We start from the raw sequence: 56,844 nt of genomic DNA, 5'->3' as shown, positions 1-56,844 counted from the left end.
GAAGCCGCCTTCAAGATGAGATACCTCATTGCATAAGCAAGTAAGGCGTCCTGTAGACGACAGGGTACATAGGCCGGAGGTGGAAGCACGGCAACGTGTGGAGCTGACCGGTACTAATACGCCGAGGCCTTAACCTCTTTTGGTTTCTCTAGTTCCTATGTCTTGGTGTTTATATTTTGAGAGGGTCCTTGGTGACCTTTGCGGAGGGGGTACACCCGGTTCCATGCCGAACCCGGCAGTTAAGCCCTCCAGCGCCGATGGTACTGCGATTTGCTTCGTGGGAGAGTAGGTCGTTGCCAAGGATCTTTTCTCTACAGTTTTTTGTGGGCCGGTAGCTCAGGTGGCTAGAGCACTCGGCTGATAACCGAGAGGTCAGTGGTTCGAGTCCACTTCGGCCCACCAATAAGATATTTAGGCTCTGCCTCGAAGAGGTGGGGCCTGTTTTGTATCCTGAGTATGTTTTTTCTATCTTTCTGGGAAAGAGGTCTTGCACAGGATGAAACCCTATGCTTTTACCGTTACGATGCTGTTCTGTAGCAACGTCTTTATGACTTTCGCCTGGTATGGACACTTAAAGAATTTATCCAGTAAAACCTGGATCTTTGCCGCCATTATCAGCTGGGGGATAGCCCTTTTTGAGTATCTTCTTCAAGTTCCTGCCAACCGAACAGGTCACACGGTAATGTCTGTTGGCCAGCTTAAGATGCTACAGGAAATCATAGCCCTTACGGTTTTTGTGCCTTTTTCTGTCCTGTACATGAAAGAAAAGCTCTCCTGGAACTACGCATGGGCAGGGATGTGTCTTTGTGGAGCTGTGTTCTTTGTGTTCCGAGGGAGGTGAATCCTTTCTCCTTAAAGGAGGCCTTGTCTGCTACCCTTGGGGATTTCAGAAAGGAGACCTGTTTTTTGGGCGCTCTATAGGTTCTTTGGACGATATACCTCAAGCTCGATCTAATCTGACATCTATTAACTGTGATGATGTGATTGTGTCTCCAGGATTTGTCGATATTCACGTTCACGGCTCAGATGGTGGTGATGTTATGGATGGCTCACTTGAATCCCTTGAGACTATGGCTCGTTCGATGATCCCTACAGGGGTAACCTCTTTTATCGGGGCTACTATGTCCTATCCTTTATCCTCCCTTGAGGAGGTTCTGTCGGTTGCCGCTAAATACAGGAGAGAACAGCTCCCTTACAACGGTAAAGCCGTATTACTTGGCGTACATCTAGAGGGTCCTTTTCTTTCTCCTTTCAAAGCTGGTGCCCATATCCCCGGTTATTTGATAGACCCTGATCCAGATTTCGTGATCTCTCATCGCGATATTGTAAAAATAGTGACCTTGGCCCCGGAACGTGATGGAGCGCTGAGTTTTATCGCCCTTTTGAAATCCGTAGGAATTAATATCTCTATTGGACACACCGTATGCGACTACGATAAAGCTATGTCGGCTATAGCTCTTGGGGCTAGCGGTTTTACCCATCTTTACAACGCTATGTCCCCTATGGGCCATCGAAATCCAGGGGCTGTCGGCGCTGCCTTCGATTCCCGTTGTTGGTGCGAACTTATATTCGACGGAGTTCACGTCCATCCGGCTGCAATTAGAACAGCCTGTAAGGCTATCGCCCCCGATAGAGTCATCCTGATAACCGACAGCATAAGGGCGAGAGGCTTAGGCGACGGTAGCTTTGATCTTGGAGGGCTTACCGTTAAAGTTACCGACGATAGAGCGGAGCTTCCAGATGGAACGTTGGCTGGAAGCGTTTTGACCATGATAAAAGGAATCAAAAACGCCGTCGAGTGGGGGGCACTCAGCCTTCATCAGGCCCTTAACGGAGCCTCTTTGAATCCCGCCAAATATATAGGCGACGATACCATTGGCCGGCTGGAAAGGGGTTGTAAAGGTGACGTGGTGCTCATCGATAGGGATACCCTGTCCATACAGGGAGTTTTTGTTGGGGGAGAACTTTCTTTTTGCTCGGAGTGGCTAAAGTCCAGGTTTTAGCCTGGAGGTTTACCTAGGGGGGGGATTTTTATCAAAGGCATAGGGGTATCTTCCGGAATCGCCATAGGAAGGGTTTTTGTTGACTGGAAAGAGCACGTCGAGATAGAAAAGGATTACGTAGACGACGTGGAGATGGAGCTCGATAGGCTTAACGCAGCGGTAGAGGTAGCGGGACAGGAGATCCAGGACCTCTATAAGGATGTAGCGTCCAGGCTTGGAAGAGATGAAGTGGAGATGTTCGCCTGTCACGGAATGATGATCGCAGATCCTGAGTTTATCGGCCAGATAAAGGGAAGGATTATAACCGAAAGCGTAAACGCTGAATGGGCTGTCAGATCGGTGGCGGATAAATTTATTCAGGTGTTTGAGGATATGGACGACGATTACCTGAAGTCCAAAGCCGACGACGTTAAAGATGTCTCCGCCAGAATCTGTAAGCTTTTACTTCACATAGAAGGCGGCGATATGACCGCCCTTCAGGAAAAATCGATCGTCGTTGCCAGGAATTTTACCGCCTCAGAGGTAGTTCAAATAGACAGGGATAGGGTTCTCGGGGTCGTATCTCAGGAGGGGACCATGGCCTCCCATGCGGTCATCATGGCGAGAAACTGGGGAGTCCCTGCGGTTATAGACGTCCCGAACGTGCTGGATGTAGTCGAGACCGGCGATATGATGATAGTAGATGGCTCGGAGGGAGTGATAATACTCAACCCCGACGAGGAGACATTGGAAACATATAGAAAAAAACAGGTATGTTTCTCTGATTTCGACAAAAAACTATCTGCTATGAAAATGAAGCAAACCCTATCCATGGACGGTATCCCCTTCAAGCTCTACGCTAACAGCGACAACGTCAGAGATGTTCACCTGGCCCTGGAGAAAGGCGTCAGCGGTATAGGGCTTTTCAGAACGGAGAGGCTCTACATGGATAGGGATAGGCTTCCTACGGAGAGCGAACAGTTAGGGGTATATAAAAAAGCGGTCCTGGACGCCGGTGGCAAGACTGTTGTCTTTAGAACTTTGGATATCGGGTGCGATAAAGTTCCAGGATATCTGAACGTTCCAGATGAGGACAATCCAGCTCTCGGCTACAGGGCTATAAGGTTTTCCCTCTCCAGGGCCGATATTTTCCGAATTCAGATCAGAGCACTCCTGAGGGCAAGCGCCTTCGGAAAGGTGAAGATAATGTTCCCTATGGTCTCCGGCGTAGAGGAGCTTAGATTGGCTAAAGGCTTGGTCGAAGACGTTAAAGGGGATTTGAAAAAAGAGGGTGTCCCTTTTAATCCTGATCTTGAGATAGGGGTTATGATAGAGGTACCCTCCGCAGCGGTCATATCGGACCTTATAGCTAGAGAGGTCGATTTCATGAGCATAGGAACCAACGACCTCATACAATATACCTTAGCGGTCGACAGAATGAACAGAAACCTTTCTCATCTTTTCAGCCCTTTTCACCCTGGGGTTCTTCGTTTGGTCAAAACCGTAATAGATAACGGGAAAAAAGAGGGGGTCAAGGTTAGCCTCTGTGGCGAGATGGCGGGAGATCCGCTGTTGATACCTGTTTTAGTTGGAATGGGACTTGAGAGGTTCAGTATGAACGTAGAGTCTATTCTCCGGTCAAGGTGGATCATCTCTCAGATAGACAGGACGGAGATGAGGTCGGTGGTGGAGCAAATCCTCTCCCTTTCGTCGGTATCGGAGATTCGGAGGTTCTGTGAGGACCGATTCGATCGATTTAAGCAGTGTGTCCCGGAGCTATAAAGAAAGCTACCTAGCGATGTTCGCTAGGTAGCTTTCTTTATAGGTAAAAATTGGATTATATTAAAGCGTATCTAGTTATCTTTTGGTTTGGGTGGAACATAGACCGGTTGTTCTGGCTTTGCTTTTGGCTCTGTCGACGATGGCGCAGGAGGAACGTAGGCCGGTTCATTTGCGGGAAGGGCTACGGCTTCTTGGTTCCCGTCGGGGATCCTTATCATGGGTATTCCCGGCCCCTCAGGCTCTCCTGTCAGGTCCGCTACCGGGGGTATAGGTACTACAGGATTAGTGTCTGGGATCTGAGATGACGGAGACACCACTACCTTTCTGGCCCCTAAGGGAGAGAAACTTTCGTTTACCTGAGGCCTAGGTGGTGCAGCTACAGGAGGAGCAGCCTGAGCCGGAGGATCGACTGGAGCCGGTCTGGCTATAACTCTGTCGTTGAATATTCCTGTTCCGGGATCGATAACCGGAAGTCCTTTGCGGAATGGTTCACCTGCCGGATCCATAAGGGGGATAGCCTCTCCTATGGCACGGTTTTGTAGAACCCTCGAGAGAGGAGGATATTCAGGGTCTACCTCAAGGGTCTGAGTAAATGCTTTTTGTGCTTTACTGAGCATACCCATACCCTGGTAGCCTTTTGCCAGCCAGTACCATCCATCAGCGGAGCTAGGACGGTTTTTTACGTAGGCCTCTAGATATTCAACTCCCCTACGGTACATACCGTTCTCTATTAGCTGCTGTCCCGCCCTCCAGGCCTGCCTGATCAGGAGATCGTTTTCCGCCTGAGTGGTGTTGGACCACGACGGCGACGCTGATATAACAAATAGAAATATGCAAGTTGCAAGAGTTTTTTTCATATTAAATTCCTCCTCGTATTACCTTCGCTTCGATGGATAAAGAGGCATTATCACAAGATCCCTGAGTTTTATCGGGTTTTCTTGAGATTCTCTCACTACCTCCACTACTGCCTCGTGATTTTGGACCGATATAACCTTGACTAATCCTCCACGATCGGGAAGAACGACCACAGGCCTCTCTGGGTCCACCGTATCGTATCGGTCGCTCCTTAATATCGATAGAAGGTCTCCCACTTTTACGCCTTCTACCCTCCCCAAGCTGACTATGTATCTTCTGCGATTCGGAGGAGAGGAACTTAAACTGTCCTTCGTAGGTGATATGATGCGTCCCACCATATGATAGCCGGTGATTCCGTCGAAAAGAGCATCCCTGCTCTTCGCCAGTGCTTTTTTGAAGGCGTTCCAGTAAGGAGTTCCCCTAAAAGAGCTCCATAAAGGCTTGCTCATAGGCTGATCGTCGTCTTTGGGGTCAGGGAAAAGCTGGACAAAGTCCAGTTTGTCGGCGAGATAGAATATGCGATCATCTCCGGGGGAGAAGGTAAACCGCCTATCCTCTCCCGCTAGGGAAGTGGCGTAGAGCATTTCCCTCCCCTCTCCCTCGAAAACCTCCATCCTTATCGCCACGTAGCCCATCCGGTCGGTTCCAAGGTGTTTTCTGTCGGTCATCTTGAGTTTGTATACATGAAGCCTGACCCCAATGTCCGCTGTAACGCTCCCCCCTCTTAGCCAGACCTCTCCTTCCATCGGAGAGAGGACGGTTATTCTAGCGTAGGGATATTCCCTTAAAAGGGTCACGAACTCTTCGATAACTTTTTGTGGGAAAACGTCTACTGGGTAGTACTTGCTTTCCCATACCTGGATATCCGTTTCGTTGACTATCGGTAGAAGGGCTATGTGTAGACCTGGCTCTGTGAGGACATTGGCCTTCGCGGCTGAGGCTAGGCATAAAACTAACAAGGTTACCTTGATAAAATATTTTGTCATAAAATCGCTCCTATTCTGTTTGGGACTGCCTCTCCCACTTTATCTTATCGGCAGTTTAAGCTCTTCGTTGAGAGTAGAGAAGAAAGTATCCAGATCGTAGTTCATGAGTAAAGTTTTCGGGCCCACTATGCTCGAGGTAAAGGGGATATTTCCTTTGTTCACTATTATCACCGTTCCATGACACATTGAGGGGAGGTAGGAGGCCGGTGCAACGGTGAGAGACGATCCTAACACTAAAAAGAGATCGGATTTTTTAGCCATATCCATACACTCTCTCAGATGCCTTACTTCCTCGCCGAAGAAGACTATATCCGGCTTGATAAGACCTCTACAGGAACAGTAAGGGGTTTGATTAGAAAAGGCCATCTTTTTTGATGTTTTATAGTCGTACTCTCTTCCGCAGTGGAGACATCGGCTTGTCCATATACTACCGTGAATCTCGTATACAGCCCTTGATCCCGCTTTTTGGTGGAGGGCATCTATGTTTTGTGTCACTATTCCAAAAAGCAGAGACTCTCTCTCCATAGCAGCTAGAAAACGATGTGTGTAGGTAGGCGTTGCCCGATCCACGACGGACAGAAAACGCCTATAAAAATCGTAGAAGACTGCGGGGTTTTCTACGAAAGACTCTAGCTCAAAAATACTCTCCATTGTTGGACCGTTTTTTCCAGAGTAAAGCCCCTCAGGCCCTCGAAAGTCCGGTATCCCGGAGGCGGTGGACATACCTGCTCCGCTTAGGACCACCGTCGATCGGGCTTTTCCCATTAGTTTTGAGCAAAGCTGAACATCTTGTTTAATAGACATTGATATGCATCTCCTTGATAGTTTAATGCAACCGGTTACGCATAATGGTACAATCTTCAACGACAAAAACTCGGAGGTGTTGGATATGGCAAAATTGGTCTACGGTATCGACGATAAGCCTCGATTCCCCATTATGGTTCTAGCTGGAGCTCAGCATGTGCTGACCTTGTTTGGAGCTACTACTTTGGTTCCTTTGATCTTTGGGCCTGCTATGAATATGTCCCCTGCTCAGATCGGTTTCTTCATCAGCTGTGTGTACCTTTCCATGGGACTGGCTACCTTGCTTCAGACCAGCTCTTTTGGATCCGGTCTCCCTATCGTCCAAGGATCAAGCCTTAGTTTTATACCTCCTATAATGACCATAATAGGCGTCTACGGTGCCCAGGGGTCCGATGTCTGCCTTCAATACATAGGAGGCTCCCTCATCCTTGGAGGGGTCCTCATGGGGATTCTAGGATATGCGGGGCTAGTCGGTAAAATTAAGCGTTTCATAACCCCTGTTACAGTTGGTCCTACCATAATGGCAATAGGTTTTTCCCTAGCTCCGGTGGCTGTAGGGATGAACGCCGCTAACTATTGGCCTGTCTCTCTGGCGGTAGTAGGACTTATCTTTTTCTTCAGCCTTGGAACGAACAAGAGATACGTAAACATATTCTCCATTCTTTCCAGTGTAGTTATAGTATATCTCATATGCCTTGCCTTGAGTCTCTCCGGGGTCTTTGAACCGACCCATCCTGCTTACGTGAATTTATCCTCTATCTCCGAGGCTAAATGGTTTCAGTTTACCGGTCTGGCTCCATGGGGTGCTCCTAAGTTCAGCATGATCGCTTTTGGCGCTATTTTGGCGGGGTTTTTCGCCGTCTTTATCGAGAGCATAGGGGATTACTACAACGTCAGTAACGCCTGTGGACTGGATGATCCTGACGAGAAAACCATAAACAGAGGCATCGGTGCGGAAGGTATAGGATGTGCCTTAGGAGGTATCTTCGGAGGAGTCGCCTGTACCTCCTATACCGAGAACATAGGCCTTATAGGCCTTACCGGCGTGGCATCCAGGTGGGTCGTCAGGACAGGGGCTGTGCTTCTCATCCTGATGAGCTTTATAGGCAAGCTAGGGGCCCTCGTGGCGACTATGCCTAGTCCGATAATAGGGGGATGCTATATAGCTCTTTTCGGCATAATAGGTGCCCTCGGTATCCAGGCTCTCACAAGAGCGGATATGGGATCCCAGAGGAACGTTATGATAGTGGGATTTTCCTTCCTTATGGCGCTGGGACTTCCTGGATGGGTAGAGGGACAGCAGGATATGTTTTTCTCCTACGGAATAGCAGGCCAGGTGATATGGGCTATAGGAAAGACCGCTATGGCGGTCGCAGGCATCTCCGCAGGTATCCTGGATAACGTGATTCCCGGTACCGACGAGGAAAGAGGAATAACCAGGAGGAATTCCTGATAATTTGCCCTTTCCCTATTGACGAGCTATGCCGTCGGTGTTATCCTATTCCCAGATGATAACTAGGAAATAAGCTCTCTGTACAGGAGAGAATATCGAATGGGGGTATTTTTATGGCATTGAGGGATAAAATGGAAAAAGCTATTAACGATCAGATAAACGCCGAGCTCTTTTCCTCCTATCTATACAAGTCTATGGCTAGCTGGTTTGAGTCCCAGGATTTACCGGGGATGGCTAACTGGATGAACATCCAGGCAAAAGAGGAAATGGATCACGCTATGAAGTTCTACGACTACGTGATAGAGCGAGGTGGCAGGGTGATCTTCCAGGCTATAGAGGCCCCTCAGTCGAACTGGGAATCCCCGCTGGACGCCTTTAAGGCGGCCTATGACCACGAAGTGTACATATCCCGACGTATCGACGATCTTATGGATATGGCTCTGGAGGAGAAGGATCACGCCACCAGGATCATGCTCAACTGGTTTGTCGAGGAGCAGGTAGAGGAAGAGGACAACGCATCCACCAACGTGGCAAAGGTCGAGATGCTTAAGGACTCTAAAAGGGGAATGTATATGCTGGACAAGGAGTTTGCCTCCAGGGTTTACAATCCTCCTGTGGCCGAATAGATTTTCGGATAAAACGCAAAAGGTGGGCACCTCCGGTGTCCGCCTTTTGCGTTTTATCCATAAAGTGATATATTGGGAAACATCATATATACCCCTATAAGGAGGTCCTTTTTATGTCAGAGATAGATCCCCGTGCGCTGTTTAACCTATCTTACGGAGTCTATATAGTCAGTAGCGTCTGTGAAGGACGATACAACGGTCAGATAGCGAACTCCGCCATGCAGGTATCCGCCGATCCAGCGACGATCGCTGTGTCGATCCACAGGGATAATCTGACAGGAGAGTATATCGAGAAAAGCGGTGTTTTCTCCCTATCGGTCCTCGATAAATCGGTTCCTATGATATTCATAGGTCCCTTCGGTTTCAAATGTGGTCGAGCGGTGGATAAATTCTGTAACTGCAACTACGAGGTAGGTCCTACCGGTGCCCCTATGGTCTTGGACTATGCTGTTGCCGCTATGGACGCAAAGGTTAGCTCCGTAACGAACGTCCACACCCATAGGATATTCGTAGGAGAGCTTGTAAGTGCCAAGGTGGTAGGCGATGGTCTTCCTCTGACCTACGCGGAGTATCATTCGGTAAAGAAGGGCAAATCGCCGGCAAACGCTCCTACCCACGCTTTCAATCAAGTGTCTAAATAAAACAGATGAAAGACGCGAAGTCTCTGTCTCTGGCACTGGAAAGTATTTATTTATCCTTCAATAAAAAAAGCCTGATTTCCCCCGACCCCCTTCAATTTTTATTGGACTACCCCGATGTAGAGGATAGGGAGATAGTCGGGATGGTCGCATCCTCCCTGGCTTACGGAAGGGTGTCCCAGATACTTAAAAGCGTCTCCTCCGTTCTGGAGCCTATGGGGAACTCTCCCAGACGTTTTTTAGAAAAAGGTAATGTTAAGTTGTGGAGGGGGCTTTTCGAGGGGTTTAAGCACCGTTTTTCCGATCAGGTCGACCTGGTGGATCTATTGTCAGGGATGAAAGATGTTATTGAGCTTCACGGAAGCCTCGATCGTGCTATGGCCATAGCTTTATCGGGAGATAAAGGCACGATAAGAGGAGCCCAGGGCTTTGTGGAGATGATCCTAAAGGGGGGTAGTAGGGACAGGAACACCTTGCTTCCCCGGCCTGAGGGAGGAAGTGCCTGTAAAAGGTTGATGTTGTACTTTAGGTGGATGGTCCGTAAAGATCAGGTAGATCCTGGAGGATGGACCTGTCTCTCCCCTGAGGATCTTTTAATACCTCTCGATACCCATATGCACAGAATATCCTTGGCTTTTGGCTTTACCGGGAGAAAGAGCGGCGATATGAGGACTGTAGAGGAAATTACGGGCTTTTTCCGCACAGTAAGGCCCGACGATCCGATAAGGTACGATTTCGCCCTAACCAGGTTTGGCATTCATCCTGACATGAAGATAGAGGATTTAATTGAAATAAGCGACCGATAGAGAGGAGTGCTGTATCTGTATAACGATAAAACTTCGGTCAGGGACTGCACCTTTCTCGCCCTTGACATCGAAACGACAGGCCTGTCTCCTCGGTGGAACAGGATTCTGGAGATAGGAGCTTTAAAATTCAGATTAGGGGAGCCTTTGAGGGAATTTCAGGTTCTTGTGGACCCAGGTTGCCCTATCCCAGCGGAGGTTACGGCGATCCACGGTATAACCGACGACATGGTAAAAGGGGCCTCCTCTTTAGAGGAGGCCTTGTGTGCCTTCAACGAATTTTGGGGGGAAGAGCCTCTAGTTCTTCATAATCCCAGATTCGATCTGTCCTTTCTCGATGGACAGATGAGCTTAATCGAGGAGAGGTGGCTTGATACGCCGGTTTTCGATACCTGTTCGCTAGCAAAAAAGGTCTATCCCGGTATGAAAAGCTACAGTCTTGAATATCTTTCCCGCCAGTTTTCCATCTCTGGCTCCGGTCATCACAGGGCATTAGAGGATTGTCGATACTGCTCCGCCCTATTTGACCTGATACTTAAGGAGGTGGACTTTATGGGCTTTCTGGATATGTCCTGTCTCGTGGATCAGTATCGTTTCAGGCCCTGAAAGGATCTCCAGGTAGTCTAACGAAACTTATTTAACGTCTTGACGACTCTGGGAACCTCAAACGGCTTAACGATAAAATCCTGGGCTCCTGCCTCAATAGCCTTTATTACCATAGGCTTTTCACCTCTTGCGCTGACTATAACTATCTTTGCCTTGCCGTCAAAGGCGACTATCTTTTTGGTCGCCTCTATACCGTCCATCAGGGGCATGGTTATGTCCATGATAACCAAGTCAGGTTTCAGAGAACGGTAGGCCCTCAAGGCCTCTTCGCCGTTTTCTGCCTCTCCTGACACCACGAAGCCGTTGTCCTCGATGAGCTTTTTTAGCATAGCTCTTACGAAAGCGGCATCGTCCACGACTAAAACTTTTTTGAATACCGGTGGTTTTGTAGTCATTATATACGATCGATCCTCCTTTACGGCTGGAGAGTCTCGTTACATTACGAGCGGAAACGAGGTAGATTTTAGAAATGGATAAAAAAATAAACGTATGGGAAAAAAACAACATACTCAGACAATGCGCAATAGTCGTGTTGGTCGTAATTGCATGTGTCGCTGCCGTATTCGTTATCGACGTCCTCAACAATCCTGGAAGGAGCTGGAGCGAGTCTCTGGTGGTTAGGATGATCTTCGCTAGAAGGTCTCAGGATTAACCCTAACAGCCGCTAATTATACTTCCTTTTACGTCCTCTTTCCACGTCGACCTTGCTCAGGAGGATCAACCCTGCTATAAACGTCGAGGTTATGGCCAACACCGCCAGTCTGGGATTTCCGGTTATCTGGGTTATAATCCCGAATAACGCTGGCCCCGCTATGCCGGCGAATTTGCTGGACACGTCGTAGAAGCCGAAAAACTCTCCGCTTCTGTCTACCGGTAGCATAGATGCGTATATGCTCCTACTTATCGCCTGAGCACCGCCCTGCACCATTCCTACAGCTATCGCTAATATCCAGAAGTGGATCCTGGTTTCCATCCAAAAAGCCCCTACGGCGATAGCGACGTACCAGACGAGAGCCCCGTAGAGGGCTTTCTTGCTGCCGAAGATACCGGCAATCTTGCCAAACAGAAACGAGAAGGGTATCCCTACAAACTGGGTGACTAAAAGGGCGGAGACCAGGTTTTTCTGGTCTATTCCGACCTGAGCGCCGAAAATGGCTGCCATCCTTATCACCGTTCCTATGCCGTCGTTATACAGCCAGAAAGCGATGAGGAAGGTAAAGGCGTCTCTGTATTTTCGGATCTCCCTGAATGTTTTTTTTAGGGATTTAAAGACCTCCGTCGGGGTAGCTCTCGATACGATTCTCTCTGACGGAGGTTCCGGTACTGATATTAACACAGGTAAGGTGAAAAAGATCCACCATATACCGACGGATAAAAAGGAAAGTTGAACCCCTCTCTCCCCCGGTATGGCTATCATAGTAATTAGGTTTATAGCGAGCAGAGAGCCTCCCCCTAAGTATCCTAAAGCGTAACCTTTTGTCGATACGTTATCCAGTTTATCCGGCGGAGCTATGTGAGGTAGCAGAGAGTCGTAGCATATAGCGGATCCGGAAAATCCGACCGATCCTATAACCAAAAGTGTTATCGCTATCAGCCAATCTCCCTTCCCAACGGTAGCCATAGCCATGGCGGAGAAAGCCCCTAAAAGGGTAAAATAGGCGAGTAGCTTTTTTCTGATGCCTTTCATGTCAACTAGGGTTCCGAGAAAAGGTGCTATCAGGGCTCCTAGTAGAATACCTATGGAGGATCCATATCCCCAGAAGGCCGTGGCGTTTGACGGAGATATAGTGGAGGCCACAAAAGAGTGAAAGTAAACCGGGTATATTACCGCCATTATGGTGGTGGCAAAAGCAGAGTTACCTACGTCGTAAAGACACCAGGCGCTTATGGGATTTATCTTCATTTTATCGCTCCCTTTTATTTTTTTAATGCTTAAGTTGTAGTACGAGAAGGAGAGGGTTACCGTGGGAAAAGATCGTCCCGATTGGGATAGCTACTTTATAAAGATAGCACAGACGGTGGCGGAAAGGTCTACCTGTCTAAGAAGAAGATATGGAGCTGTAATAGTCAAAGATCACGTAATTATCAGCACAGGATATAACGGAGCCTGTAGAGGGGAACCTAACTGCATAGATTCGGGCGTATGTAGGAGAGAGGCCCTCGGTGTCCCTAAGGGGCAGAGATACGAGCTCTGCGTCGCCGTTCACGCGGAGCAGAACGCTATAATAAACGGTGACCCAGATAAAATGGCTGGAGGTATAATATATATCGCCGGTTTTAACGTCTCCGATGGTTCTCTCGCTGAGGGCGATCCCTGTATGCTTTGCAGGAGGATGATCAAAAACGCGAGAATAGAGACAGTCATATGCCTTAAAGCCGATGGTTCTATCTCCAATATGGTGGTCCGAGAGATGGCAGAGCCGTTGAATTAAACTATAACTGGAGGTCTTGTTGGATGTCTATATCAAGAGATGACGCATTGGTTCTGGTCAGAGAGCACAATAAAGAGGAAGGTCATATAAGGCACGCTCTGGCCGTAGAGGCCTGTATGAGGCATTTTGCCCTTAAATTCGATCAGGATCCTGATCTGTGGGGACTTGCTGGCTTAGTTCACGATTTGGACTGGGAAGAGGTATCCTCCTGTCCAGAGAATCACACAAAGGTCGCTGCCTCTATTCTGGAGGATAAAGGGTATCCTGATGAAGTTATAAGGGCTGTGAGGGCCCATGGATGGGGGATATGTTCGGACGTCGAACCGATTTCCCCTATGGAAAAGACCCTCTTTTCCGTCGATGAGCTTACCGGGCTCGTAATGACTACCGCACTGGTTCGCCCAAGCAAATCCCTGTCCGATCTTACGGTAAAGTCGGTGAAGAAGAAGTGGAACGACAAGAGGTTTGCCGCAGGGGTCGATAGACAGTTGATCGAAAAAGGCGCCGAGATGATGGGGATCGAGCTATCTGACCTGATTTCCGGGGTAATAGAGGCGATGAAGCCTGTCCAGAGAGAGTTGGGACTGGAGGAACTTCTATAAGATCGGACGTGAAGAGATGGAAAAAATAAAGGTGATACTTGCGGACGATCACCCTTTAACCAGGCAGGGATTGAAGGCCTATCTTCAGAGGGAGAGCGGAATTGAACTTATAGGAGAGGCCGCGGACGGCAAAGAGGCCTGGGATATTATAGAAAAATTGGTCCCTGATGTGGCCCTTTTGGATATAAGGATGCCCTGTGAGGACGGCATATCCCTTGCCAGAAAGATCAAAGAAACTGGGCTTCCGGTCCGGTCGGTTATGCTCACTTCCTACGACTCTCAGCAATATGTTCTCGCCTCGTTGAGGGCAGGTGCTAAAGGTTTTGTCCTTAAGACTACATCTCCTGAGGCTTTGGCCAAAGCGATCCAGACCGTGATGTCCGGTGGCCTCTACCTGGACAGCGAAGTAGCGTCGGCAGTAGGCCAGGATCCCCACCTTGAGGACCTCTCGCCTAGAGAGAGAGAGGTCCTTCTGTGCGCCGCTAAGGGGCTCTCCAGCAAAGAGGTCGCCTCTGAACTGTACATAAGCGAGAGAACCGTTCAGACCCATCTGGCGTCCATATACGACAAACTTGGAGCTCACAACAAGACTGAAGCCATGCTTCTCGCCCTAAAAACCGGCGTATTAACCTTGGAGGAGCTTATAGAATGAATTGGTTGAAGGCTCCTTTTAGGTGGAGCCTATCGAAGATATTCCTCCTTGCGGTGCTTCTCCCCGCTGTCGCGGTGGTTGTCACAGCAGGAATAGGAATCTATCATCACGACAGGGCCATGTCCAGGGTGATGTCCTCATACGTAGAAAACCTTGCGGAGAGTGTGGCTTCCAGGGTGAACGCTCAGGATCCCCGTTGGGATCTTCCGATATCGGTGATCGGTCTTCTAAGGCAGCTTCAGATATTCGAGTGGGGACCGTCTCTTCCCGGCTGGATAGCGGTAGTCGATGTGGACGGAAAGGTTCTGTTAGCTTCTCCAGGAGCGGAGAGTACCCTCAAAAAACTCTGGATAGAGGGTATTCCCGTAGGGAAAGCGGTTCAGCTAGCGGACTCGGACGGGGATAAATACACCGTCGCTGTGTGGCCAGCCTCGTCGACCTTCGTCGTCGCCGCCGTAGGTTGGAGCCAGTTGATAGGCCCTATGGTGCAGGCCACTAGGCTGTGGGCTCTCCTCATGGCCGTCGTCGCTGTGGCAGCGGTGACCTCGGGATTTTTACTGTGGTACTGGGTAGTAAGTCCGTTGAAAGACCTCTCCGGTGAGATCTCAAGATTGAACTGGGGGTGCGACATACCAAAGATGCCTCAGACTCCCTCGGTGGTTGAGCTGGAGGGGCTCAGAGAGGTTCTCTGTCGACTTTCTGCGGCGGCAAGGGAGAAGGTCGAACTGTGGAATCGCTACCTTCAGGACGTGGTCAGAGTGCAGGAGGGGGAGAAGTCGAGAATAGCCAGAGATCTCCACGATGGACCTGTGCAGGAGATAACCGCCTTGATACAGAGGCTCAAGCTAGCCTCTCTCGATCCCCCCGAAGCGGTCGAAGGACATCTAAGACTTGCGGAGGACATAGGAAGGGATACGGTTAAACAGCTGAGAGAGCTCTGTACCCAACTCTCCCCTCCTTGGCTTGATCTGGGGTTGAAACACTCATTGGACGAGTTAGGGGACAGGCTTTCCAGATACCTTGACATATCGGTCAACGTGGAGGTGGATGAAAAGGTATCCGATTATCCCGATATGACCTTGGCTTTTTTTAGAATAGCCCAGGAAGCTATTCACAACGCCGTCAGACATGGCGGGGCGGACACTATCGATCTGATGGTCCAGAAAGATAAGGGCGGTACGATTCTCAGCGTCAAAGACAACGGATCGGGCTTCGCTTTTTCCGGAGATCTTGAGACCTATAGATGTTCTGGTCATAGAGGACTTCTCAATATGAACGAGAGGATCAACCTTATCGGAGGCAATATGGAAATTACGTCATCTCCAGGCAACGGGTGTGCCCTTATGTTTCTAGTTCCCGATCGATAAAGGGCTTGTGGTATGATTGACAGATAGTAATGCACACACTAACTTTGGGAGGTGTTTTAAATGAGGCTTAAGATATTAGGCGCGGCAGGAGAGGTAACTGGGTCTAACTATATGTTGGAGGTCGGATCTAAAAGGGTGCTGATAGACTGCGGTTTCCACCAGGGAAGGGATGAAGAGGCCAGAAATCGAGAGCCATTCCACTTTGATCCCACCAGCGTGGATGCGGTGATCCTTACCCACGCTCATATCGACCATACCGGCAGGGTCCCTCTTCTCGTAAAGCAGGGTTTTAAAGGACGTATACTGGCCACACTTCCCACGGTTGAACTGACGGAGGTTCTTTGGAGAGACTCTGCGAGGCTTATGAGAGAAGAAGCGGAGTGGAAGACAAAGAAGAACTTCCGAAAGGGGCTTCCTGAGGTTTTCCCTCTCTTCGAGGATGAAGACGTCACCACCGCTCTTAACTTTCTTTCTCCCGCTACCTATGACGATAAAGTCGACGTAGTGCCAGGGCTGACCGTCAGATTCAGGGACGCAGGGCACATAATGGGAAGTTCGATACTTGAGATATGGCTGACCGAAGGGGAACAGAGCGTAAAGATCGTTTTCAGCGGAGACCTCGGTCCACAGAAGACCGTTATGGAGAGAAATCCGGCAGCCATAACAGGAGCTGACTATGTGGTCATAGAGTCCACCTATGGAGATAGGGAACATAAGACCAACGAAGAGAGCCGAGAGGAATTTCAATCTCTGATGGGGGAAATTCTGCCTGGTAGAGGTAAGGTCTTTATCCCCACGTTCGTCGTCGATAGAGCTCAAAGGGTTATGTACGAACTTATGTTGCTCCAGGATCAGGGGTTGGCCGCCGATATCCCTATATACTTCGATTCTCCTATGGGAGTTAAAGCCACTAAAATATACGAAGAACATCTGGATCTTTGCTCCAGCGAGATTCAGGAATATCGCCATAGCGGGAAGCATCCGTTCTCCCCTGATAGGTTGAAGTACGTTTCAGGAGTCGAAGAATCACAGGCTATAAACGACGTGGATAACGGCATAGTTCTGGCCGGAAGCGGCATGTGTAACGGAGGAAGAATCGTCCATCACCTTAAGCACGGTATATGGAATCCCGAAAACCACGTGGTCTTTGTGGGATATCAGGCTGTAGGGACCCTGGGTCGTCGTCTGGTTGATGGTCAGAAAAAACTGCGTATAGCCGGTGAGGACGTTACTGTGAGGGCACAGCTCCACACGATCAACGGATTCTCCGCTCACGCCGATCGCCGAGACCTTATGACTTGGGCTGATAACTTTTCCAAAAGTGCACCGACTTTTCTCGTAACCCATGGAGAGCCTAAAGCGGCGAACTCCCTGGCTGGGGCTCTGAAAGAAGCGGGATTTCAGGCAATAGTCCCTGCGGTCGATCAGGAGTTTGAGTTGACCTCCAGCGAGAAGGAAAGGGTCTCCAGGATCATAGTCTCCTCTCCCCAGAGGGATGTCGCCAGCTACGTCGATCTCGCAAGGGTCTTAGACGAAATCTCTCTCTCCGTAAACAGGCTCAGCGATTCTGCCCCTAAGATAACCAACGTAGAGCAGGCTCTTCCTCTCTTGAAGTCCGCTAAAATATTGTTGGATACGGTCACCAATCAGGCTAAATATTGACACTATCCCATAAATCGAAGAGCTGGTGATGGCCCGCTCTTCGATTTATGCTAATATACGGCAATACCTAAGCGAGAGGGATGTATGACCATGAATAAGAAGGCCACTTCCTGGTTTTGCGCCATAATCTTAGGGCTATCGGTATTGGTGGCCTTCGTCTTTTTTGCCATGCCTGAAGGGGCTAGATCCCCTTTAGACGGGCTTCCGAGGCCTGCCGATGGCTCGACCTACTTCTTGTTTGACGGCGTAGGAAAGCTCATCCCTACGGAGTTGACAGAGGAAATTCACGGTCCTATCGGTATGGCACTAAAGTTGATATCTAAATCAGAAAAAGCAGCTTTTCTCGTGGATTTTTCCAGCGATGAGGAGTTTTACGGATCCCTCGCTTTCCCTCGAAATGCTCTTAAACACCTTAAAAACGGCGAGATCCCGCCTGACTGGAGGTCCGTTTTAGGAGGAGCGAACATCTCATCGGTGGATTGTGACGATTTTGGCTGTCTTAGAATCTCCGGTGCTTTTTCACTGAAACCAATTTTTTCCCTGGTAGAAGGAGACCTGGTGTTCCTAGCCTCATCTCCGGAAGGGCTTAAAACTATGCTCAGGGCAATGTCTTTGAGGATAGAGCCTTATCCTTCATATTGGTCGATAGAGCCTCAATGGGATGGTCATATGACTCTGGACCTTAGAGGACTCGATAGAACCTGGAAGGGCCTCGGGGCGGAGTTTAAAGAAGGGGTTTTACGCTGTGCCTGGAAGGAGGGCCCAGAGGGCGGAGCCTTAAAGTGGAGGTTCGACGGCCTTGAGGATCTGGTTCCCTCTTTCACTCCGAGATACTGGGGTGAAGTCCCCCAGTTACCCGACCCGCTGGGATCGGTTATAGGTGTTTCCGACTTGACTGGCCTGGCCGATTATCTCCCTGAGAGCTTGAAGGGGCCGTTGATTTTGGCCTCCGGTGGAACCGGTTCTATCCTATCGGTGCCTCTTTCGGGGGTCTGTTTTGCCACTTTTGACGCCATAGATCTGGTCGTTTCAGAGGACTCTACGGGGATAAACTGGGAGGGATACACATTAAAGCCTTTTTCCTCCGATTGGGACCACGGTTGGTTTACCTCCTCTCCTGCGACAATAACCCTATCTCGTTCGGAGATCGGGTCCGCCTTAGGGATTGTGGATAAAAGATCCTTGAAATACCCTGACCTGTCTTATTTTGACGAAATTCTTCCCTCAGGATGGAAGCATAGCTTTCTCTGGGGTTACGTCAACGGACCTTCCCTGGCCCACGCTTTAGAGGGTATCGTAAAGTCAGGCCGGCTTATTTTTCCCGAAAAGAACGGACAATCTACTCTGTTAGGAATAGATGCCCTAGTCTACCTTACCAGAAGGATGAGGAAGGTAGGGACCTTCTCCTTTACTTTGCCCGACATATCCGAGGGGATTTTCCTTTGGAAGTAGTGTTATTTTAAATTAGTTTGGAGGCTGTAATTATGGAACAAGGTGGACTCAAAATTCTCAGGGATAGAGGCTACATCGATTGGTGCAGCCATCCTGATGAGCTGGAAAAGCTTTTTCAGGAGGAGAGGGTGACGGCATACGTGGGATTTGACCCTACCGCCGATAGCCTTCACGTTGGACACCTTATCCCACTGATGGGATTGGCGTGGCTCCAGAAGTTAGGGCATAAGCCCCTACTTTTAGCTGGCGGGGGAACCGGAATGATCGGAGATCCCTCTGGAAAAAGCAAAGAGAGAAACTTGCTCTCCATAGACATCATAAGGGAAAACGTGGCTGGCATAAAAAAACAGCTCGCCCATTTTGTCGACTTTGACTGTGGCGAGAACTCAGCGGTGCTGTTGAACAACTACGACTGGTTGGGGGATATCCCTTTTCTGGACTTCCTCAGGGATGTAGGCAGGTATTTTTCGGTAAACTATATGATCGCCAAGGAACACGTAAAGTCAAGGATAAACGATCCAGAAAAAACCCTTTCCTTTACGGAGTTCTCCTATACCCTGCTCCAGGCCTACGACTTTTTACATCTAAACAGGGTCTACGGTTGCAAGCTCCAGATGGGGGGAAACGATCAGCAGGGCAACATCGTCTCCGGTATAGAGCTAATTAGAAAAGTAGATGGTAAGCAGGTCTACGGAGGAACAAACCCTCTTCTGCTTACGTCTTCCGGGACGAAGTTCGGGAAAACCGAAGGTGGAGCGGTCTGGCTGGACAAGGAAAGAACATCTCCTTATCGCTTCTACCAGTTCTGGATAAACAGCGAGGATTCGGCGGTAGAAAAGCTCATGAAGCTTTTTACCTTTATGCCTCTCGAGGAAATAGCCGAGATAATGGGTAGGCACACCTCTTCGCCAGAACGAAGGGAGGCCCAAAAGATCCTGGCTTACGAAATAACCTCTTTGGTTCATGGCTCGGATAGCGCCGATATGGCAAAAAGGGCCAGCGATATACTTTTCGGAGGCGATTTTGACGTAAAGGATCTCTCTCCTGAGATGATGAAAACCCTTGAGTCTGAGGCCCCTTTCTCCAAAATCAACCAACCGATGCCGATATCGCTGGCAGAGTTGATGATAGAGGCTGGGGCAGCGTCCAGTAAAGGGGAATCTAAAAGGTTGATAAAAGGTGGCGGAGTCTCCCTGAACGGCACAAAGATATCCGACGAACATCACGAATTAGATGAAAACTCTCTATTGCAGGATGGTTATGTATTTTTAAAGGTAGGGAAGAAGAGGTTTTTCGTCCTTCGCCACGGAGAATAGAAAAGAGGCGTTTTAGATGAAGCCTAGCGGATGGGTTTGGTTTTTATCGCGGTCTTTGAGGTCCTGGGACATTATGTCTCTCGGGCTTGTGGCTCGCCAGCTTAGCTCCTCCGGGATAAGGTTGACGGTGATATCCCAGTCGGGTTTCTTCCCCGGTGGTTTTGCCGATGTCATCTCCTGGAGAGGTCTAGATGGATTTGACAGGGCTATGTCCGTGGCTTTTCGAGGTCGGCTTTGGCACCTGTGGGGACAGGCCCCTAAATGGTGGCCTGTCGTAAGGGCTAGAGCCACCACGGTACACTCCTTTAAGGGGAGCGACGAGGAATGGCAGGGACATCCGGCAATTTTTGCGGGAACGGGACTTTTTTCCGAGCGCAATGCCTGGACTCCTGCGTTTGAGAGAGATCTCTCTTGGGGAAAGCCAGGTGAGGATAAGGGGGATCCTATAGCTATGGTCGTCTTTCCCTCCTCCTCGGTTCGTCCCGACAGGTCTATTTTGGAGAGCCTTCAGAGGGGAATAGGGATGCCTCTGGTAAGGCTTTCCGACCAGACCGGTGCTCTGCCTGTTCCCGGCGGTACGGTTGACGAGAGCGATGCGGTAAGGCTTCTGGCGGGAAGGGCAAGGCTTCTCGTCCTGCCCGGAGTGGACCTGTCCTCGGCTATCCTTGCGGGTTTTGCCTCTCTCTACGGTGTTCCTACTTTAGCACCATGGTCTCCACTGCTGGACGATCTGCTTGGTGTTAATGGTTATCTCACAGATAAGACATCTCTATCGGGGGAAAACGGACGGATTGCGGCGGCAGCGGCAAGGCATAGACTTTCTGAGCACTTTACATCGGAAAACTCAGCGGAATCTCTTCAGTCTATCTACAGAACCGTAACAGGCTCCACCCAATGACCTTAAAAAGAGCCTCTATGGAAGCGGTAAGATCGTTGGCGTCGACGGGGATCGCAGGGAAGATGCTCTACGGTGCTATAAGGGGAATTTTAGGCCTTCTATCGCCGAGACGATCTGTAGCCCTTGAGAATATATCTCTGGCATTTCCGGATAAAACTCCCAAATGGCACAGGTCTATACTAGAAAAGATGTACGACCATTTTAGCTGGATGACAGTCGAGTATCTGGCCCTTCTCAAAGATCCATCTCAGGCTCTTCGTTGGGTTGTCGATGTGGAAGGTCAGGACGTTTTGGATAGCTTGGTGTCCGATAAAAAAGGATGTGTAATACTGGCTAGCCATGGAGGAAACTGGGAGCTTTTGTCCGCTTGGCTGTGTCAGAGCGGTTACCCCCTTCAGGCTGCGGTCAGAGACCCTAACGATAGAGAACTAGCGGAGCTTATGGAGGAGTATCGTAAAAAGGTTGGACTTGTGACCTTGAGAAAAGAGGCCTCTGGGCTTAGAGAGATGATCAGATTACCCTCTCGAGGAGGCTTTATCGGCTTAGTTGCCGATCAGGACGGTGGTCCTTCCGGTGTGCCGGTCTCTTTTTTAGGAAGACCATGTACCATGCCCAGTGGTCCTGCTTCTATCGCAGTTCTGGCAAACGTGCCTATAGTCCCTGTCTCCATAGAGAGAATCTGCCCCTTTCGGCATAGGGTAACAGTAGATCCCCCGATTTTGCCCCCTGAATCTGGATCTAAGGGGGAAAAAATAAACCAATTGTGCCATGAAGTCAATAAATCCCTCGAGACCATGGTATTGAGATGCCCTGAGGAGTGGCTTTGGATGCATCGAAGGTGGAAGACCGTCCCGCCGGAGTCGATAGTTATTTGAAAACACCCCTAATAGGTGGTATTCTATTTAGGAGAGGTAGGTGGGCAGAATGATAGTCTACGAGCTTATGAGCAAAGGGAACATAGTCAGGCTGCCCGACCGGGCAGCCATTGGGGATATCCCTGTGAAGAAGCCTATAGTGGTTCTGTTGATGCCGTATAACAGAACTTTGGTTGGCGTTGCCCATAACGGAGCCTATGAAAAATGGCTCTGCGGTAAAAACGGCGACCCCGACAGCTGGAACGAGGTATTCCTATACGATGGTATACCCTTTCGTCTGGATATAGATGGTTTTCCCGTCGTAGTCGGCAGTCAGATATCCTCTGAGCTTCGTTCACAACTGATCGGACACCTCCCCCCTCCTGGGAACCATAAGGATACTATCTCCGTCCTTGAGGGATTTTACGGCGACAAGCCTCTTCTTCCCTACGATACCTCATGTAACGACGAGGAAGCCTTTCTATCCAGATTGGATGAACTAGGCAATCTCAGGCTTGTTTACTGGGGGGTCAGAAAAGCCCTGGTGCTAGGGGATTACTCTATGCTTGGAAGGGTGAAAACCTGGACTAGAAGGTGTATGGACAGTTTCGGCGATGACTCGTCTCTTCCCAAAATGTGGGTCTCCGTAGGAGATCTTCCAGGCAACAAAGGGGTCGAAGAGCTTGAGGCTCTGCTGTTTAAACCGGAGCAGCTGAAGAGGATGAACCTCGAAAAAAGCGGATCGGTGGTTTTTAGAGGGGACTCTGGCTATCTAGTGAGATTTGAAGGGCAGAGGCCTTTTGGAGAGGTTCCCGTCTCGGTGTGGATGTATTTCCCATTTTTTCTGTGGGAGGACATGAAGGAGCGAAAAGGTCTTCGGCCTCAGGAGATAGTCATACTGTCCTGGGGGTACCTCGATTCTCTTGAGGCATCGAAGGAGATGGAGCGTTACCGACTTCCTCTAACCATTAAGGAGCCGATCGACATAATATAAAATCGAGCCCACAGGATATCCTGTGGGCTCGATTTTTTAGTTAGTTTGCCAACGACTCTCAATCAGCTGTAGGGCTAGACTTGTAAAGCTGGTCAGGCATAGGTAGACAACTCCAACCGCTATGAAAGTCTCAAAAGATGCGTAGGTTACGCTTCTAACCTGCTGTCCTGCCATGGTCAGCTCGGTTATAGCCAAAGTGGACAGAAGCGAGGACTCCTTTATCAAAGTTACAAATTCGTTCCCTATAGCTGGGAGCATGTTTCTGATCGCTTGAGGTAGTATTATCTTACACATCGATTGCAGGTAGGACAATCCTAGGATCCTTGAGGCCTCCCACTGTCCCTTGGGGACGGCCTCTATCCCCCCTCTGACTATCTCTCCTACGTACCCTGAGGAGTTTATCGACAATCCAATGACCCCTGCGGTGAAGGCGGGAAGATTAATCCCTAGAGAAGGAAGGCCGAAATATATCAGGAAAAGCTGAATAAGCAGCGGTGTTCCTCTTATGACGTATATATAGGTAGCCGCCAAGGCCCTAGCAGGAGCAAATGGCAACACCCTAAGAGCTCCTACGATAAGACCGAAAAAAGACCCTATTATTACGCTACATAGGGATGCTTTTACGGTAAACCATGCGCCTGTCAAAATCATAGGTATGTAAGGTGTTATGATCGAAAAATCAAGGTCCATCCCTTAATCACTGCCCTTCTTTATCCCTTATTGAGTGAGAAAGCATCCTTTGAAGGAAGGATCTAGTCCTCTCCTCCCTCGGCTTTCCCAGGATCTCTTCAGGTGTTCCCTGTTCCACGATAACGCCGTCCGCCATAAAAATAACTCTGTCGGAAACATCTTTAGCGAAAGACATCTCATGGGTTATAATAACCATCGTCATGCCGCTTTTAGCTAGGTCAGCTATTACCTCTAGGACCTCTCCCACTAGCTCTGGATCGAGGGCGCTTGTGGGCTCGTCGAAAACCATGATCCTTGGTTCCATAGCCAGCGCTCTAGCTATAGCTACTCTCTGTTGTTGTCCTCCTGATAATTCGCTTGGCCTAGAGTCCTTTTTGTCGACTAAACCGACTTTAGAGAGTAATTCTAAGGCCTCTTCGTTGGCCTTTTCCCCCGATATCCCACGGACTTTTATCGGGGATAAAGTTATATTTTCCAGAACCGATAAGTGAGGGAATAGATTGAACTGCTGAAAAATCATTCCAACCAGCTGGGATTGTTCCTTCCACGACAGGTTACCTTTATCTATTCTTTTTCCGTAGAGATATATCTCTCCCTGATCGATATCCTCTAAGTGGCAGATGCATCTAGCTAAGGTACTTTTCCCCGATCCGCTTGGGCCTATTACAGAGACCACCTCTCCCTCTGCTACATCAAGGGAGACTCCCTTTAGGACGTTGAGTTTTCCAAAAGACTTGTGTAGGTCATTTACCTTGATGGCAATGTCCATCTTGAATTACCTCCTGTTTATGTTTTTTGAGGCCCATCAACTAAAGGACACTGGGCTAGAATGATATAGCAGATCTTGTATATTTGCAAGCTCTGATGCTAGAGTCAAACGATATCCTGCAAAAACACTTGTTATTGCGAGTTAAAGTGCTATCTGAGTGATTATATAGTTCCCATCCCCATTAGTCGTGGTTGTCTGTCCTGCCATTCGGCGGTAGAATGGGCTCAGACGGAGGGAGTAAGGGCAACACCTTCCCCGACGGCAACAGACCCTCCATTGGGCCGGGACGCATGGATTCGATGAGATCGGGGTAGGTCAACAGTCAACAGTCAACAGTCAACAGTCAACAGTCAACAGTCAACGAGTATATTGTCGGTGTAACTTGAAGTAACTGCAAAGGTTGATGCGATTGAGAGATATGGAGACGCAACGTGGCGTCCCGGCCTTTTTACTACCGAGAGGGGTGAGGTCCATCGAACGATCAGACAACTGGCGTCATAGCAGGACCGCACTGATGTTACAGAACGGCGAAGATGCATAAATGCAAAACTACCTTAATAAGTTCAACGAGAGGAGGATCTTTTGATCCTCCTCGCTTCTTTTTGCGGTGTTATAATCCTCTCCAGAACACCCACCACGACGAGTGCGATTGGAGGAGATAGCTTGAAAAAACGTGAAAATAGCATGGCTATAGCGAGAGAACTTCATCGATCTCGATTGGTCTTAGATGCCCATTTTGATCTTTTGGTCGATGTCTTGGAGAAAAGGGAAAAAGGCAGGCATCGTGTCATAGAGGAGGACCATCTGCCCTCTATGAAAAAAGCCGGTCTGGACGTTGTGGTGTCCTCTCTTTTCGTGAGCGACAGATATGTGCCAGACATGGCCCTTCGTAGGGCTCTGGACCAGATCGGTGCGTTACACCAGGAAGTAGATGAGTCAGGGGATAGTTTGGCTCTTTGCCGTACTTGGGATGAGGTCGAGTCCGCCCGCTCTACAGGGAAACTGGCGATAGTCCTCTCCTTTGAGGGAGTTGAGCCTATCTCCAACGACCTAGGGCTGTTGAGGATCTTCTACGAGCTCGGAGTCAGAGGGGTTGGGCTTGTCTGGAGTAGAAGGAACTACGCCGGCGACGGGTGTTTTTTCTCCCATAGGCGGGAAGGCAAAAAAGGGGGCCTAACCGACTTTGGGGTAAGGTTGCTGGACGAAATATCCTCTCTTGGGATGTTTCTAGACGTTAGCCACCTCAACGACGAGGGTTTTCAGGACGTTCTGAGTTTTTACGAAGGCCCTTTTATCGCCTCCCACTCGAACTGTCGTTCTCTGATGGGAACAATGAGAAACCTTACCGATGAACAGATAGTCGCCCTTGCCCAGCGAGGAGGGGTTATGGGGATGAACTCCTGTAGCACCTTTGTCGCAGATGAGGCTAAAGTCGGTCCTGTTACGGCGAGACACCTGGCTGACCACGTGGACTACATAAAAAATCTAGTCGGTATAGATCATGTCGGTTTGGGTTTCGATTTTTGCGATATGTTCAGAACTAATTCAGGCAGCTCCAGCTACGACTGTATATCGGGATACAACCAGTCCATCGACCTTTCCACCGAACTCCTCATGAGAGGGTATTCGGAAGACCAGGTCGCTATGGTTACAGGTGAAAACTTCGCCCGCTTTTATAGACGGATACTAAAATAGGGACCCCTTGAGGGATCCCTATTTTGCTATATGTGTTACATCAGTAGGTCCACTGGAAGTCGGGCAGTCCAGCCTCTACGATCCTCTTCCTGATGTCCTCCGATATGAAGGCCAGGTCCTCCGGTGTTCTACCCTCACATCTGGTCGCTAGAACCGGCTGGGTGTTGGATGCTCTGATGAGACCCCACCCCTTTCCGTCGGGGTAGACGATCCTCAGGCCGTCGACGGTGATAGCGTCGTATTCCTCCAGAGCTTTGGATGTGATGCCCTCCATGACCTCGAATTTCCTCTCGTCCGGGCAGTCCACCCTTATTTCCTCGGTGTGGTGGTATACCGGAATATCCGACAGCATCTCAGAGAGGGATATATCGCTGTAGGACAGGATCCGAAGCAGTCTTCCAGCGGCGTAGAACGAATCGTCGAAGCCGTAGTATTCGTCGGCGAAGAAAATATGTCCTGAGTATTCACCGGCGAAAAGGGCGTTTATCCTCTTCATCTCCGCCTTTATCAGCGAGTGTCCGGCCTTATAGTAGTGAGGAACTCCGCCGAGTTTTCTAACCTCGTCCTCCAGAGCCTGGGAACACTTGACCTCTATGATCGCCGTGGCTCCAGGGTTTTTAGGGAGGATCTCTCGCCAGTAGAGAGCCATGAGGATATCTCCCCAGACTATCTCGCCGGAGTCGTCCACGACCCCGATGCGGTCCGCATCGCCGTCGAATCCGAATCCCACATCCGCCTTGTGTTCTCTTACTTTGGCTATGAGGTCCTGCATATTAGCCCTCTTTTGAGGATCTGGGTGATGGTTAGGGAAGGTCCCATCGGGCTCACAGTAAAGGGGGATGACCTCGCAGCCAAGACTCTCCAGGAAGGGCACGATCTTGAGGGCTGCGGTACCGTTGGCTGCGTCGGCTACTACCTTTAGCTTTCTAGGTCCAAGGACGATTTTCTCCTTCAACATGGATAAATAGGGTTCCCAAAGGTTTTCTTTCTTTACCGATCCCTGTTCTGATACCAGGTCGAAATCCTCTTTCTCCACCATTTCCCTTATCCTTTGGATTTCCTCCCCGTAGAGAGTGGCCTTCCCGAAAGCCAGCTTAAGGCCGTTCATGTCCTTCGGGTTGTGACTGCCGGTTATCATAACTCCACCGTTGAGGTCGTGGTGGAATAGGCTCCAGTAAAGCAAGGGACTCGTAACTATGCCTATATCTATGACGTCCACGCCGGTCTCTCTGAGTCCTTTAATTACGTCTTTGCTTATTCTTTCGGTGGACTGGCGAACGTCTCCTCCTACGGAAGCCTTATTTATTCCCTTTCTTTTCAGGTAAGTTCCGTAGGCTCTGGCTATGGCCTGGACGTTAGGGGAGGATAGATCCGTATCCGCCATGCCTCTGATGTCGTACTCTCTGAATATATTCGCTGGGACGGTCATAGGCTGTCACTCCTTATTTTTATTTTTATACCTTTAGCCTACAGTATAGTTCACTTCATCGCTTCCCGTCGAGGGGGAATATGAAACGACGGATTTTTAGGAGGGTTTTTTTATGATCAGTGCGTTTTTCATCGTTTTGCCCCTTGGGGCAGTTATGGCGATAGGGTGGTATCTAAGATACAGAGATGTAGTGACCTACTCTGGATTAGACGAGATGAACAGGCTTCTTTACTGGGTAGCTATGCCCGCTATTCTCTTCCGTTCCACCATAAGAGTTGACCCGGAGCTTTTCTCAAACCTACCTTTCATGTGCGCTGTTTACAGTGTGTTCGTGGTCTTGCCCTTTATCTCCTGGGGATTGGCTAAAAGCAGAAAGCTACCTAGGGAAAAACTTGCGGTATCGGTCTTAACCTCCGTAAGGGGAAATAACGTTTTTATGGGACTTCCCGCCGTTACCATCGCTCTCGGCGAGGCTGGTCTGGAGAGTTACGGTATATATCTAGCTCTGTCTCTCGTGGTATATCAGGTTATATCCATATCCATGGGGCAGTTCGCTATGTCAGGGGAACTTTCCCTGAGCTCCATAAAGCAGGTTTTCGGAAGACTGATAAGAAATCCTATGTTGATATCCTGCCTCCTTGGCGTCGCAGGGGCTTTTTCGGGACTAGGATCTATCCCTCATTGGGTCGATCAAACCCTGGTTATCCTGGGAAATATCGGAAGCGGCGTAGCCCTCATAGTTTTAGGAGCTTCTTTGGTGGTCGAGGACATACTATCCTCCATAAGACAGGTATGGGGAGATCTTGTCGTGAGGCTAATATTATCCCCACTGCTGACCCTTCTTGCTTTTCAGTTCTTCCCCGTTGAGCCTATGTTGGTCAAAACCTCGGTTCTGGTGGCAGCTATGCCTGCTGCGGTGAATAATTTTGTTCTGTCAAAAGGTATGGGCATGGACGGTGAATATGCCGGAAAAGTAGTGGTAACTTCCACTATGTGCTCGGTTTTTACCATAACTTTTTGGCTGTCCATAATGGGAGTATAGCTCCCTATTCTGGATACTTTCCCTCCGAGAGCCCCTTTTTTTGGTATGATAGTAGAGATAAAGGGGGCGTACCCCTTTAAGGGGGAGGGGTTTTTATGGTGGTGAAGGTCTATAGCGGGAGGATCCTCGGGATCCTTTCATTTTCTCTTTTTTGTTGCATGATGGGTGTCGGGGTGATAAGCCCAGTTTTGCCTTTGTACGCGGTAAAACTGGGGGCTAGTGGGACTTTGCTAGGTCTTATTTTCAGCGCATTTTCAATATCCCGTATGGGCTGCACCTTATTTTCCGGATCTCTGGCGGACCGGATCAACCGAAAAAGGTTGATGATGTTCGGCCTGTCGGTATACACAATATCGTCCTTGGCCTATCTTTTTGTCGATTCTGCCTGGCATATGGTGGCCATAAGGTTTTTCAACGGAATGGGCTCGGCCTTTGTCGTCCCTATCGCCATGTCGATAGGGTCGGACGTAGCAGAGCCCGGCGAGGAGGGCCACTTCTTTGGCTCTCTTCAGATGGCTCTCTTTGCTGGAATTGGGGCGGGACCTCTGATCAGCGGTCTATTGACCGATTGGATTGGAACTCAGGCCCCTTTTTTGGTAATGACCGCTATGACCTTATTAGCCCTGATGGGCATAGCCCTATGGCTACCTAGGTCTATCCCTTCCTCCTCTATTACCGAGGATAAAGGTGAGATGTCCGCTTATCGATTTTTACTATCCGATAAAATACTGCTAAGGGTCTACGCTTTTCAGTTCGCTACCGCTTTAGGTAGAGGGGCCATGTTGATGTTCGTACCTCTTTTGGCTACGGAGATGGGCCTATCTTTTATGGAAATTGGAGCGGTTCTATCGGCGGTCTCCATATCGACAGCCCTTTGTCAGAGGACTTCCGGGGACATGGCCGATCGATATCCTAAGAATCGGCTTGTTCTCGTCGGAGGGGTAACGTCGGCCTTTACTATGTTTATTCTGCCCCAACTTGGTTCATTCCCCTTGCTTTTAGCCGGTGGTGTGGCCTTTGGTCTAGGGTCCGGTATGGGATCTCCTTCCGCTGCCTCTATAGCCTCAATCAGGGGAAAGGGTTTTGGCTCTGGGAGGACTATGGGGCTTTACAACATATTTTTCGGTCTCGGCATGATAGCAGGCCCTTTAGTAGCAGGATATCTGAGGGACATGAATATCATCTCGTCCCCTTTTGTCCCTATAGGTTTTATCGTGTTGGCGATGACGTGCCTTTTTCTTAAAGATAGCGAATTTCGTTCTCTTGACGGTGGAGCCTGTGGCGAGGGGTTATGTTCCAGAAACAGATGATTTTAGGGGGAATCCGTCTTGAATAAGAAATGTTTAATGGGTGTTGACGTTGGAACCAGCGAGACCAAAGGAGTTCTGGTCGATCTCTCAGGAGCGGTAATAGCCTCCGCCTCTCACCCCCACGAATTGATTATACCTAGACAGGGCTGGGCGGAACACGACCCTGAGGTAGCCTGGTGGGGTGGCCTAAAGTCGGTGATAAAAGATCTATTGGACGGTAGTGGCGTATCCTCCGACGAGATAGCTTCCTTCGGCTGTAGCACTATCGCTCCTTGTATGGTCCCTATGGACGAAAAAGGTGTCGCCCTAAGAAACGCCGTGCTTTACGGCATAGACACCAGGGCCACCGAGGAGATAAGCGAGTTAAACTCCGCCATAGGGGAGGACGAAATATTCTCCCGTTGCGGGAACTCCCTTTCCTCTCAGGCCGTAGGGCCTAAAATTCTCTGGCTCAGAAAAAATGAGCCTCAGATCTACGATAAGGCCCATAAAATAGGGACAGGAAGCACCTATCTGGTCGCCAGGCTCACCGGGGAATGGTGGATCGACCACTACACAGCCTGTAACTACGTTCCATGTTATGACGTTGCATCTCAAGGATGGGCTGAGGACCTATGTTCCTCTATAGTCGACATAGACAAGCTACCTGCCATAGGCTGGACCTCCCAGATCGCTGGATACGTCACCGAGGAGGCCGCATTGGAGACCGGCCTTGCGGTAGGAACTCCGGTCATAGTCGGGGCGACCGACGCCGCTTCCGAGGCGGTCTCGGTGGGGGTCGTAGAGCCAGGTCAGATGATGCTCATGTACGGCTCGACCCTCTTTATGGTCCAGGTCACCGATAGCCCTGTGACCGACACCAGGCTCTGGTCCGCCCCTTTTCTGTTCCCAGGAACTTACTCTCTGATGGCGGGAATGGCCACCACCGGAGTCCTCACCAAGTGGTTCAGGGATAACTGCGCCCTGGATCTGGTCGACCAGGAATCCCGAGATGGGGTCTCCGCTTTTTCCAGGCTGGCGGAGATGGCCTCTAATGTCTCTCCGGGAGCGGAGGGGCTTATCGTGCTTCCCTACTTTAGCGGGGAGAGAACCCCTATAAACGATCCAGGGGCCAGAGGCACCGTTTTTGGCTTAACCCTTTCTCACGGAAGAGAACATATTTACAGGGCTATTTTAGAGGGGGTCGGTCATGGAGTTCGTCACCACGTAGATCTTTTGGAGGCCATTGGGGCCGCCCCTGAGGAGTTTAGAGCCGTAGGAGGAGGAACCAAAAATCTTCCCTGGCTCCAGATGGTCAGCGATATCTGTGGAATAGAGCAGCTTGTTCCCCCTGTGACCTTCGGAGCCTCCTACGGAGACGCCTTTCTCGCCGGTCTGGGCATAGGGCTGTTTGCCGATCACGGCGATATAAAATCGTGGATCGGTGATCCCTTAAAGATCGGTAACGATCTAGATCTAAAGCCACTTTACGATCTTTATCATAAAGTGTATCTTGATCTTTATAGGAGCACCGCTAGCCTCATGCATGACCTTGGAGTTTTGTCTCGGAAAAGCTAAATCGACCGCCTTGAAGTGGTCTTAATGGAGGGGTTAACTTTGATTTTGAGGGAAGAAAGAGAACAGGTGGTCGAGTACGGCAGAAAGCTGATGGAGGCCAATCTCACCACAGGGACAGGAGGCAACGTCAGCGTTTTTAACAGGGAGGAGGGCTATATAGCCCTTAGCCCTTCTGGAATGGATTACTTTGACGTAAAGCCCGAGGACGTGGTCATTATGACCCTGGACGGGGGGTTTGTGGAGGAGGATCACTTAGTTCCCACTACCGAGTGGGGACTCCATCTCGGGTTGTACAAGGTTAGACCTGACGCTTCGGCGATAGTGCACTGTCACTCCGATTACGCTACCGCCGTGTCCTGTCTAGGAATAGACCTTCCGGCGGTGAACTACATGGTCGCAGTCGCCGGGGATAGAGTGCCAATTACTCCCTTTGCGGTCTACGGGACTCCTGAGCTCGCTAAAAACGTAGCGGACAATATAGGGGATTATAACGCCGTCCTGATGGCTAACCACGGTCAGATCGCCTTAGGCAGGTCGATGAAAGCCGCCTTTACCGTTGCTCTGAACGTTGAGTACGTGGCCAGGCTTTACATACTGGCGAAAAGCGCAGGGGAACCGGTTATACTTCCCAAAGAGGCCATAGAGGGCACTCAGAGGCAGTTTGCCTCTTACGGACAGACAAAGAAGAGATGATCCCGATGGAGACGGCTGTCCATTGTCTTGCGTTCGACCTCGGAAGTTCCGGTGGTAGGGCTACTCTGGGGACCTATGACGGAGAAAGCCTCTCCCTGGAGACGGTCCACTCTTTTGAGAGACGGCCGATTCGGGTTGGGGCGAGATGGTACTGGGAGGTCTTGAGCGATCTGGAGGAGATAAGAAAAGGTCTTATAAAGGCATCTACCAGGCTTAAAGGCAAGCCGTTCACCGTCGGCATAGATACCTGGGGAGTTGACTATGGCCTAATAGACGAGGCCGGAGACCTCATGGTTCCCGTCCACTCCTATAGAGATCCTAGGACCGAAGGCCTTTACGACGAGCTTTTCGATCTTATACCGAAAGACGAGATTTACCGCCGCACGGGGATAATGTTCATACAGTTCAATACCCTTCTTCAGCTCTACGCCCACAGGAGGGAAAAGCCCTGGATATTCGACCATGCAAAAAGCCTCCTCTTCCCGCCGGATCTTTTTGCGTACTTCCTGACGGGGAAGATGGCTAACGAGGTTACCATCGCCTCCACCTCTCAATTTTTCGATCCATCAAGTCGATCCTGGGCCCCCGATCTGCTCGAGAAGGCCGGGGTGCCTTCCGGTCTGCTCTGTCCCCTTATTTCTCCAGGTACCTTCATAGGTCCTCTGGAGGAAGGTTTTAGGCAGGCATCGGGCCTTCCTGAGGGCATATCGGTGGTAGCAGTAGCTGGGCACGATACCGCCTCCGCTCTGGCTGCTACTCCCTTTGAAAAAGGCGTCAGAAGTTCTTTCATAAGCCTTGGAACCTGGTCCCTTCTTGGAACGGAGCTTGATCGACCGGAGTTGTCCCCTAAATCGATGGAGATGAACTTCACCAACGAAATGGGAGTAGGAGATAAGGTGGTATATCACAGGATAATCGCCGGTCTCTGGTTAATACAGGAGTGTCGGAGAAGCTGGAGGGACAGAGGTTCCGACCTTTCCTACGACGAGATACACAAGGCAGCCCACTCGGCCACACCGGGGCGTTTCTTGTTCGACCCCGATGACCTCAGATTCATGAACCCCGACAATATGCCGGAAGCCATAGGATCGTGGTTTATCGATAGAGGAGAAGAACCTCCTGAAACGGTAGGTGAATTTGCTCGCTCCATCTACGATAGCCTCGCCTCTCGGTACGGTACCGCACTCAGGGATATGGAGGACACCGTTGGGGTCGTGGACAGGATAAACGTCGTTGGAGGGGGGACTAAGGCCTCCCTTCTGTGTCAGCTGACCGCCAACGCCACGGGAAAGACGGTTTTAGCTGGCCCGGTGGAGGCGACGACGATGGGTAACCTGATCTGCCAGCTTCAGGCCTTAGGCGTCGTAGATGGCCTTGACGAAGGGAGGGATGTGATCAGAAGATCCTGTAAACTACATCGCTACGAGCCCAAGCGTCATTGACGGTCTAGTTGACCTGGAGAAATACCGATGTTTATGACTTGGAGGTAGTTTTATGATGAACAAGTTTGTTCGATCGATAGCCTTATCGGCCCTTATGGGTGCTTTCCTGTTTTCCGGCATAGCCGGAGCCAAGGAGTACGAGATAGCCACGGTGGTTAAGATCACCGGTATTCCCTGGTTCAACCGCCTTGAGGACGGTGTAAAAAAAGCTGCAAAAGACCTTAACGTAAAAGCCTATCAGGTTGGTCCCTCCGACGCTGATCCCGCTCAGCAGATCAGGATAGTCGAGGATCTTATCGCCAAAGGGGTAGACGCTATCTGCGTAGTCCCTAACGACGCCAACGCTATGGGGCCGGTCCTCCAGAAGGCGAGAGACAAAGGTATCGTGGTAATAACCCACGAATCCCCAAATCAGCCAGGGGCTGACTACGACGTCGAGGCCATCGACAACGTAGAATTTGGCGAGATGAACTTTGCCTGTCTCGCTGATGCGATGGGGGAGAAGGGAGATTTCGCCATATTCGTCGGCTCCCTGACCGTTCCTCTTCATAACCTGTGGGCGGACATAGGTCTCGAATACGTTAAGAAAAACTATCCCGATATGAAGCTGGTTACCGACAGGATCCCCTGTGGGGAAAGTGCCGAGGAATCCTACAAAAAGACCATGGAGCTCCTTAAGACATACCCGAACCTTAAGGGGATTGTAGGGTTCGGAAGCCTTGGCCCTATCGGAGGAGCTAGGGCGATGGAAAAGCAGAAGGCGAAGCCTGGAGATATGGCCATAGTTGGGACGGTCATGCCTGAGCACGCTTCCAGATATCTCTCCAGAGGTCTCATCACTAAAGGGTTCCTCTGGGATCCTGCGGACCCGGGCTACGCCATGGTCGCAGTCGCCAAGGAAATCCTCGAGGGAAGAGAGATAAAAGACGGCATGGAACTTCCTATGATGACCGGACCTAAAGCCATAACCCTCGATGGAAACATTATAAAGCTTAACGCCATACTGGAGATAACCGCCGAGAACGCTAGAGAGCTTGGTTTCTAGGCTGGTATAATTCTGGAGGTTGTAAAGGGCGGAGCCTTGGACTCCGCCCTTTATTTTCGTCGAAAGTCACAGAACTAAAGTGATAGGATGGGGTTCTCATGAATGAAAAAAAACCTTTCATTGAGCTTCGCAATATCAGCAAACGCTTTGGAGGGGTAACTGCCTTGGATGACGTTGGCCTTTCCCTCTCTCCTGGGGAAATTCACTGTCTGGCAGGTCAAAATGGGTCTGGAAAAAGCACCCTCATAAAGATAATTTCAGGGGTATATCGACCGGAAGATGGGGCGGAGATCTTTATCGACGGCGAATTAGTCGCCTTAGATCCTGCAAAGGCCATAGGCATAGGGATTCAGGTTATATATCAGGACCTGTCTATCTTTCCAGGTCTATCGGTGGCGGAGAACATCGGATTAGGTCAGTACTGCGAAAAAGGCCGTTTTTTTGTGGATAAAGGCCGGCTTGTCTCCGACGCTAAGACGGCTATGAATAAAATAGGGATATCTCTGCCTCTCAGGAAAAAGGTTTCCGAGCTATCGATCGCCGATCGTCAGTTGGTGGCCATATGCCGGGCTCTCGCCAACGATGCTCGACTGGTTATAATGGACGAACCTACCGCCTCCCTCACGAGAACGGAGGTTAAAGCGCTTCTCTCCGTGGTGAAGGAGCTTAAAAACAGGGATATCGCTGTGGTATTCGTATCCCACAGACTGGACGAGGTCATAGAGGTCGCCGAGAGGGTGACGGTCTTAAGGGACGGAAAATCCGTCGGGGTGTTTGAGGCTTCCGAGTTGGACGATAAAAAACTGGCAACCTATATGACCGGTCTGGAGTTCGATATGACCGTTCACGATGTCGAGCACCACCGATCGGTTCTACTGAGCGTAGAGGGGCTTACCAGGCAAAACAACTATAAAGACGTGTCTTTCGAGCTCCACAGAGGGGAGATACTGGGCATCACCGGTCTCTTAGGTTCTGGTAGAACCGAGTTAGCCTTAAGCCTTTTTGGAAAAAATCCGCCTGACTCAGGAACGATTGCCCTCGAGGGGAAGTACCTCTCCCTCAGTTCCATAAGGGACGGCATTTATTCCGGCATCGGCTATGTATCGGAGGACAGGCTGACGTTAGGTATAGTGATGGACCAGTCTATAAGGGATAACTCTGTATTGACCGTACTGGACAGGCTGAAGTCTTCCTTTGGGACTATAGACGGAACAAAAAGGGATCAGCTGGTCTCCTCGTCGGTTCAAGAGCTATCGGTCAAAGTCTCCGACGTAAACCTTCCGGTAAGAACCTTGTCCGGCGGAAACCAACAGAAGGTGGTCCTCGCTAAATGGCTGGCGACCAAGCCCAAAGTGCTCATTCTAGATTCCCCTACCGTAGGGGTGGATATAGCCGCCAAAAAGGGAATTTATGACATAGTCAAAAGTTTGTCTGCCAAAGGTATGGGCATTATTATGATCTCCGACGAAATACCGGAGGTCTACTATAATTGCCATAGAATTATCACGATGCAAAGGGGCAGGATCACCGGTGAATATAGGCCTACGGAGACATCGGAGCAGGACCTGGCCTCAAGGATAGATGAGGTATAGATATGGGCGATTTTTTTAAGAAAAGCGAATTCTATCTGACGCTGGTGCTATTCGTCATGATGGCGATTTTTTCGATAGGTTCGGAGGAGTTTTTCTCTCTCGAAAACCTCTTTGATCTGCTCCTGAGCTACTCCTTTGTGGGGATAATGGCGGTAGGTCTTCTCGTGGTGTTGATCTCCGGAGGCATAGACATATCCTTCACCGCTACAGCTACGGTGGCTCAGTACTCTATGGCTCTGGTTATAATGGATCATGGTGGAGGCTGGATAACCGCCTTTGTCGTAGCCTCGGCGGTGGGAATAGCTCTAGGCTGGATCAACGGATTTTTAGTCCATCACCTGAAGGTCTCCGCTATAATAATAACTATAGCTACTCTTAACGTTTTTTACGGTCTCCTCGTCTTTGTCACCAAAGGCCGGTGGCTATACAGTTTCCCCGATTGGTTTGGCGACGGTATAACTCTATTTTCATTTGGTCCTGACGACATTTACTCCCTTTCCTTGCCTGTGGCTGCTTTGCTGGTTTCGGTGACCCTTACCTGGATTTTGCTTAACCTAACTGTAACAGGTCGCCGAATATACGCCATGGGGGGAAATCCAGATGGAGCCAGGCGTATGGGGTTTAACCTTTTTCGGCTTCGGACGTTCGTCTACTGTTACATGGGGCTTATGGCGGGAATAGGGGCTACCGTGCAGGCCCAGCTTCTTCAGACCGTGGCTCCTAATTCCATAGTTGGCAGAGAGATGGAGGTGCTCGCAGCGGTGGTCTTAGGCGGAGCGAGCTTAAGCGGAGGTGAGGGATCGGTTATGGGAGCGGTCCTTGGAGTGGCTATTATAGGGATTCTCCAAAACGGACTTACTCTTCTCGGCGTTTCGTCCTACTGGCATAAGGTCGCTATAGGTTTGGTAATACTGTTAAGCGTTGCCATGACTGCATGGAACAGGCGGAGAGAGGATATGAAGGGGGCGGAGATAGATGTCCTTCCCTAAAGACAGAAAAATACTTCGTCTTGTGGTCATACTTCTGGCTTTGGTGGGAGGCTTTGCCCTCTTTCTCGGTAAGGGCTTTTTTAGCGGGGCAAACCTCCAGTCCATAGCTTTTCAGCTCCCTGAGCTTGGGATACTGACCTTAGCGATGATGATCGCAATGATAACCGGAGGTATAAACCTTTCGATTATAGCTGCGGCCAATATGTCCGGCATCGCCACAGCTTGGGTTCTCACGTCCTTTATGGTGGGAAGCCCTGTCTCCATAGTTGTTGCCCTGCTCTCCGGTGTGGTCGTTTCTCTCTGTATTGGGGTGATAAACGGGGTTTTGGTGGCCTACGTAGGGGTTTCAGCTATCCTGGCGACTCTGGGAACTATGACTCTCGTCGAGGGAATAAGCGTGCTCCTTACCCAAGGCTCGGTTATCTCCGGTTTCCCCAGCGGGTTTCTGTTTATCGGCAACGGAATGATTTACGGAATACCACTGCCTTTAGTTATCTTTCTGTTCTGCGCTCTTGTTATGGGGGTGTTGCTGGAGAGAACTCCCTTTGGAGTCTACTCCTCCATGATAGGATCCAACTCGAAGGCCGCCGAATTCTCCGGTGTTCCGGTCAAAAAAGTCCTCGTCTCGGTTTACGTCCTCTCAGGGCTCCTGGCTGGGATAGCGTCGATTATAATGATATCTCGGTTTAATTCAGCTCGGGCGGGATATGCCTCGTCCTATCTATTGGTGACCGTCCTGGCATCGGTTTTAGGTGGGGTAAACCCTGATGGGGGTTTTGGAAGGGTTGGAGGAGTGGTTCTGGCCCTGATAATTCTTCAGGTCATATCCAGCGGTCTCAACCTTTTGGGGCTAAGTTCCCATCTGGGATTGGCCCTGTGGGGTGCTATACTGATAGCGGTTATGGTTCTTCCTCTGTTGAGCGGAAAGAACCGTTCCGAGTAAAATCTATACTGGGAGGTGTCCCATGTTTCGTTGGGGGAAGGAAAGTCTCGATCGTTTTATATCCGGTATACCTACTCCTCTATATTGGGTTGCCGTAGGCTTCGGTGTATTCCTATCCATGGGTTTTTTGCTCTCCCTGCTGGGAATGGTGTTACCTCTGATACTTTTTGGGGCGGTCGCCTGGTTTTTGCTGGGGTGCGTAAGGGATCCCAGGTTTTACGACCTGGTAGATTGGGTCAAAAAACAGGGTCGACGATAAACTGTCCATATGGCTTTTGACCTCGCTTTAGAGTAAAATTGGCCTGAGATTGAGTCCCTTCAGCTAAAGTGGGACTTAGAGAGGACGTGAACTCGTAATGGACAGCGTTTGCTATGCTCAGATAAACGGAGTTGAGCTTCGGGACATGGAGGAGCTCAACGGGGAAGAGGTTCTCTACAGGGCTAAAATATACCTGGACGAGAAGGAGATCGGAACCATGGAGGAGGACCTTGAGGGCGGATCGGTCGTTCTTGACGTCCTTCCAAGATATCAGGACGTCCTCAAATCGAGGATCAACGATTACATAAAGGCCATGGAGATGGACGGAGACGAAGAGACTCCTGACAGAGACATCTTTTTCATGGACCTGATAGATATGCAGATCTTCTACGGAATGTACAGAGAGGGACTCTCGGAGGGATATTTCTGTCTGGTGGTCGACGCCAGTGCCGAGGATATTCAGATCTACAGCGTCGAGACGGAAGACGACGTAGAGGAACTCATCAGGGAGAAAAACCTGACCGATTTTGAGGTCTACACCTCTCCTAAGGATTTTATAATTAGCTGTTAGTCGTTAAGTCAAGAGGAGGAGCTTAAGCTCCTCCTCTTGACTTAGTCGTCCTCAGATATGGGAGTTCTGTCGTCTTTAGGGCTCTCGTCGTCCTTTATAAACTTAAACGGATTTTCTCCGATGCTATCAAAATAATCGTCGCTCTTCCAATTTTCCATGCCGTCCGCCAACTTAAAAACCTCCTTTTACCTTGAAAGCTGTGTTGCATTGTACGACGACATGATGTATAGTGCAACGGAATTAGACAGGAACCTCGTTCAGGAAGCCGGTGAAAATCCGGCGCAGCCCCGCTACGGTAAAGATGACGAAGAGGACACACGCCACTGGCTATCGCTGGGAAGGCTCCTCCTAGGATGAATCTAAGTCCGGATACTGAACGTACCGATCCTGTGTATCGTGTCTCCTCGAGGGCGGAGACAGGGATTTTTTCGTGATCTATGGCGGCCCTCGGGCCGCCTTATTTTTTTATTGGGGGATTCTTTTAGGATGAAAAAAACTCGCTATTCCTTCGCGCTCTCTGTGTTGATGGTTCTCTGTGCCTTCGCTGCCTGGGCTTCCGGCGGGCTGGGGGGAACTCCCTACAGTCTGGCTACCTTAAGTGACGGCAGAGTGGTGTACACCACCTCGGAGGAATTTAAATCTGGTGCTATGGGGATAGTCGATCCCTCCTCCGGGGCCATATCCTCCGCCGTCAGGTCCAACCTTGGTGGGGACGCCGCGGTGTTCTCCTTCTCCAAAGGGGGTACGGACAGGGTTCTTCTAGCGAATAGACTTTCCTGGGGTGCCCAGACCGAGATACAGATATTCAACCCCTCGGACTGGAGCAATCCTGAGTGGAACGGCACGGTTAACGGAAATCTCAAGGGTGTCGCAGTTCTGTCCGACGACCTTTATCTGGCCTACTACGGCTCTGGAAAGGGGCTTGGAAGGTTGGAGAAGAGGCCTCTCGACAGCTACGGTACGGTGACCCTCTCCAGGGACATCTACAAAGTCGCCAGCGAGGATAAAGGGGAGTCCGTTCTCACCACCGACGGTGGACGGCTCTTCTTGATGGTCCAGGGTTTTGAGAGTTTTCCCTCCAGCATGGATAACGGTGCGCTTGTACAGGTCAGCCCCACCGACCTAACGGCAGTGGCCTCGGTGGACGTAGGTATCAACCCGGTGGGGATGTCCTCCAGAGGCGAGGCCGTCTACGTGGCCTCTAACGGCAACTACAGCTCTTCAGCCCACAAGGCTTGGAGGATAGATGGAAGCAATATGGCCCGGTCTGAGATAAAGTTCGCAGGCTTTCAGGACAGCGGAGAGTTCGTCCAGGCCCTTTTCGACAACGGCACCAAGATATTCGTCGTGTCGTCGGTTTTCGACGTTGCCCTTGGGGTGAACCGAAACAAAGTCTACGTCGTCGACAGACCATCGTCGTGGACTACCCTAACCGATATCGCCCTTGGAGCCCCAGCGACCACACTGGACGGCTGGACCGTAGGTTCCACTTTGGATGTAAAAGGCCGTCTGTGGGTCTGCTCGTCCAACGGTACCGAAGGATCGGTGAAGGGAATAGGTTCCGACGGTTCAGTTGAGACCTATCCCTCCAGCTACCCCGACAGCGGCGGTAGCGGTGGCGGTTGCTCTGTCGGCTTCGCCCCTTCCGCTATGTTCTTATTTGCCCCCATACTGCTTCTTTTCAGAGGCAGGTAGTGTACAGAAAAAGGCGACCTCAGGGTCGCCTTTTTCGATACAGGAGGATATAAAAAGTGAAAAAAGATCTATTTAAGGTCGCCTTGACGGCGGCCATCTGCCTTTTTACGGTCCCGACCATGGTAGGAGCCACAACCTTGGCCCCTGTTTCGGTAACCGCCTCGGCGGTCGAGGACCAGGATCTCTCCCCAGGCTCTGTCACGGTGATCCGGCCGGATAGCTATTCCGGTGAGATGAGGACCCTGCCAGACCTTCTATCCAGGGTCGCCGGTGTGTCCATCTCAAGCGGAGGGGGGCGGGGAGCCAGGGCGGTCGCGTCGGTGCGGGGAAGTACCTCCGCTCAGGTAGCGGTTTACGTCGACGGAGTCCTGTGGAACCTGGGAGGGGACTCCGCCGCCGATCTATCCACTATACCCATCGAAAGGGTTGAGAAGATAGAGGTCTATAGGGGCTACGTCCCCGCCACCTTCGACCTATCCGGCATGGGAGCGGTTATAAACGTGGTCACCATAGCCTCGGAGGCTGGAGAGGGCGCTTTAGCCCTGGGAGTCGGCGACCTAGGCTACTCGTCCGGTTCCCTCAGGTACGGCACGAAGCTGGGGTCAGGAACCTTGTCTATAGCCCTTGAGGCTAAGTCCGAAAAGGGCGATTTCCCCTATCGAAACGACAACGGTTCAATAACCCCTACCGACGACTACAATACCAGACGGTGGAACAACGGTTTCTGGGAGGAGGGGGGCACTATCCGCTGGAGCGATGGAAGCTGGCGTATTGCCGCGACTATGAATAAAAGACACAGAGAACTGCCCCTTCCTGCTCCAGGAAACGACAAGGGGGCGGACATCCAGGGACCGTGGCAGGACGTTGAGAGACGGGCCTTTTCCCTGGGTAAATCCTACAGCACCGGCGAGGTCGATTGGGGCTGGTCACTGGACCGCACCGAGGAGGATAAGGATTTCTCCGACCCCCTCGACCGTCTCGGCAGTTTAGGTGTGAAGAGGTCGACCTATAGGACCGTCAGAGACGAAGGTGCCCTGTTCGGCTCGGCCATGGCGGGAGACCATTTTCTAGAGCTGACCTTAAAGGGAGGAAAAGAGGCCCTGGACGTGGACGGGGATACGGTGTCCTCGTTGGGCGGCATAGGTCGATTTGAGAGGGACAGTTTCTCCGCTGTTCTACAGGACACCGTCCCTATGGGTGACGTGATAATTACGCCCCTCCTTAGGTGGAACAAGGTGGACGGGGAGAGCGCCCTATCCTGGGCTGTCGGAGCTCAGTGGAACTGGACCCCCAGCTGGATGGTCAAGGCCACAGTAGGTTACTCCAAAAGAGCTCCTAATTTCTACGAGACCTACGGAGATGGAGCTACCATAATAGCTACCCCTGGCCTTAAGTGGGAGGAGGGGACCCACTGGGATCTAGGGGTGCGATGGGACGGTAGGCTGGGTGATGCCGACGCCACTTTAGGGCTCACCGCCTTCGGAATGGACATGGACGACCTCATAGAGTACGTTCAGGTCAACCAGAGGGTCGGAGCCTACAGAAATATCGGTCAGGCCATTATAAGAGGTCTGGAGCTTGAAGGAGATTTTCGTTGGGAAAGGTGGACCTTAGGACTCTCTTGGACCTTCATGGACGGAGAGAATCGAACTCCAGGCTATCGCTACGGCAAGGCCCTGCCCAACAGGCCGGAGAACTCCCTGGACCTTAGGCTAACCAGGCTCCTCTCGCCCTCTATGTCCATTTTTGGCGAGATCCAGCACAGAGGCACGACTTTCTTAGATATGGCGGAACAGATCGGCCTTTCCGATCTAACCCAGTTCAACCTGGGATTGAGGTGGTCCATTAAAGAGGGTCACCTGGTCTCCCTAGGGGTCGACGACCTCTTCGATAAAGGTCATGAAGTAACCCAGTTCGCCACAGGGGTCGGTGGGGAGAGGCTTCCCTGGTACCCTCAGGAGGGCCGAACCTGGTATCTATCCTATTCCTGGAGGTTTTGATTGAATTGAAAAAACATGCCGGTTTTTTTGCTGTCATAGTTCTTTTTGTCTCCTCCTCCTCCTTCGCTATGGAGATCAAGGAGGCGTCCAACCTCATAATTGAGGAGGTAGAGGGCCACCATATGGTCACCGTTCCGGTGCCCTACTACGGAGCCTCCGCTCCGGTCAGGTATCTTCTGGTCCCAAAGGGAGAAGCTGCCGTTCAATCCATCCCTGACGTCGTCGCTGTAGAGGTTCCCCTTGAGAGGGTGGTCATAGGCACCACCTCAGCCGTGGCCTGCCTCGATGTCCTGGGGTCCCTGAATAGCCTCATAGGTCTGGCAGGGGGGAAGTACGTCTACACCGATTCCCTCCGAGAGCTGAACCTGCCTGAGGTGGCCTCCGACGGTGGAATGTCCAGGTCACTGGACAGGGAGAGGCTTATATCCCTCTCTCCTGGTGGGTTTATAACCTACCTCTACGGGGAGGAGGAGAGGCGGGACGTGGATTTTCTCGCAGGATGTGGCATACCCGTCCTTTTTATGGCAGAGTACCTTGAGGAATCCCCCCTGGGAAGGGCGGAATGGATAAAGTTTATAGGCCTTCTCGTAGGAAAGGGGGAGGAGGCGGAGGCCTTTTTCGATAAAGTCGCCTCTCGATACAGAGAGTTGGAGGCTCTAGGAGCCCTGGAGCAGGACAGGCCGGTAATAATGTCCGGCGCCCCCTTCGGGGGAACCTGGTATGTTCCAAAAGGGTATAGCTGGCCCTCGATACTTTTCAGGGCCGCAGGAGGGATCTCGATGTGGGATGACCTCAAGGGGACCGGAACCGCTCCTATGGATCTGGAGGCGGTCCTAGACAGGGCGGTATCGGCGGATCTTTGGGTCAACTGTGGAACATGGCGTTCTCTGGATGACGGAAGGTCCTCCGGGGTTCCCGTGGAGGCCATATCCCCCTTTAAGGCGGGGAGGGTCTACAACAACGACAACCGAATCAACGAACACGGAGGCAACGACTACTATCAGCTTGGGGTTATCAGGCCCGATCTGATCTTGTCGGACCTCCTGTCCATAATCCATCCCTTGGCTTTGCCGGACCATGAACTGGTTTTCTACCGTAAACTCCAGTAGATCTAGGGTCCCTTTGTCTCTCTGGCTACTTCTTGTTCTCTCCCTCGTCGGTACTATGGTGGCCGGGCTTTCCCTCGGATCGGTCTCAATCCCACCTCTCTCCATATGGGATACCCTCACGGGAGGTGATGTACCTTCTAGCTGGAGGACTATAGTTCTGCACCTAAGGCTTCCCAGGGTCTTGGCCGCCGCCATGGCAGGAGGAGGTCTGGCCTGTTCTGGGCTTCTGATGCAGACTCTGTTCGGAAACGGCCTAGCAGGTCCGTCTGTTCTCGGCGTGAGCTCCGGAGCCAGCCTAGGTGCGGCGGTGGCCCTTTTGCTGTCCCCCACCGAGGGGGTTCTGTCCAAGCTGGGTCTTCTGGGCAGCTCATTCTTCGGAGCCCTTCTGGCGATGGCCCTGGTGGCTGCGGTGGCGGAGAGGGTCAGAAAGGGAGCGACTCTGCTCATCCTCGGCCTTATGATGGGATACGCCATAAACTCGGTGGTATCGGTCCTCATTCAGTGGGCCCCTGCTGAGAGGGTTCACGGCTTCGTCTCCTGGAGCTTCGGGACGTTCGCAGGCATCGGCTGGGACAGGCTGCCATGGATGGGATTAGCTCTCTTTGTAGGGGTGATCCTGGCCCTGATGGGCCATAGGCTGTGGGATGCCTTTTTACTAGGGGAGAGCTGCGCTGCCACAGTAGGGGCGGACGTAACCTCCATCAGACGACGGATGATAATGATAGTGGCCATTTTGGCCGGAACGGTTACCGCCTACTGTGGCCCTGTTGCCTTTTTGGGAATAGCGGTTCCCCATCTGGCACGGGGGCTGATCGGTTCGGCGAGACATCGTTATCTCACTCCTGCCTCCATTCTGACCGGGGCCACCCTCGCGGTCCTTGCGGACCTGTTCTCAAGGCTTCCCGGAGGAGCGTCGTCACTTCCTCTCAACGCTGTGACCTCACTGATCGGGGCTCCTGTGGTGGCTTGGGTGGTTATGAAAGGGGGAGATCGATGACCGATATTCTGAAAACAGAGAACCTCTCGGTGGGCTATGGAGGTCGATCGGTGGTGTCGAAGATCAACCTAAACCTCTATCCCGGAGAGATAGTCTCCCTTCTGGGGCCCAATGGATCGGGAAAATCAACGTTGCTCAGGACCCTTCTGGGCCTTCAAAGTCCCCTGGAGGGGGAGGTGCTTCTGATGGATCGTCCCCTGAACGGTCTATCTCCCTCTCAGAGGGCCAGGCTTATGGGGGCTGCTATGTCGGACAGGCCCAGACCCTGGGGGCTTACAGCTTTAGAGATGGTGGAGCAGGGCCGGTTCTCCAGACAGCCGGACGAGATGGCCTGTCTTAATGCTTTGCGGGATATGGACGCTCTTGACCTGTCCGACAGGTTTCTAACCGAGCTGAGCGATGGGGAGCTCCAGAGGGTCCATATAGCCCGTGCACTGGCCCAAGAGCCGTCTTTGTTGCTCCTTGACGAGCCAACCTCCTTCCTGGATCAACCCAGAAGGGTGGAGGTGCTGCGGAGACTTGCTGACCTAGCTCGGGAGCGGGATCTTTCCGTCCTCCTTTCCCTTCACGATCTTGACCTGGCCCTGACTTTCTCCCATCGCTGTCTCCTCATCGGTGACGGAACCCTCACGTCCGGTACCCCTGAGGACCTAGTCCTGAGTGGAGTCCTGGCGACGGCCTACGGTCAGCCCAGGGATTGGGATCCTCTGGGACATCCCGAGCTGGACTGTCCTCCTGTGTTGGGAGAGGTTGACCTTAACTGCCCAAAGCCCATTTACCGTTGGGTCGTCAGAGGGCTGAGGCGAAGGGGATTCGTTCCCGGTGTCGGCCCGACCTTAAAGGTCGAGGATGGAGAGGGGACCACGTTCTCCCTGGATATGGACGGAGAAACCCGGGTAGCCTATCGTCTGGACGACCTGTTGGACATGCTGTTGGAGGTCCACCGTGGCTAGGCTGACGAGGACCGACGTGGAGGAGGCCTTGGCCCGGTGGAACCTGTCTCACGATCCATCCCTGGACGATGCTTTGAAAGATGTAGAGGAGCTCACAGAGGAAGTGGTCGGCTGGATCGTGGTGTCTCCCGATCAAGTCCCCAAAAAAGGTGGCTGGGGAGAGGGGGTTACAGCACTGGTCCTTGGGGCTGGCACCGTTGGGCCTAAGCTGTCCTCCCTGGCTGAGTCCGGGGATCCCTGGCTCAAGGCCATGACCGTCGCCATGCTGGGAAAGGGACAGGACCGTTTTTTCAGGATTGTGGAGGCGATTGGGAGGTTAAGGCTGGATCCGATAGGGGCCTTTCACACCCCTGGGTCGGCAGGGGAGATGGATCTGTCGGTGAACTCGGTCATAGGATCCCTTCTGGACGTCCGATCCATAGGCATAGAGGTCCAACAGGACGGAGGGCTTTCTCCTTCCTACTCCTGGATCGGCATAGTCCCCCTTGGCGAGGGAGCCAAGAAGGTGTCCTTTCTGTGCTACAGGTGCCCTTACTCGGGATCCTGCCCCCTGAGAAGAGAATAGAGCACGCCGGACTTAGTCCGGCGTGCTCTATTCTATATGAGCGATATATAGCCCTCGTCCACCGGGGAGTAGTCACCGGGGAAGAGGCTGTCGTAGACGACCTTAAGGTCCGTGTCCATTATCATCAACCTGTTTCCAAGAGGGACCGCCGGGAGCTCCTTGATCTCCTCGCCTATCCTGTATAGCTGGTTTTCCCTGGGTGTAGACGGAAAGGGATCGCCCTGGTAGACCGGAAGAGACGACACGTCCCGGTAGCGGTAGGACGCCACGTCGCAGTACTCCACTCCTCCGACGGCGTAGAATCGGGGGTCCAGCAGGTCCCTGCTGCCGTTGGTGGGGGTTTTGAGGAATCCCTGGCCTCTATGATCGTCCAGAGGCGTGACAGGAGCGTCGTAGTGGTCGTATACGTCGCTGTCCTCCTTCTGGGCGAAGGACAGCAGGTATATACCCCGATATCCTGGAAGTTCCGATACCGTGAAGGCGGTCATGTTCTCGTGGATAACCATGTCGTTGGCGGACAGGTCGTCGGCTATATAGGACTTTCCGACCCTGTCCCTCCAGAACTGGAAGTCCTGTTTGCCCTCTTTAGCCTTCATGGCTATAGGGAAGGTCCTGCCCTTTCTGGTCAGCATCATGAAAAAGTCGTCCCCTGAGCCCTCAAAGGAGATGGCTATACGGTCCTCCAGGGACTCCCAGCTGTCTCCGTTCCAGAGCAGGTCCCTGTAGGGCCTGGTCTTACTGCCGTTAGTCCCCTCTTTGACGGCGTCGGCGAAGACTCCGGTGACCTTAAAATTCAGTATCCCACTGGGAACCAGATAGGTCCCAGCCTGGGCCTGGATCTCCTCTGGAGTCAGTGTTTTCCCTCTGGTGTGGATGTTTATGCCCCTGTCCATCATGGCAACCGACAGCAGTTTTAGCCCCAGGTCGCAGACGTCCAGCTTGCAGTCGTGGGTCTCCGATATTGCCAGCACCGCCCTGTGTTTGGGGATAACCATAAACTGGGTGGTGAACTGGAAGCTGTTACCCCCTTTGAGGAGGACACCATCTCCCAGGTCGTAGTCGGGATCTCTAAAGTCCACGTTGTCCCAGCCCAGGCCGAATAGCTCTGTCCTGTCGTCACCTGACAGAAAGGTCCTGCCCTGGGGCTTGGCCATCTCCTCCATGGAGGCCATCGATATGACCTGATTTCCCCCTAAAAACAGGTTCCCGAAGCGGCACAGGTCGGTCATGTTGGTGGTCATTCCCGCCGCTCCCTGGATCATAAGGAGTTCCCCTGGCTTGTCTCCCTCCCTAACAAGAGGGTAGTTCTCGTCCCTGGTGTCCGAGAGCCTCGTGGAAGGAGCCCCTATGGGATCGGTTATCCGTTCCTTGCAGTATTCGCTGTAGGCCAGTCCAGATACCTTGGCCACAACCATCTCCGCTAGTGTGAAACCGTCGTTGCAGTAGACCGCGTACTCTCCCGGTGAGGCTTTCAGGCTGCTTTTGGACAGGTAGTCGTAGACGTCTCTGTAGTAGTCGGGCTCGGATAGGTCTGAGACCGAAAAGCCTCTCCACTGGGTTCCAGGCAGCCCGCTGGTGTGGCTCAGACAGTGCCTCAAGGTGATGTCCCTGTGGCGAGGGTCCTCCATGACGAAATCGGGCAGATAGGTAACGATCGGCTCGTCAAGGTCCACCTTTCCCTCCTCCGCAAGCTGCATCACATCCACGGAGCAGTATATTTTCGAGATGGAGGCGACGTTGTAGGTACACTCCAGCGTGGCAGGGGAGTCCTCGGGCTTGCCCTGGGTTCCAAGGGCGTCCACCGCCACAAATTCCCCGTCTATCATGATCCCGTATGATATCGAAGTGTGTTTTTTCGGCAGACTGTCTCCCACCATGGACGACAGTCTGTAGGTAAGTTCGTTCATCGTTCTGTGGTCTTCCTTTCTACGATTGGGCTATGTCCCTCCAGTGGTGGCATGAGACCGACCTCCCTGGCTCTATTTCCTCCAAAATCGGCATTTCCTTAGAGCATATATCGCTGGCGTAGGAACATCTGGTCCTGAACTTGCACCCCGAAGGGGGGTTCATAGGGCTCGGGACCTCCCCCTCCAGCTTGATTCTGGAGTCCCTTCCCTCGAAGTCCGGGTCCGCTACGGGTATGGCCGATATGAGGGCCTTGGTGTAGGGGTGAAGGGCCTGGGAGAATATCTGATCGCTCGTCCCCACCTCGACCAGACTACCTAGGTACATTATCCCGACCCTGTCCGATATATGCCTGACCATCGAGAGATCGTGGGATATGAACAGGTAGGTCAGGTTCTGCTCCCTCTGCAATTTTATCAGGAGGTTGACTATCTGGGCCTGGATGGATACGTCCAGGGCCGATATGGGCTCGTCGCAGACGATGAACTCCGGGTCCACCGCCAGTGCCCTGGCTATCCCAACCCTCTGTCTCTGACCGCCGGATAGCTCGTGGGCGAACCGACTGGCGTATTCGTCTCTGAGCCCCACCTTTGCCAGTATCTCAAGGACCTTGGTCTGTTTCTCCCTCTCGGAATACTTAAAATGGACGCCTATCCCCTCGGCAACTATCTCGCCTATGGTCATCCTGGGGTCCAGCGACGAGTAGGGGTCCTGGAATATTATCTGGGCGCTCTTCTTGAAGGACATGAGGTCTTTACCACTCAGGGCGGAGATGTCCTGGCCCTTGAAAAGTATCTGCCCCGATGTGGGCTCGTAGAGCTTCAGCACCGTCCTGCCGCAGGTGGTCTTGCCGCAGCCAGACTCTCCCACCAGCCCCAAGGTCTCTCCTCTGTCTATGGAGAAGGATATGTCCTGTACCGCCTTCAGGGTCCTGTTTTTTCCCACGGAAAAGTGTTTCGAGAGGTTTTTTACCTCCAGGAGTTTTGTCATGGATCACGCCTGCCTTTCGTAAAAGGTCTCCACTTTTGGAGCCATGGGATGTTGCAACCAGCATGATACCCTGTGCTCGTCGGACAGGGTGGTCTCCTCGGGCATCCTCTCTTTGCATATGTTCATGCAAAACTCGCAGCGAGGGGCGAAGGGACAGCTGGTGAGGGGCAGTATCAGGTCTGGCGGCGTTCCCATCAGGGAGTAAAGCTCCTTTTTCGTCTCCCGTCCGGGCTTGGGAACCGAGCTGAGCAGAGCCCAGGTGTAAGGATGACGGGCCTGGTGGAAGATCTCCTCCACCGTCCCTCTCTCTATAACCTGACCGGCGTACATGACCTGGATCCTGTCGGCGAAGTTGGCGACGACCCCAAGGTCGTGGGTGACCAGAATGATAGAGGTTCCCAGCCTGTCCTGAAGCTCCTGAAGGAGGTCAAGTATCTGGGCCTGGATAGTGACGTCGAGGGCCGTAGTGGGCTCGTCGGCTATTAGAATCTGAGGCGAACAGGCTAGGGCTATGGCTATCATAACCCTCTGTCTCATACCTCCCGAGAGCTGGTGGGGGTAGGAGTCTATCCTCTTCTCAGGGTCCGGTATCTTGACAAGCTCAAGGGTCTTTATCGCCTCCTCCCTAGCCTGGGCCTTAGTGATCCCCTTGTGGAGTATCAAGGTCTCCATGATCTGCCTTCCACAGGTCATGGTGGGGTTCAAAGACGTCATAGGATCCTGAAATATCATGCTCACGTCGTCCCCTCGGTACTGTCTCAGCCTCTTTTTCCCCATGGACAGGACGTCCTCGTCGTTAAAGGCTATCTTAGACTGAGGCTTTATCTCGGCGAAAGGGGGCTGAAGAAGCCTCATCAGGGCCTTGGCCGTGACGGTCTTTCCGCAGCCCGATTCACCGACGAAGGCCAAGGTCTCACCTCTGCGAAGCTCGAAGTCCACCCCTCTGACCGCTTTGACCTCTCCTGCGTAGGTGTTGAAGGAGACCTGAAGGTTCTCCACTTTTAGTATGTTATCCACGGCGATCTCCTACTTTCTCAGCCTTGGGTCAAGGGCATCTCTGAGGCCGTCTCCCAGGAGCGTGAAGGACAGCATGGTGAGGGCTATCATCAGGGCAGGGAAGAACATCTGGTAGGGATAGAAGGTGAAGGACGTCTGGGCCATGGCCGCTAACGCTCCCCAGCTGGTGTTAGGGGGCTGTATCCCGAGTCCGACGTAGCTTAAGAAGGCCTCGGAGAAGATATAGCCCGGTATGTCGAAGGTTATGGACACTAAAACGACGCTGAGGACGTTGGGGATCAGGTGTCTGGTGATAATCCTCCAGGGGCTTACCCCCAGGGCCTGGGCCGCTAAAACGTAGTCCTGGCCCTTTATCTGGAGCACCTGGCCTCTCACCAGCCTGGCGGTGCTGCACCACCCAGTCAGGGTCATGGCCAGTATGAGGGTGAATATGCCCTGGCTCTGTAACACTACCGATAGAAGGATGACCACGATAAGATAGGGCACGGAGATTATTATCTCCACGATCCTCATCATGATATCGTCGATCTTGCCCCCCAGATAGGCCGAGATCCCGCCGTAGAGACAGCCCACCACCGAGGATATAAAGGCTCCCGCAAGGCCTATTATGAGAGAAACCCGACCTCCCTGACATACCCTGGCGAACATATCCCTGCCCAGTTTGTCCGTTCCGAACCAGTGTTTAAGGCTGGGGAACTGGTTTCTGGCGGTCCTGTCCACCTCCTCGAAGGCGTAGCCGCTTATGGAGGGGCCAAAAATTACCATAAAGCCTAATAACATCAGAATAATCAGGGCGACCAGGGCCATCTTGTTCTCCTTGAACCGTCTCCAGACGTCCTGGAGGTAGCTGACCTTGGGCCTGGCTATCCTCTCCGCCTCGGAGATCTCCGGCCCGACTATTACGAAGCTGTCGTTTGTGACGTTGTCCATGGTTGCCTCCTAATCCCCAGCCAGACGGATCCTGGGATCCACCAGCATGTAGACGAAATCGACGATCAGCTGCATGACTACGAACAGGGCGGCGTAGAATACGGTGGTTCCCAGGGTCATGGAGTAGTCGTTGTTGTTGATGGAGCTGATATAGTAAAAGCCTATTCCCGGTATGCTGAACATCCTCTCGACCACGAAGGCGCCGGTGAATATGCCGACTATCCTGCCCGCCAGAATGGTTATGGCGGGAAGCATGGAGTTTCTCATGACGTGTCTGGTTATGACCTGGAACTCGCTCAGTCCCTTGGCTCTGGCTGTGAGGATATAGTCCTGCCCCAACACCTCCAGCATGCTGGACTTGATGTACCTGGCGTAGGTGGCTATGGTGCCGAAACAGAGGACTATGACCGGCAGCACCATGTGCTGAGGTTTTCCCCAGCCCGACGTGGGAAGCCAGCCTAGCTTGACGGAGAAGAAATACTGAAACAGCGAGGCCAGGACGAACACCGGTATGGTTATCCCAAGGATGGCTATAAACATGACGAGGTAGTCGGGCCAACTGTTTTTATAAAGCGCCGCAACTATCCCCAAGGATATGCCGACTATCAGGCCGACGATCAGGGCCAATCCTCCGACCGCAGCGGAAACCGGTGAGGTCTGGACTATGGTCTCGCTGACCGACCTGCCGGCGTAGACGACGCTCTCTCCCAGATCTCCCTTGAGCAGGTTTTTCATGTATATCAGGTATTGCTGAAAAAGAGGCTTGTCCAGGCCGTACTTGGCGTAAAAGTTGGCCTTGGTCTGCTCCGGCAGGGCTCTGGCAAGGCTGGCCAGAGGATCTCCCGGGATGGACCTCATGAGAAAAAAGGTCATTGCTATGACAACCAGCAGGGTTAGGATCATGTAGGAGATCCTCTTTAAGATATATTGAGCCAAGATAAACTCCCCCTTCCTAGAGAAAAGAGACAACGTTTTAGACGTTGTCTCTTTTTTTAGCGATCTTACGGGCTTTTTGTTTTATTGCCTGCCGGTGGTGTACATATACTTGTAGCCCATGCCGGAGAAGCCCAGGGTCGGGAAGCCGTTGACGTAGGGCTTCAGGAACTGGTTGGTCCTGGCGGTAGCGACAGGAGACACGACGCAGTTTTCCTTTATGAGAATGGTCTCCGCCTCGATGTAGTCCTTAAGCCTCTTTTCCGGGTTCATCTCGGTGGCCGATCTCCTGATCAACTCGTCAAATCTGTCGTTGCTCCAGCCGGTCTTGATGGCGTCGTAGCTGGATACGAAGAGGGAAAGCACGTCGTAGGGATCGTTGTAGTAGGCACCCCATCCCATAAAGCCTATCTGGTAGTTGCCCTTCTGGACGTTGTCGTAGAATATTCCCCACTCGGAGTAGCTTATCTTGACGTTTACTCCAAGCTCGGTCTTATAGACCTGCTGGAGGTACTCGCCCATGGTTCTGAACCACTCGCTGGTCCCGGCAAGGGAGAAGGTTACGTCCAGCTTCGAGGGATCGTCCCCCAGACCGAGCTCACTCATCCCCTCTATGAGGAGGTCTTTGGGGGTCTTCCCCTGGACCTTCAGCTCTTCCGCCATCTCGGCTATCATGTCGCCAGCGGCCTCTCGGTAGTTTACATCTCCGACGGAAATGGTCGGGACGACCCATCCGTAGGTAGGTATCCTCAGGCCTCCGAAGCACATCTCGTTGATGTCCTCTCTGTCTACGCAGATCGTGAAGGCCTTTCTCACGTTGGCGTTTTTGAACAGGTCATCCTTGTTGTTGTAGAAGGCGTAGGAGAGCGTGGCGGTGGCGTAGGGGTTGAAGGTGGATTTTGTGCCCTTGAAACGGTCCACCCATTCCGCCTGTCCGGCTATGACAAAGTCGAGCTCACCGCTTAGGAAGGCGTTGTAGTAGGTCGTCTCGTCGGGCATTATGGCTATGTTGACCTTGTCCAGCTTGACGTTCTCGGCGTCCCAGTATCTCTCGTTTTTGACCAAGGTCATGGAGTTGTTTCTGACCCAGGAATCTATCCTGAAGGGGCCGTTGGCGATAAAGTATCTGGCCTCAGAGCCGTATTTGTCCCCCCACTCCTCAACCTTGTCCTTGCGAAGAGGGTAGTAGACGGTCTCGTTGATCATGCTCAGAAATGCAGGGGTGGGAGCGGAGAGGGTTATCTCCAGGGTCATGTCGTCTATGGCCTTTACACCGAGCTGCGAGACCTCCATCTCGCCCTTGTTGACCTGGGAGAAGTTGAGGAGAGCCTCTAGGAAGAAGCTGTTAGGCGAGCCGGTCTTGGGGTCGGCGGCCCTTTGAAGGCCGTAGACGTACTGTTCCGCTGTGACAGGAACCCCGTCCTCCCAGTGGTTCTCCCTCAGGTGGAAGGTCCAGACCTTGCCGTCGTCGCTGACGTCCCAGCCTTTGGATCCAGAGGGGACCATCATGTAGTCCCCGTCTTTCTCCTCCATCCTCACGAGCCCCTCCATGACGTTTCTCATCATGGTGCTGGAGTAGGTGTCCGAACGAAGGGTCAGGTCCATGGTGGATGGGTCGGCGACCAGATAGTCGTTGACGAACTGATTCTCGTCCAGCTTGGTCTCGGCGGCGAAGGACGACGATCCTAACATGGCTATCGTGATGACCGTTCCTATTGCCTTCAGTAGCTTTCCTGATACTCTCACTGAAATTCCTCCCTTGCTTTTTTTTGTACCTAACGCAATCCTAACCGTACCTGTTTGATCTATTAGGAAACCAAGTTTATTATAGAAAGCTGAACATGGACGGTCAAGGTATATTGTCTACAAATAGGATAACCTTGCGTTCAAAAATGAACTTAATTATATTGATCAAAAAATCTCTTCTATCATTTTTATGGTTTACTCTTTTGGACCCATAGTGATATAGTCCCTACCTATAGACCTTGACCATAAAAGGGGCTTTGCCCAGGAGAGGATGAATAACATGAGGGCAGTGTCGGTCCGTCCTTTAGACGACGGAGCGAAAGGATTTGTGTTTGTGGTCGTAGCCGGTGTTCTGTGGGCGTTGGTGAGCCCTGCCTCCAGGGTTTTAGGGGGAATGGGCGTGGATATGGTCACGGTGGTGACCCTGAGACAGGCGGTGGCTGCCCTTGTCCTTGTCCTTGTCCTTGGCCTATGGCTTTTTGCGTTCAGGAGGGACTCCCTCAGAATAAACCTTAAGACCGCCGGAGCGATGGCTTTGTTTGCCCTTACCGGGCCCCTTGCGGCCAACCTGGGGTTCATGATGTTCCTAAGAACCCTATCGGTACCTGTGGGGATGGTGATCCACTACACCTTTCCTCTTCTTACCGCCTTGGGCGCTCTTTGGATAACCAAGGAGAGGCCCAGCCTAGGTGAGTGGCTTGGGGGGACCATGATAATAGCCGGTCTCTCCGTGGCCGCTGGTGGGACAGGGTCGATATCCACGGCTGGGGTGATGTGGGGTGGGATAAGCGCCATCGCCATGGCGGTCCAGTCCCTCTTCGGGCGAAAGGTTTCCTCCGGTCGTTCCATGACCCCTGTGGTGCTGCTCTTTTACTCCAACGCCCTGGGGGTCCTCTGGCTACTCGGGGGCAGGTGGCTTTTTATGGGGGCCCCTATATCTCCAATCCCTATGGAGGGTATACTCTGGGCCTCCTTCTTGGGACTGGCCGCCAGCTGTCTGGCCTACGGCCTCTACTTTGAGGGCATGAAGTATGTCACCGCCTCCTCCGCCAGCCTTGGTGTGACCGTTGAGATAGTCGCAGCGACCTCCATGGCCGCAGCCATGCTGGGGGAGTTCCCCTCCGCCAGAGAGGTCGTCGGCTGTGCCATGGTCATGGGAGCGGTGGTTCTGGCCGCCTTCTCCAGAAAGGGACGATGAGATGTGAGGCCCCCATCGACACTTGAGGCGTTTGCCCCTTTAGGGCTTATGTTGGCCTTTTTAGGGGCTCAGATAGCCCTCACCGGCGACTTCAGGCCCCATATGGCCCTCGTGCTGGCCGTGGCTGCGGGGACTATCTCGGGTCTCTCCAGGGGCTACAGCTGGAGCGTTATATCCGGGGGGATGTTCCAGGCATGGGCTTCTGGGTTGCCGGTACTGTCCATTTTCGTGTTCTTAGGGGTATTAGTGGCGTCCTGGACCTTATCCGGGACGGTCCCCTTTCTGGTAAAGCTGGGATTAGGGGCCATAGTGCCTGATCTCTTCCTCCCTGTTGCCTTTGCGGTCTCCGCTCTGACGGGTATCCTGCTCGGCTCGGGTATCTCAACCGTAGGGACCGTGGGGATCGCTCTGGCAGGGGTGGGAAAGGGACTCGGTATTCCACTCTGGCTCACCGCCGGTGCGGTGGTGTCCGGGGCTTTTATGGGAAACAGGACCTCTCCCATATCGGATACATCCATCCTGGCCCCTCAGATGTCCGAGGTCGACAGGAGGGCTCACATCAGGGTGATGGCCAGATCCGCCCTCGTCCCCTTTGCCTTTTCCCTGGTCCTGTACTACATAGTGGGGCTATTTGTCCCCCTGGCTTTGACCGATCCAGAGGAGTCCTATGGCGTCATACGGTCTCTGGAAAGCTGTTTCAATCTGTCCCCTGTGGCCCTTCTGCCTGTCGCTGTGGTCCTTGCGCTGGTCCTGTCGGGGATCGAGCCTCTTCCGGGGTTTTTCCTAAGCTCCCTATCCGCCGTGGTCGTAGCCTATCTGTATCAGGGATGGGACCTCAATATCATACTGTCGGTACTTATGGATGGCGGCAACTTTTCCACCGGCTCCATCGTCGCCGACGGCATAGTCAACAGGGGAGGGTTGGGATCGGTCTCCATGCTGTTCATGATGGTATCCATGGCCCTCTGTATGGGAGGGGTGTTAGAGACCGTGGGCTCTATGGAACGAATACTGAAATCCATAGTCTCCCTTAAGGGGGTACTCCCTCTGGGATGTCTGGCTCTCCTCACGACAATGCTGGTGTCATCGGGATCCGGCAGCGGTTCGGTGGGCATAGTGGTCTCCGGCAGGATGTTCAACGGGGTATACAGGGATTTGCAGGTGGACAGGCTGTGGCTCTCCAGGTATCTGGTCGAGGGCTCTATCCTGATAGTCCCACTGGTCCCCTGGGCCGCCTGTGGGGCCTTCGTGGCCTCAGCAATGGGCCTGTCGTCCTCCGATGGCTCCATGTTCATGTACATTCCCTTCTCCTTCTTCTGTCTGATATCGCCCCTATGGGCTTTGCTGTCCCCTAAGATCGACGTTTAGCTGTGCCTTGGGGTTTTTCCGATTGGGAGTATAATTGTGACGAGTTCGTGGATTTTTCTCAAGGTCCATAATTTATCTCTACAGGAGGAATAAATATGTCTAAGCTACCGGAAAACGTTATGAAGGCGTGGGACGAGAGGGACGGCGCTGTGGTGCTGTCCACCGTCGACGATCAGGGGGTGCCAAACTCCATCTACGCTACCTGCGTCGGTAAGTTTGACGATGAAACGCTGGTCGTGGCGGATAACTATTTCGACAAGACCAGAAAGAACCTGCTGTCCGGCAGCAGGGGCTCCCTCCTTTTCATAACCGGGGACGGAGAGGCCTTTCAGGTCAAGGGAACCTTGGAATACCACTCCGAGGGGCCGGTGTTCAACGATATGAAGAGCTGGAACCCGGTAAAACATCCGGGACATGGAGCCGCCGCCTTGAAGGTGGAGGAGGTCTATTCGGGGTCTAAAAAGCTTCTGTAGGCCGTTCGGATAACAAGAAGTAGGACCGGGAGTGGTTTATCGCTCTCGGTCCTGCTTCTTATTGTCTTTAGGGAACCTCTAAAAACTCTAATCCTCGGAGAGATCGTTCCGACGGAGCCCATTTGAGCCCGTATACTCGACCTGCCGTCGTGTAGTCGAATGGGGCGACAGGACG

55 protein-coding genes, 1 tRNA gene, 2 rRNA genes and 1 riboswitch are annotated in these 56,844 nt (G+C 51.9%); of the genes, 43 read left to right on the top strand and 15 right to left on the bottom strand.

Features of this window, described 5'->3' with window-relative positions:
- The 6 genes from B9Y55_RS07630 to ptsP form a co-directional block, all read left to right on the top strand.
- Nucleotides 1-137: ribosomal RNA gene (locus B9Y55_RS07630) — 23S ribosomal RNA — on the top strand; the annotation flags it as partial.
- Nucleotides 138-187: 50 nt separating this feature from the next.
- Nucleotides 188-302 (top strand): 5S ribosomal RNA (gene rrf, locus B9Y55_RS07625).
- Nucleotides 303-325: 23 nt separating this feature from the next.
- A tRNA-Ile gene (locus tag B9Y55_RS07620) sits at nucleotides 326-402 on the top strand.
- Nucleotides 403-496: 94 nt separating this feature from the next.
- Nucleotides 497-841: a DMT family protein gene (locus B9Y55_RS07615; RefSeq protein WP_085544771.1), complete on the top strand. Its 345-nt coding sequence runs from the start codon at nucleotides 497-499 to the stop codon at nucleotides 839-841.
- The gene (gene nagA / locus B9Y55_RS07610; RefSeq protein ID WP_085544770.1) at nucleotides 807-2,003 is read left to right on the top strand and encodes an N-acetylglucosamine-6-phosphate deacetylase; all 1,197 of its coding nucleotides are present in this window, start codon (nucleotides 807-809) and stop codon (nucleotides 2,001-2,003) included. The genes B9Y55_RS07615 and nagA overlap by 35 nt, the downstream gene beginning before the upstream one ends.
- 24 nt (nucleotides 2,004-2,027) lie before the next feature.
- Nucleotides 2,028-3,764: a phosphoenolpyruvate--protein phosphotransferase gene (gene ptsP, locus B9Y55_RS07605; RefSeq protein ID WP_327078436.1), complete on the top strand. Its 1,737-nt coding sequence runs from the start codon at nucleotides 2,028-2,030 to the stop codon at nucleotides 3,762-3,764.
- 71 nt (nucleotides 3,765-3,835) lie between these two features.
- Here ptsP and B9Y55_RS07600 read toward each other — a convergent pair whose 3' ends face one another.
- Genes B9Y55_RS07600 through B9Y55_RS07590 form a run of 3 tightly spaced genes read right to left on the bottom strand, consistent with a single transcriptional unit; the run spans nucleotide 3,836 to nucleotide 6,409 of the window.
- Nucleotides 3,836-4,621, bottom strand: coding sequence for a tetratricopeptide repeat protein (locus B9Y55_RS07600; protein ID WP_085544768.1), 786 nt, complete (start codon nucleotides 4,619-4,621; stop codon nucleotides 3,836-3,838).
- Between the two features lie 18 nt (nucleotides 4,622-4,639).
- Nucleotides 4,640-5,605: a FlgT C-terminal domain-containing protein gene (locus tag B9Y55_RS07595; protein ID WP_085544767.1), complete on the bottom strand. Its 966-nt coding sequence runs from the start codon at nucleotides 5,603-5,605 to the stop codon at nucleotides 4,640-4,642.
- Between the two features lie 39 nt (nucleotides 5,606-5,644).
- Nucleotides 5,645-6,409: an SIR2 family NAD-dependent protein deacylase gene (locus tag B9Y55_RS07590; protein ID WP_085544766.1), complete on the bottom strand. Its 765-nt coding sequence runs from the start codon at nucleotides 6,407-6,409 to the stop codon at nucleotides 5,645-5,647.
- Nucleotides 6,410-6,494: 85 nt separating this feature from the next.
- Between B9Y55_RS07590 and B9Y55_RS07585 the strand changes: the two genes are divergently transcribed.
- The 5 genes from B9Y55_RS07585 to B9Y55_RS07565 all read left to right on the top strand — a co-directional run bounded on the left by B9Y55_RS07585 (nucleotide 6,495) and on the right by B9Y55_RS07565 (nucleotide 10,535).
- Entirely contained in the window at nucleotides 6,495-7,862 is a 1,368-nt protein-coding gene (locus B9Y55_RS07585; RefSeq protein ID WP_085544765.1) for a uracil-xanthine permease family protein, read from the top strand.
- 113 nt (nucleotides 7,863-7,975) lie between these two features.
- Nucleotides 7,976-8,488, top strand: coding sequence for a ferritin (locus B9Y55_RS07580; protein WP_085544764.1), 513 nt, complete (start codon nucleotides 7,976-7,978; stop codon nucleotides 8,486-8,488).
- 113 nt (nucleotides 8,489-8,601) lie between these two features.
- Nucleotides 8,602-9,129: a flavin reductase family protein gene (locus B9Y55_RS07575; RefSeq protein WP_085544763.1), complete on the top strand. Its 528-nt coding sequence runs from the start codon at nucleotides 8,602-8,604 to the stop codon at nucleotides 9,127-9,129.
- A gap of 5 nt (nucleotides 9,130-9,134) precedes the next feature.
- A complete protein-coding gene (locus tag B9Y55_RS07570) occupies nucleotides 9,135-9,932 on the top strand; it encodes a TIGR02757 family protein (protein WP_085544762.1) in 798 nt (265 codons plus the stop codon).
- Between the two features lie 6 nt (nucleotides 9,933-9,938).
- Nucleotides 9,939-10,535, top strand: coding sequence for a 3'-5' exonuclease (locus B9Y55_RS07565; RefSeq protein WP_085544761.1), 597 nt, complete (start codon nucleotides 9,939-9,941; stop codon nucleotides 10,533-10,535).
- A 17-nt stretch (nucleotides 10,536-10,552) separates the two neighbouring features.
- Here the strand turns inward: B9Y55_RS07565 and B9Y55_RS07560 are convergent, their stop codons facing one another.
- The gene (locus tag B9Y55_RS07560; protein WP_085544760.1) at nucleotides 10,553-10,930 is read right to left on the bottom strand and encodes a response regulator; all 378 of its coding nucleotides are present in this window, start codon (nucleotides 10,928-10,930) and stop codon (nucleotides 10,553-10,555) included.
- A 134-nt stretch (nucleotides 10,931-11,064) separates the two neighbouring features.
- On the opposite strand from B9Y55_RS07560, the gene B9Y55_RS13610 reads away from it, so the two are divergent.
- The gene (locus B9Y55_RS13610) at nucleotides 11,065-11,187 is read left to right on the top strand and encodes a hypothetical protein (RefSeq protein ID WP_268753289.1); all 123 of its coding nucleotides are present in this window, start codon (nucleotides 11,065-11,067) and stop codon (nucleotides 11,185-11,187) included.
- A 12-nt stretch (nucleotides 11,188-11,199) separates the two neighbouring features.
- Here B9Y55_RS13610 and B9Y55_RS07550 read toward each other — a convergent pair whose 3' ends face one another.
- Nucleotides 11,200-12,438 (bottom strand): MFS transporter, encoded by a 1,239-nt coding sequence (locus B9Y55_RS07550; RefSeq protein WP_085544758.1) that lies wholly within the window; start codon nucleotides 12,436-12,438, stop codon nucleotides 11,200-11,202.
- A gap of 61 nt (nucleotides 12,439-12,499) precedes the next feature.
- Between B9Y55_RS07550 and B9Y55_RS07545 the strand changes: the two genes are divergently transcribed.
- From B9Y55_RS07545 to B9Y55_RS07500, 10 genes are all read left to right on the top strand, one after another.
- A complete protein-coding gene (locus B9Y55_RS07545; protein WP_085544757.1) occupies nucleotides 12,500-12,967 on the top strand; it encodes a deoxycytidylate deaminase in 468 nt (155 codons plus the stop codon).
- A gap of 23 nt (nucleotides 12,968-12,990) precedes the next feature.
- The gene (locus B9Y55_RS07540) at nucleotides 12,991-13,569 is read left to right on the top strand and encodes an HDIG domain-containing metalloprotein (protein ID WP_085544756.1); all 579 of its coding nucleotides are present in this window, start codon (nucleotides 12,991-12,993) and stop codon (nucleotides 13,567-13,569) included.
- Between the two features lie 16 nt (nucleotides 13,570-13,585).
- A complete protein-coding gene (locus B9Y55_RS07535) occupies nucleotides 13,586-14,221 on the top strand; it encodes a response regulator transcription factor (protein ID WP_085544755.1) in 636 nt (211 codons plus the stop codon).
- Entirely contained in the window at nucleotides 14,218-15,588 is a 1,371-nt protein-coding gene (locus tag B9Y55_RS07530) for a sensor histidine kinase (protein ID WP_085544754.1), read from the top strand. The genes B9Y55_RS07535 and B9Y55_RS07530 overlap by 4 nt, the downstream gene beginning before the upstream one ends.
- Before the next feature lie 60 nt (nucleotides 15,589-15,648).
- Complete coding sequence (locus B9Y55_RS07525; RefSeq protein WP_085544753.1) at nucleotides 15,649-17,250, top strand: MBL fold metallo-hydrolase RNA specificity domain-containing protein; 1,602 nt, start codon at nucleotides 15,649-15,651, stop codon at nucleotides 17,248-17,250.
- Nucleotides 17,251-17,334: 84 nt separating this feature from the next.
- Entirely contained in the window at nucleotides 17,335-18,702 is a 1,368-nt protein-coding gene (locus B9Y55_RS07520) for a hypothetical protein (RefSeq protein WP_159448279.1), read from the top strand.
- Between the two features lie 32 nt (nucleotides 18,703-18,734).
- The gene (tyrS, locus tag B9Y55_RS07515; protein ID WP_085544751.1) at nucleotides 18,735-20,018 is read left to right on the top strand and encodes a tyrosine--tRNA ligase; all 1,284 of its coding nucleotides are present in this window, start codon (nucleotides 18,735-18,737) and stop codon (nucleotides 20,016-20,018) included.
- Between the two features lie 16 nt (nucleotides 20,019-20,034).
- On the top strand, nucleotides 20,035-20,916 hold the full coding sequence (locus B9Y55_RS07510) for a glycosyltransferase (RefSeq protein WP_085544750.1): 882 nt from the start codon (nucleotides 20,035-20,037) through the stop codon (nucleotides 20,914-20,916).
- Nucleotides 20,913-21,791: a lysophospholipid acyltransferase family protein gene (locus B9Y55_RS07505; RefSeq protein WP_085544749.1), complete on the top strand. Its 879-nt coding sequence runs from the start codon at nucleotides 20,913-20,915 to the stop codon at nucleotides 21,789-21,791. The genes B9Y55_RS07510 and B9Y55_RS07505 overlap by 4 nt, the downstream gene beginning before the upstream one ends.
- A gap of 40 nt (nucleotides 21,792-21,831) precedes the next feature.
- Nucleotides 21,832-22,764, top strand: coding sequence for a hypothetical protein (locus tag B9Y55_RS07500; protein WP_143340865.1), 933 nt, complete (start codon nucleotides 21,832-21,834; stop codon nucleotides 22,762-22,764).
- Between the two features lie 36 nt (nucleotides 22,765-22,800).
- Here B9Y55_RS07500 and B9Y55_RS07495 read toward each other — a convergent pair whose 3' ends face one another.
- Both B9Y55_RS07495 and B9Y55_RS07490 read right to left on the bottom strand, forming a co-directional pair.
- Nucleotides 22,801-23,454, bottom strand: coding sequence for an amino acid ABC transporter permease (locus B9Y55_RS07495; protein ID WP_085544747.1), 654 nt, complete (start codon nucleotides 23,452-23,454; stop codon nucleotides 22,801-22,803).
- 7 nt (nucleotides 23,455-23,461) lie between these two features.
- Nucleotides 23,462-24,223 carry an amino acid ABC transporter ATP-binding protein gene (locus B9Y55_RS07490; protein WP_085544746.1) on the bottom strand — a complete coding sequence of 254 codons (762 nt, stop codon included), beginning with the start codon at nucleotides 24,221-24,223 and terminating at the stop codon, nucleotides 23,462-23,464.
- Nucleotides 24,224-24,886: 663 nt separating this feature from the next.
- On the opposite strand from B9Y55_RS07490, the gene B9Y55_RS07485 reads away from it, so the two are divergent.
- Nucleotides 24,887-25,918 carry a dipeptidase gene (locus B9Y55_RS07485; protein ID WP_234986174.1) on the top strand — a complete coding sequence of 344 codons (1,032 nt, stop codon included), beginning with the start codon at nucleotides 24,887-24,889 and terminating at the stop codon, nucleotides 25,916-25,918.
- Between the two features lie 40 nt (nucleotides 25,919-25,958).
- Here the strand turns inward: B9Y55_RS07485 and B9Y55_RS07480 are convergent, their stop codons facing one another.
- Nucleotides 25,959-27,347 (bottom strand): phosphomannomutase/phosphoglucomutase, encoded by a 1,389-nt coding sequence (locus B9Y55_RS07480; protein ID WP_085544745.1) that lies wholly within the window; start codon nucleotides 27,345-27,347, stop codon nucleotides 25,959-25,961.
- Between the two features lie 112 nt (nucleotides 27,348-27,459).
- Between B9Y55_RS07480 and B9Y55_RS07475 the strand changes: the two genes are divergently transcribed.
- The 11 genes from B9Y55_RS07475 (at nucleotide 27,460) to B9Y55_RS07425 (ending at nucleotide 38,790) form a co-directional block, all read left to right on the top strand.
- Nucleotides 27,460-28,389: an AEC family transporter gene (locus B9Y55_RS07475; RefSeq protein WP_085544744.1), complete on the top strand. Its 930-nt coding sequence runs from the start codon at nucleotides 27,460-27,462 to the stop codon at nucleotides 28,387-28,389.
- Nucleotides 28,390-28,484: 95 nt separating this feature from the next.
- Entirely contained in the window at nucleotides 28,485-29,699 is a 1,215-nt protein-coding gene (locus B9Y55_RS07470; protein ID WP_085544743.1) for an MFS transporter, read from the top strand.
- 18 nt (nucleotides 29,700-29,717) lie between these two features.
- Nucleotides 29,718-31,256, top strand: coding sequence for an FGGY-family carbohydrate kinase (locus B9Y55_RS07465; protein ID WP_200806649.1), 1,539 nt, complete (start codon nucleotides 29,718-29,720; stop codon nucleotides 31,254-31,256).
- Nucleotides 31,257-31,295: 39 nt separating this feature from the next.
- Nucleotides 31,296-31,949, top strand: a complete 654-nt coding sequence (locus B9Y55_RS07460) for an L-fuculose-phosphate aldolase (RefSeq protein WP_085544742.1) — start codon at nucleotides 31,296-31,298, stop codon at nucleotides 31,947-31,949.
- 5 nt (nucleotides 31,950-31,954) lie between these two features.
- Nucleotides 31,955-33,391, top strand: a complete 1,437-nt coding sequence (locus B9Y55_RS07455) for a rhamnulokinase (RefSeq protein WP_159448277.1) — start codon at nucleotides 31,955-31,957, stop codon at nucleotides 33,389-33,391.
- 52 nt (nucleotides 33,392-33,443) lie between these two features.
- Nucleotides 33,444-34,436: an autoinducer 2 ABC transporter substrate-binding protein gene (locus B9Y55_RS07450; protein WP_143340864.1), complete on the top strand. Its 993-nt coding sequence runs from the start codon at nucleotides 33,444-33,446 to the stop codon at nucleotides 34,434-34,436.
- Between the two features lie 98 nt (nucleotides 34,437-34,534).
- Nucleotides 34,535-36,028: a sugar ABC transporter ATP-binding protein gene (locus B9Y55_RS07445; RefSeq protein ID WP_085544740.1), complete on the top strand. Its 1,494-nt coding sequence runs from the start codon at nucleotides 34,535-34,537 to the stop codon at nucleotides 36,026-36,028.
- Nucleotides 36,029-36,030: 2 nt separating this feature from the next.
- Entirely contained in the window at nucleotides 36,031-37,017 is a 987-nt protein-coding gene (locus B9Y55_RS07440; protein WP_085544739.1) for an ABC transporter permease, read from the top strand.
- Nucleotides 37,004-37,960, top strand: a complete 957-nt coding sequence (locus B9Y55_RS07435; RefSeq protein WP_085544738.1) for an ABC transporter permease — start codon at nucleotides 37,004-37,006, stop codon at nucleotides 37,958-37,960. Before B9Y55_RS07440 ends, B9Y55_RS07435 begins: the two co-directional genes overlap by 14 nt.
- Nucleotides 37,961-37,982: 22 nt before the next feature.
- Entirely contained in the window at nucleotides 37,983-38,219 is a 237-nt protein-coding gene (locus B9Y55_RS07430) for a hypothetical protein (protein WP_085544737.1), read from the top strand.
- A 97-nt stretch (nucleotides 38,220-38,316) separates the two neighbouring features.
- Entirely contained in the window at nucleotides 38,317-38,790 is a 474-nt protein-coding gene (locus tag B9Y55_RS07425; RefSeq protein WP_085544736.1) for a hypothetical protein, read from the top strand.
- A 41-nt stretch (nucleotides 38,791-38,831) separates the two neighbouring features.
- On the opposite strand, the gene B9Y55_RS13605 is transcribed toward B9Y55_RS07425, so the two are convergent.
- The gene (locus B9Y55_RS13605) at nucleotides 38,832-38,960 is read right to left on the bottom strand and encodes a hypothetical protein (protein ID WP_268753288.1); all 129 of its coding nucleotides are present in this window, start codon (nucleotides 38,958-38,960) and stop codon (nucleotides 38,832-38,834) included.
- An 88-nt stretch (nucleotides 38,961-39,048) separates the two neighbouring features.
- A riboswitch (cobalamin riboswitch) is annotated at nucleotides 39,049-39,165 on the top strand.
- Nucleotides 39,166-39,309: 144 nt separating this feature from the next.
- On the opposite strand from B9Y55_RS13605, the gene B9Y55_RS07420 reads away from it, so the two are divergent.
- The 6 genes from B9Y55_RS07420 to B9Y55_RS07395 are packed head-to-tail and all read left to right on the top strand — an operon-like array spanning nucleotide 39,310 to nucleotide 46,109.
- A complete protein-coding gene (locus tag B9Y55_RS07420; protein ID WP_143340863.1) occupies nucleotides 39,310-40,485 on the top strand; it encodes a YncE family protein in 1,176 nt (391 codons plus the stop codon).
- Nucleotides 40,486-40,541: 56 nt separating this feature from the next.
- Entirely contained in the window at nucleotides 40,542-42,485 is a 1,944-nt protein-coding gene (locus tag B9Y55_RS07415; RefSeq protein ID WP_085544734.1) for a TonB-dependent receptor plug domain-containing protein, read from the top strand.
- Nucleotides 42,482-43,594 (top strand): ABC transporter substrate-binding protein, encoded by a 1,113-nt coding sequence (locus B9Y55_RS07410; protein ID WP_143340862.1) that lies wholly within the window; start codon nucleotides 42,482-42,484, stop codon nucleotides 43,592-43,594. Before B9Y55_RS07415 ends, B9Y55_RS07410 begins: the two co-directional genes overlap by 4 nt.
- Nucleotides 43,563-44,591, top strand: a complete 1,029-nt coding sequence (locus tag B9Y55_RS07405; RefSeq protein ID WP_085544732.1) for a FecCD family ABC transporter permease — start codon at nucleotides 43,563-43,565, stop codon at nucleotides 44,589-44,591. The genes B9Y55_RS07410 and B9Y55_RS07405 overlap by 32 nt, the downstream gene beginning before the upstream one ends.
- Nucleotides 44,588-45,544 carry an ABC transporter ATP-binding protein gene (locus B9Y55_RS07400; protein WP_085544731.1) on the top strand — a complete coding sequence of 319 codons (957 nt, stop codon included), beginning with the start codon at nucleotides 44,588-44,590 and terminating at the stop codon, nucleotides 45,542-45,544. The genes B9Y55_RS07405 and B9Y55_RS07400 overlap by 4 nt, the downstream gene beginning before the upstream one ends.
- A complete protein-coding gene (locus B9Y55_RS07395) occupies nucleotides 45,537-46,109 on the top strand; it encodes a hypothetical protein (protein WP_085544730.1) in 573 nt (190 codons plus the stop codon). Before B9Y55_RS07400 ends, B9Y55_RS07395 begins: the two co-directional genes overlap by 8 nt.
- A 32-nt stretch (nucleotides 46,110-46,141) precedes the next feature.
- Here B9Y55_RS07395 and B9Y55_RS07390 read toward each other — a convergent pair whose 3' ends face one another.
- The 6 genes from B9Y55_RS07390 to B9Y55_RS07365 form a co-directional block, all read right to left on the bottom strand.
- Complete coding sequence (locus B9Y55_RS07390; protein WP_268753290.1) at nucleotides 46,142-47,986, bottom strand: serine hydrolase domain-containing protein; 1,845 nt, start codon at nucleotides 47,984-47,986, stop codon at nucleotides 46,142-46,144.
- Nucleotides 47,987-48,035: 49 nt separating this feature from the next.
- Entirely contained in the window at nucleotides 48,036-49,004 is a 969-nt protein-coding gene (locus B9Y55_RS07385) for an ABC transporter ATP-binding protein (protein WP_085544728.1), read from the bottom strand.
- Nucleotides 49,005-49,007: 3 nt separating this feature from the next.
- Nucleotides 49,008-50,021, bottom strand: coding sequence for an ABC transporter ATP-binding protein (locus tag B9Y55_RS07380; RefSeq protein ID WP_085544727.1), 1,014 nt, complete (start codon nucleotides 50,019-50,021; stop codon nucleotides 49,008-49,010).
- A 9-nt stretch (nucleotides 50,022-50,030) separates the two neighbouring features.
- The gene (locus B9Y55_RS07375) at nucleotides 50,031-50,951 is read right to left on the bottom strand and encodes an ABC transporter permease (RefSeq protein WP_085544726.1); all 921 of its coding nucleotides are present in this window, start codon (nucleotides 50,949-50,951) and stop codon (nucleotides 50,031-50,033) included.
- Between the two features lie 9 nt (nucleotides 50,952-50,960).
- Nucleotides 50,961-51,887, bottom strand: a complete 927-nt coding sequence (locus B9Y55_RS07370; protein WP_085544725.1) for an ABC transporter permease — start codon at nucleotides 51,885-51,887, stop codon at nucleotides 50,961-50,963.
- 81 nt (nucleotides 51,888-51,968) lie between these two features.
- Entirely contained in the window at nucleotides 51,969-53,630 is a 1,662-nt protein-coding gene (locus tag B9Y55_RS07365) for a peptide ABC transporter substrate-binding protein (protein ID WP_085544724.1), read from the bottom strand.
- A 271-nt stretch (nucleotides 53,631-53,901) separates the two neighbouring features.
- Here B9Y55_RS07365 and B9Y55_RS07360 point away from each other — a divergent pair, with 271 nt between their 5' ends.
- The 3 genes from B9Y55_RS07360 (at nucleotide 53,902) to B9Y55_RS07350 (ending at nucleotide 56,669) form a co-directional block, all read left to right on the top strand.
- Complete coding sequence (locus B9Y55_RS07360; protein ID WP_085544723.1) at nucleotides 53,902-54,828, top strand: DMT family transporter; 927 nt, start codon at nucleotides 53,902-53,904, stop codon at nucleotides 54,826-54,828.
- A gap of 3 nt (nucleotides 54,829-54,831) precedes the next feature.
- Nucleotides 54,832-56,196 carry a Na+/H+ antiporter NhaC family protein gene (locus B9Y55_RS07355; RefSeq protein ID WP_085544722.1) on the top strand — a complete coding sequence of 455 codons (1,365 nt, stop codon included), beginning with the start codon at nucleotides 54,832-54,834 and terminating at the stop codon, nucleotides 56,194-56,196.
- A gap of 95 nt (nucleotides 56,197-56,291) precedes the next feature.
- The gene (locus tag B9Y55_RS07350; protein ID WP_085544721.1) at nucleotides 56,292-56,669 is read left to right on the top strand and encodes a pyridoxamine 5'-phosphate oxidase family protein; all 378 of its coding nucleotides are present in this window, start codon (nucleotides 56,292-56,294) and stop codon (nucleotides 56,667-56,669) included.
- The last annotated feature ends 175 nt before the right edge of the window (nucleotides 56,670-56,844 follow it).

The sequence above is a fragment of the Dethiosulfovibrio salsuginis genome, assembly GCF_900177735.1.
Classification (GTDB): domain Bacteria; phylum Synergistota; class Synergistia; order Synergistales; family Dethiosulfovibrionaceae; genus Dethiosulfovibrio; species Dethiosulfovibrio salsuginis.
The sequence above is the reverse complement of the archived record's forward strand: the minus strand, read 5'-3'. Positions and strand labels throughout refer to the sequence as shown.

Bases quoted from the DNA above. Each gene is read 5' to 3' on its own strand.
- B9Y55_RS07375 (WP_085544726.1), bottom strand. From the start codon at position 50,951: ATGGACAACGTCACAAACGACAGCTTCGTAATAGTCGGGCCGGAGATC.
- B9Y55_RS07400 (WP_085544731.1), top strand. From the start codon at position 44,588: ATGACCGATATTCTGAAAACAGAGAACCTCTCGGTGGGCTATGGAGGT.
- B9Y55_RS07520 (WP_159448279.1), top strand. From the start codon at position 17,335: ATGACCATGAATAAGAAGGCCACTTCCTGGTTTTGCGCCATAATCTTA.
- B9Y55_RS07585 (WP_085544765.1), top strand. From the start codon at position 6,495: ATGGCAAAATTGGTCTACGGTATCGACGATAAGCCTCGATTCCCCATT.
- B9Y55_RS07385 (WP_085544728.1), bottom strand. From the start codon at position 49,004: ATGACAAAACTCCTGGAGGTAAAAAACCTCTCGAAACACTTTTCCGTG.
- B9Y55_RS07580 (WP_085544764.1), top strand. From the start codon at position 7,976: ATGGCATTGAGGGATAAAATGGAAAAAGCTATTAACGATCAGATAAAC.
- B9Y55_RS07595 (WP_085544767.1), bottom strand. From the start codon at position 5,605: ATGACAAAATATTTTATCAAGGTAACCTTGTTAGTTTTATGCCTAGCC.
- B9Y55_RS07455 (WP_159448277.1), top strand. From the start codon at position 31,955: ATGGAGACGGCTGTCCATTGTCTTGCGTTCGACCTCGGAAGTTCCGGT.
- B9Y55_RS07360 (WP_085544723.1), top strand. From the start codon at position 53,902: ATGAATAACATGAGGGCAGTGTCGGTCCGTCCTTTAGACGACGGAGCG.
- B9Y55_RS07570 (WP_085544762.1), top strand. From the start codon at position 9,135: ATGAAAGACGCGAAGTCTCTGTCTCTGGCACTGGAAAGTATTTATTTA.
- B9Y55_RS07480 (WP_085544745.1), bottom strand. From the start codon at position 27,347: ATGACCGTCCCAGCGAATATATTCAGAGAGTACGACATCAGAGGCATG.
- B9Y55_RS07350 (WP_085544721.1), top strand. From the start codon at position 56,292: ATGTCTAAGCTACCGGAAAACGTTATGAAGGCGTGGGACGAGAGGGAC.
- B9Y55_RS07440 (WP_085544739.1), top strand. From the start codon at position 36,031: ATGGGCGATTTTTTTAAGAAAAGCGAATTCTATCTGACGCTGGTGCTA.
- B9Y55_RS07475 (WP_085544744.1), top strand. From the start codon at position 27,460: ATGATCAGTGCGTTTTTCATCGTTTTGCCCCTTGGGGCAGTTATGGCG.
- B9Y55_RS07615 (WP_085544771.1), top strand. From the start codon at position 497: ATGAAACCCTATGCTTTTACCGTTACGATGCTGTTCTGTAGCAACGTC.
- B9Y55_RS07425 (WP_085544736.1), top strand. From the start codon at position 38,317: ATGGACAGCGTTTGCTATGCTCAGATAAACGGAGTTGAGCTTCGGGAC.
- B9Y55_RS07495 (WP_085544747.1), bottom strand. From the start codon at position 23,454: ATGGACCTTGATTTTTCGATCATAACACCTTACATACCTATGATTTTG.
- B9Y55_RS07540 (WP_085544756.1), top strand. From the start codon at position 12,991: ATGTCTATATCAAGAGATGACGCATTGGTTCTGGTCAGAGAGCACAAT.
- B9Y55_RS07445 (WP_085544740.1), top strand. From the start codon at position 34,535: ATGAATGAAAAAAAACCTTTCATTGAGCTTCGCAATATCAGCAAACGC.
- B9Y55_RS07510 (WP_085544750.1), top strand. From the start codon at position 20,035: ATGAAGCCTAGCGGATGGGTTTGGTTTTTATCGCGGTCTTTGAGGTCC.
- B9Y55_RS07405 (WP_085544732.1), top strand. From the start codon at position 43,563: ATGAACTGGTTTTCTACCGTAAACTCCAGTAGATCTAGGGTCCCTTTG.
- B9Y55_RS07575 (WP_085544763.1), top strand. From the start codon at position 8,602: ATGTCAGAGATAGATCCCCGTGCGCTGTTTAACCTATCTTACGGAGTC.
- B9Y55_RS07590 (WP_085544766.1), bottom strand. From the start codon at position 6,409: ATGTCTATTAAACAAGATGTTCAGCTTTGCTCAAAACTAATGGGAAAA.
- B9Y55_RS07550 (WP_085544758.1), bottom strand. From the start codon at position 12,438: ATGAAGATAAATCCCATAAGCGCCTGGTGTCTTTACGACGTAGGTAAC.
- B9Y55_RS07530 (WP_085544754.1), top strand. From the start codon at position 14,218: ATGAATTGGTTGAAGGCTCCTTTTAGGTGGAGCCTATCGAAGATATTC.
- B9Y55_RS07490 (WP_085544746.1), bottom strand. From the start codon at position 24,223: ATGGACATTGCCATCAAGGTAAATGACCTACACAAGTCTTTTGGAAAA.
- tyrS (WP_085544751.1), top strand. From the start codon at position 18,735: ATGGAACAAGGTGGACTCAAAATTCTCAGGGATAGAGGCTACATCGAT.
- B9Y55_RS07600 (WP_085544768.1), bottom strand. From the start codon at position 4,621: ATGAAAAAAACTCTTGCAACTTGCATATTTCTATTTGTTATATCAGCG.
- B9Y55_RS07470 (WP_085544743.1), top strand. From the start codon at position 28,485: ATGGTGGTGAAGGTCTATAGCGGGAGGATCCTCGGGATCCTTTCATTT.
- B9Y55_RS07450 (WP_143340864.1), top strand. From the start codon at position 33,444: ATGATGAACAAGTTTGTTCGATCGATAGCCTTATCGGCCCTTATGGGT.
- B9Y55_RS07435 (WP_085544738.1), top strand. From the start codon at position 37,004: ATGTCCTTCCCTAAAGACAGAAAAATACTTCGTCTTGTGGTCATACTT.
- B9Y55_RS07390 (WP_268753290.1), bottom strand. From the start codon at position 47,986: ATGGTGGGAGACAGTCTGCCGAAAAAACACACTTCGATATCATACGGG.
- B9Y55_RS07535 (WP_085544755.1), top strand. From the start codon at position 13,586: ATGGAAAAAATAAAGGTGATACTTGCGGACGATCACCCTTTAACCAGG.
- B9Y55_RS07430 (WP_085544737.1), top strand. From the start codon at position 37,983: ATGTTTCGTTGGGGGAAGGAAAGTCTCGATCGTTTTATATCCGGTATA.
- B9Y55_RS07560 (WP_085544760.1), bottom strand. From the start codon at position 10,930: ATGACTACAAAACCACCGGTATTCAAAAAAGTTTTAGTCGTGGACGAT.
- B9Y55_RS07505 (WP_085544749.1), top strand. From the start codon at position 20,913: ATGACCTTAAAAAGAGCCTCTATGGAAGCGGTAAGATCGTTGGCGTCG.
- B9Y55_RS07525 (WP_085544753.1), top strand. From the start codon at position 15,649: ATGAGGCTTAAGATATTAGGCGCGGCAGGAGAGGTAACTGGGTCTAAC.